We start from the raw sequence: 57,671 nt of genomic DNA on the forward strand, positions 1-57,671 counted from the left end.
TCTCGTCCGTCTTTGTGCTTGTATCTGCCAACATATTCAACAGCAAACTTTAACACGTTTTCATCTTTGATTGCATCTGTAATTACATATTTATGCAAACAGTCTTCAAACAAATCTTTGGTAGTTCGTTTGCCTAATTCGTTTTTGGCGGCATTATCTTTAAAAATTGGTGTGCCTGTAAAGCCAAATAACTGAGCATTATTGAAAAACTCTTTTATTCGTTTGTGTGTATCTCCAAATTGGCTTCGGTGGCACTCGTCAAAAATGAAAATGATACGCTTGTCTTTCAATTCAGCCATTTTTGCCTCATACTTCAATTTGCTAATGGCTGTGTTTAGTTTTTGAATGGTGGTAACAATCAGTTTTGAGTTTTTGGCTTCTCCTTTTTTGTCAACGTATGTTCCTGTAAACTGCTTTACTAAGTTTTGCGTATTGTCTGTGCCGTCAATACAGCCTTTGCTAAAACTGTTGAACTCTTTGTTGGTTTGGTAATCCAAATCTTTTCTGTCCACCACAAACACCACTTTTTTTACTTGTGGCAGATTCATTAAAATCTGACTGGCTTTAAATGAAGTCAAGGTTTTGCCCGAACCTGTGGTATGCCAAATATATCCGTTTTTGGTCGAGTTTTTTACTCTTTCTATTAAGGCTTCAACTGCGTAAAACTGATATGGACGAAGCACCATCGGGATTTTATAGGCTTCGTTTAGCACAATGTACTTGCATATCATTTTGCTCAAATGGCAAGGCTCTAAAAAAGTATCGGTAAAACCATTTAAGATATTGGAAAGCCTTTTGTTCTCAACATCTGTCCAATAGAAAGTTTGTTTGAAACTTTGGTTTCGGTTGTTGGCGTAATACTTTGTATTTAATAAATTGCTGATTATGAAAATTTGTACGTACTGAAACAAAGCCGAATTAGCACCAAACGAATGTCTTTGATAACGGTTGATTTGATTGAATGCTTCTTTGAGTTCTAAACCTCTGCGTTTCAATTCTATTTGCACCAAAGGCAAACCGTTTATAAGAATGGTTACATCATATCGGTTTTTGAATTTTCCTTCTTGGCTTACTTGGTTGGTTACTTGATATTGATTTTGACACCAATGTTCTGTATTCAGAAATTCAAAATACAAATTGTCGCCATTATCCCGAACTAAGTGTTGCTTTTGACGAAGCATTTTTGATTTCTCAAAAACAGAGCCTTTGCTTAACAAGTTTAAAATCTTCTCAAACTCTGTTTGGGTAAATTGTGTATTGCCTGTTTTAGCAAGTGATGATTGATTATGCTTTTCTAATTGCCCTTTTAGGTTAAGCAATATATCTTTTTCACTATTGATTACAATATAGCCGTAACCCAATTTTTGTAACTGGGCAATGAGTTGTTCTTCTAATATTTGTTCCGACTGTCTAGACATCTATTGTTATTGTTTCTTCATCTTCTAAATAGTTTTCTAGTTCCTCTTCATAAGCTACTTGGTCTTGGTCAAACAAAGCCTTGCTATAACTTAAATTACCCATTGGATTTTCGTTGTCGAGCCATTTATTAAACTCAGTGTTGTCCTCGTATGCCAATTCTTTTGGAACAGACATTCTAGAAAAGAAATTAGCAAATAGGAAGCAAAGGAATCAGTCAATACCATAACAAAATTTGAAAAGTGGTTATCACTTGTTTCTGGTTTTAGTGCTAATCTTCCGTGTGAAATATCACCTCTATCATTTCTAATATTTCCTATTAAATCCAAAACATCTAAAAGCTTCTTTGAAAAGTCAGATTCAAATTCAGGGTCTCTTGTTTCTAATAGTTCTACCGCTTTAGAAATTGCTCTTTTGTATTTAAAATTATCTACTACGTTAAAATTTAGACTTTTATCAATGTTTAGAATAATAAACTTTCCCAAACCTTCAAATAATGATTTACAACTTTCAATTGCTATGTCAGGATTTGAAAGGACATTCTCCTCTATTTTTTCTACAATTGTGTGGTAATACTCTATATTTAAATATTGAGTTTCTAATTGCTTTAATATGTTTTTAGTCTGTTTCAATTTTATGAAGAGTAAAAGATTGACTACTTATTAAACATAATCTAATATTCAACTAAATAAATTTTTTCATCAATAGCTGTTAAGAAGGTTGCTATCTTATTTTGCTCCTCTAAGCAAGGTATTTGAATTTCAAAATCAGTAAGTACCTCCTTTGTAATCGTTTTAATTATTCCTCCAGGTGCTTTTGTCTTTTCTATTTCAAATAGTAAAAAAACGACATACTTGAAATAGTCGATATTTATTGGAATCTTGTAAGATTGAAATATTAGTAATGTTCTATCTATATAAGCATCATATTGAGTTTTGCAATTCTGCCAATTGAACCTTGTTTTGTAATAACCAAAGTACCATTTTCTACAAAAACGCTTTGTTCAGCAGCCAAAAGACTGATTTTATTTTTGTAGTTTCCTTTAAAAGCATATTATCATCTACATCAAATACTTGTATAAAAGGAAACCCGTTCACATCATCATACCACTCAGGCAATCCATATGGTTGTGGAAAACTACCTCTCCGAAAATTTGCAACTTCGCCTAAATTTTTAGTTTCCCAAATAGGGTAGTCATTACCCAAAGTGCTTTTAAATGATATCTCTTGGTTAAATATTTTTTGCATTACCCCCTTTTTTAAATTTTTTTAAGAGTAATAAATTGTTTCCGTCTGGGAATGGTATTTCCAACTCTTCGCAATTTGTTTTAATTATTAAATCATTTGCTTGTGATTTTTCTTTTGTAATTGATAAATTTTTAGTGACAGCTACTAAATCTACATTCTCAATTACATCAGAATTATCAATATAATTAAGGATGTTTAAGTTAAAACCTCGTGCTTCAATAGTCTTCAAACTAATTTTTTTGCTGTATTTTTCTTCTTCCAATCTTAAAGAATATGTATTAGAAATTTTCTCAATATCAGATTCTCTTAAAATATTTTGCGTTTTGATTCTATTAAATGAATTACTGGCATCTATGAATAAAATATCTTCTGGATTTTCTCTGCACTTCTTAAAAACCAATATACAGGTTGGTATACTTGTTCCATAAAATATGTTCGTAGGTAACCCGATTACAGCATCTAAAAAATTCTTATTATCTATCAAGTACCTGCGTATGTGTTGTTCCGCACCACCTCTAAACAAAGCACCGTGAGGCAATACAATTGCCATTGTTCCATTGTCTGCCAAATGGTAAATCATATGTTGCACAAAAGCAAAGTCTGCTTTGCTACTTGGTGCAAGTCGTCCGTATTGGCTAAAACGGTCATCACTTGTAAATAATGGGTTGGCACTCCATTGAGCCGAAAATGGCGGATTGGCAACAATGGCTTCAAATTGTTTATCAATATGCTGTGGGTGTTCAAGTGTATCGTCATGCTTAATATCAAATTGCGGTAATGCACACCGTGCAAAATCATATTCATTCGGGCAAGGTTGTAAGTTGTACGGTTCATTTCTTGTCCGTAAAAATTACTTACATCTTCCACCTCTCTTGCCACACGAAGCAACAAAGAACCCGAACCACAAGTTGGGTCGTAAACCGATTTTAGTTTTGTTTTTCCTGTGGTTACAATTTTTGCCAATACTTTACTTACTTCCTGCGGTGTATAAAATTCACCTGCTTTTTTACCTGCACCACTAGCAAACTGTCCAATGAGGTATTCGTAAGCATCACCTAAAACATCAACTTCTTTAATGTCATTTAATTTGAAATCAATTTTGTCAAGGTGCGTTAGCACCTTTGCAATTATTGCATTTCGTGCTTCGGGTGTTTTGCCCAATTTTGAACTGTTCAAATCCATATCCTCAAAGAGATTTTCATAATCTTCTTCGCTGTCAGTACCCATAGTACTCAACTGGATATTGATTAGGATTTTTTGTAAGTCCTCTAAAATGAACTTGGTTTTTGTTTCGTCAAATTTGTCAATATCATCTTCATTGTCGCCTTTGCCACGTTTGGCAACTTCAGTGAAGAGTTCTTCAGGTCTTAAAAAGTAGCCCAATTTTTCCAAGGCTTCTTCTTTAATGGCTTCAATAAATTCTTTTCCGTTCTCGGTTTTTGGTGTTATGTCTCGAAATTTTACATTGTCTTGTTTCAATATTTCATCAGCGAAAATGTTCATTTTCTCACTTAGGTATTTATAGAAAATGAAACCCAAAATGTAGTCACGAAATTCGTCCGCATTCATTTTGCCTCTAAGCGTATTGGCTATATTCCAAAGTTGCTGTTCTAATACTCTTTTATAATCTTCACTCATTAAGTTTGTCTTTATTTTTTAGGTTGCTAAGGTACAATTTACGATTAGGTTATTGTCAAAAGTTGCCGTTAAGTTGTCCATTGTCCGCTTTTAGGGTGGTGGGTGGGCTTGGGTGCGGTTGGGCAAAATTAAATGTGCTGCAAAAGCGTTGGCTTGTGTGTCGGCTTGCAGCTCTTTTAATTTGCGCGAAGGTTGGCATTTTGTCTGTCCATGCTTTTTGCGGAAAATAGTTTGTAGAAGTCTGAAAATCGTCAGAATGGCTTGCAGCTAACGTTTTTGGGCTTGGCGAAGGTGGGGATTAAAAAGTACCAAAGTTCAAATTTAGCACAAAAGCTAATAGAAAGTACAAATGTTCAATTTAGCACTTCAGCCCCACTTTTGCCAAACCCATGTTAGCGGTTCGTTGTTTTTTTAGTTATGATTTTCCTTTCCAATATGGTGCTATTATTTTTCCTTCTTTATGGCTCAAAATCAATAGAATTATTGTCACAATGAAACAAAAAACTGTTGCTTGAATTGAACCTTCTGGTCCAAATTGTCCACCTGTAAACCATTCTGCTCCTTCTATTTTAGAAGTAATTAATGTTTTTGAAATTGAATTACCGGAAACATTTGCTCCGAATATTGCAGATTGTGTAAAATTCCAAGCAAAGTGAATTGCAATTGGAAACCATAAATTTCTGGAATAAATATAGGCAGATGCTAATAAAAGTCCTGCTTGTATTGCAAGTCCAAGTGCAGCTGTTAATGAACTATTAGGGTTTCCAAGGTGCATTGCTCCAAATAAAATTGCGGATATAAATAATGCAAAATAACTTCCTAATTTCTCTTCTGTTATTCTAAATACTATACCTCTCATTAAAATTTCTTCGAAAATTGCAGAAGTAAAAGCCATTGCAAATGGTGGGACTAAAAAAAGAATTGGGTTTATTGAAACAATTGAATAACCACCTTTTAAATAAATAACAAGTATTGTCAATGATTGTAGTAAAACACCTAAAATAATTCCTATTGTCAAACTTTTGAAAAGTCCATTTTTTGACAATTCTTTAATTTCTCTTTTTTCGTAAAATTTATATAATGTTACATACGAAACTAATGCAAGAATTGCAACCACTATTCCATTTATTAAGTTTTTTATATCCTTATCTAATTCCGTTAAGTTTAACAGTTTACCTACTAATAATTGTCCTACGCTAACAATTACACCACAGACAATAAGTCCAATGATTATTTTAGTTAGTGGGAAATAAAGAATTTTTTGTCCAATGCTTTTTTTGTCCATTTCTATTTTTGTTTAAGATTTCTATTTTCTACGGTGTCGTTTACAATGACCGCTAACGCATACCCGCTACATCGTAGCGCATATACAACACTATTCTGCGGATATGCGCTACTTTTGTGTTTATTCATATGGCAATAGTAATGTTTTTCTATCATAATTTATCGAAGGGAGAAATAGTATTTTGTATCGATTTGGTACTTACATGTGTATATATTTCTGTGGTTCTGCTGCTGCTATGGCCTAGTAGTTCTTGCATATAACGTAGGTCGGTGCCACCTTCGAGCAAGTGTGTAGCAAAACTATGGCGCAGCCAATGCAATGTAACGGGTTTAGATATATTTGCTTTCACTAAGGATTGTTTTAATACTTGTTGCAACCTGCGTGCATCATATTTAGTTCCGGTTATTTGGCCTTCAAATAAATAGGTTACAGGTTTGTACATATTGAAATATTCGCGTAGCAGTATTAAAATTTTAGGACTGAGCGGCACAATTCTATCTTTTTTCCTTTGGCATTTTGAATCAAAATAATATTTCGTTTCGAATCGATATGTTGGGGCAGTAAGTTGAGCAATTCACCACAACGCAATCCACATGCATATATGAGCGTGAGCATTATTTTGTGTTTCATATTGGTGGTGCTTCCAATATTGCTTTCACCTCATCTTTGCTCAGCACATTGGGCAACTTGTCGGCTTTCTTTGGCCTGTGAATAATATCGATGTTAAGGTTTCTGTTTTCAATAGTTCGAAAAAACAATTTTATGGCATTTACTAATTCGTTTTGGTACGATGCCGAAAAGTGGTTTTTCTAAATGAATTCGGTATTTAAAAACAGAGTGTCATGATAATTTATTTAATTTTAAACAGAATTTTTAACAGTATGAAAGAAGCTTTGTTTCTGACGATGGTATTAAATTTTCTTACGCTTGTGTTTCAAGTGTTAGTGTTGATGCGGGTTATTCCCTTCCATATAGTTTGGGGAGGCAGGTTGACTTCTGCGTCTCAAATGTATCGCATGGTTTCTGTTTCGATTTTAGTAAATGTTTTTATTGCGGTGGTATGTACAGGCAAAGCCGGTTGGTTGGCGCTTCCAGTTGCAGAGCGTGGTTATACCATCTTATTTGTATGCTTTGCGTGGATGTTCGCACTTAATACAATTGATAATTTGTTTTCTAAAAACAAATGGGAGAAAATAATTTTTACTCCCATCACTTTGCTGCTTGCTGCCCTAAGTACGTATATAGCACTTAACTAAACATGTTATAAATTAAAAAAGGGATCGCTGTAGCAATCCCTTTCTATTTGTTGATTTTTAAAAATTAATTATTGCGCTTTCTCTTCTCTCTTTGCATTCATTTTGGCACGCAGTTCTTCAATTTCTTTTTTCGCCTGATTTATTTTGGTTTCAAATTCCTGACGAATGGTATCAGCATTTTTGCTTTTACTAAAGAAACCAATGTTGTTTTGCCATACGGTTACTTCACTTGTAAGCGCGGCAATTTTACTGCTCAACGATGACCTTTCGGGGCTGCCTCCACTGTGGCCGCTATTGCTGCCTCCGCGCTGATCGCGCCCACCACCACGCATTGCCTGTCCGGCTGCATAGTTGGTTTGGGTGGCTCTAAAGCTGCGTTTCTCTCGCTCATCTATTCGCAGGTTATCATACAATTTGTCGATAGCAGTTTTATAGCGCTTTTGTAATTCATCCTTTTTCGAAAAGGGAACCAGGCCAATCTCCATCCATGTGCGCTGAAAAGCTTTTAGCTGATCAAGTACCTCAACATTTTCTCCACTCATTTCAAACTTCTCAATGGCCTCTACCAACTCCAACTTCTTTTTATAATTATCATCCTGCTCGTTATCAATATTCGAGAAATAATCTTTCTTGCGATTAAAGAACTCGTCACACGCAGCCTTAAAACGCGCCCATACTTTTTGAGAGCTTTTTTCAGGTACCGGTCCTATTTTTTTCCATTCGTCCTGCAACCTTACCAACTCTTGCGTAGTGCCACGCCAGTCATTGTTGTCTTTAAGCGCTTCTGCTTGTATGCAAAGCTCGGTTTTCAATTGAAGGTTGCCGGCAAGTTCTTTTTTGCGAAGCGTATAAAACTCATTCTTGTTCTTAAAAAAGTTATCACACACCCCTTTGAAACGTGCCCAAACATCATCGTTTTCTTTTCGCGAAGCAGGTCCAATGGTTTTCCATATAGTTTGCAGTTCAACTACTTGATGTTGTACTTCCTGCCATAGGTTGTGCTTATCATGGATAGCGCTGCATATAGCATCTGCTTTTTCACACAGTTCAATTTTTGCCAACAGGTTAGCTTCGTAAGATGATTTCATACTATCATCGTATTCGCGCCTGCGCTCATACACTTTGTCTATAGCCGCTTTAAAACGGTCCCATACCTCATTCTTTGCTTCGCGTGTTACCTGACCTATGTCTTTCCACTGACCTATCAGGTCTTGAATGGTACGTACAGCTTTGTTCATATTAGGCTCAAGCATGAGCTCTTCTGCCTTTTCGCAAAGATTTATTTTTAGTACCAGATTTTTCTTTTGATCAAGTTGTTGTAAGTCTTTATTGATTTTTACAAACTCATAAAACCGATCGATGTATAATTTGTATGTTAACTGAAGGTCGCGATAGTTTGCGCTGGGCACCGGGCCTATACTGCGCCACTTACCTTGCAGGTCGTTGAATCCTTCGTAGGCTTTCGCCATATTATCCTCATTTTGAATGAGTCTTTTTAATTCGGTCAGTATATCATTTTTTGCCTTTAGATTGTCCAGCTTTTGCTTTTCGATAGCATCCAGATGCTCGCCTCTTTTTTTCTTATAGCCCTCAAAGAGTGCGTAAAACTTATTGGTGGTTTCATCATCATTATAGTGGAAGTCATCCTTATTGCCGCCCTCTTCAATAAACTTTGCCATAGCAGCATTTCGTTCCATACTTGCCATGTGGCTAAAGGCATCGCGCATAGCAAATACTTTGTTACGAACGGCCATTACATCGCCTTCGTGTACTGCCTTGTGCATCGATTCGAGCAACTGCTCTTTGGTAAACTCAGCGTAATTTTCTATTGGTTCCTGAACTTCCTCTTCGTGCTCATGAGGAACAAGTTCGGCTTGTGCCGCATCCAGGATGGCGTCTTCGGCTTCATGAGCTTTGGTTGGCTCTGCCGCTGCCTCGGGTTGTAGTGCCGCAATTTCTGCAACATGTTCTGGTGCCACCACTTCGGCTGGCGCCTCGGCCTCTGCAGCTATCTCAGCTGCTATTGGCTCGGGTTGTTGCGCTGCAATTTCTGCAACACTTTCTTGTGCCACCACTTCAGATGGCGCCTCTGCCTCTGTAGCTATAACTTCTGCTAGAGGCTCGGGTTGCGCAGTTGGTTCTGTTGTTGAGGTTTCTGCTACCTCGGTTGACGTGCCGGCTGCCGTGGCATCGGTCGTCTCTGTAACTTGTTCTGTCGTTACGTTTGCTCCTTCCTCCGGAAGGTTAGTGTCATTTACATTTTCCATTTTAAAAAATTTATTAGTGCATTATACAAAATACTTTTCAATTTGCTTCCACTAGTTAGTGAGATGCAAAGTAACTACCACCCTATACGATGGTTAAAACTTTTACCACTTAGGTAATAGCTATTTACGATTTCAATTTACGATGAATCCTAAGGACGCTTGATAAGGTTTTGTTGAGGTACGTCCTTCATACATTTCAAGGCAAAAACAGGGTGCAAATATTGTTGTTTATCACTATCTAAAATGAATTTTAGCCAAATATTTTATGTTTCTTTTTATCAGAAGTGGAAACGTTACGCATGAAGCAATTGGCACTTTGCCAAAATTATATGAGGTAATAATTTAATTTCGCCCTACCGCCCGCATAAATCAAACGAATGAGTGAACAGGCAATCATAATAGGAAAAAAAATAATGCACGGATGTTATACGGCTCCTGCTGCTAAAAGCTGCACCCAGCGGGCCCTGGCGGCTGCTTTATGTATTCGCGGCAAAAGCATCGTAGTAAATGCCGGAAGTAGTAACGATGAAATGGCAGCATTAATCCTCCTTAGGGAATGTGGCGCTATCATAGATAAAAGAACGGATGGTTTACATATAGATACATCGCAAATTAAGCAACAACACATTTTTGTAACTTGTGGCGAATCGGGTCTTAGCCTGCGAATGTTTACTCCCATATTGGCCTCTTTGGTTGGGCAATGTTCCATAGATGGAGAGGGGAGTTTGAAAAAAAGAAATCATCAGTTTATGCTTCAAGCGCTGCAACAGGCAGGAGCAGAAATAAGCAGTACCAATTTCAATTTGCCATTTTGCATCAGTAAGCAGTGGCATCCTAAGGCGATGGAGGTGGACGGAAGTCATGGTTCGCAATTCGTTAGCGGATTGTTGTTTGCATTTGCTGCCGGCAATGTAACCGATGCCACCTTGCTGGTAAATAGTGCAGTGAGCAAGCCATATATGGCTTTAACGTTGGAGGTGATGCAGAAATTTGGATTGAAGCTTCCGCATAATGAAAATTATGAACGGTTTTATTTTGATAATTCACTTCCTGATAAATTACTTGACCTTCCGGTTTATGCCGTAGAAGGCGACTGGAGTAATGCATCATTTTTTGCAGTAGGAGCAGCCATTTCGGGGCAGTTGATTTTGAAAAATCTGAATATTAATTCGGCACAAGCCGATATCAAAATTTTGGAGGTATTAAAAATGGCAGGAGCAAAGGTTGAATGTTATGTAGATAGAATCGTTATAGAGAAAAATGAATTGAATCCATTTTCATTTGATGCAACAGATAGTCCCGATTTGTTTCCTCCACTTGTGGCACTTGCAGCTTATTGCAAAGGAACATCATATATTACAGGAGTTAACAGATTGTATAATAAGGAGAGCAACCGCGCTGCTACGTTACAAAGTGAGTTTGGCAAAATGGGCATCGAAATATTGTTGCAAGATAATACCATGATTATTAAAGGCGAAAAAACAAAAGGTGCTACGGTAAATTCGCATAACGACCACCGTATTGCTATGGCATGTGCCATAGCTGCTTTAAGTTGCCGCGAAGTCACTATTATTGAAAATGCAGATGCTACCAATAAGTCGTATCCCGATTTTTTCGAACACCTAAATCAGCTTTCGCATTAGGTGCTTAGTACGAATTGTTAACTACCATTGTATACGTTAGTAGTGGTATTTCTGAATAAATAAATTTTATGACTGCAAAAAAAATTATTCTTCCATCATACCGTGGCAAGCTTTGTATTTTTTGCCACTGCCACAAGGGCAAGGGTCGTTGCGTCCTACCCGTTGTTCGGCACGCACCGGTTGCGCTTTGGGGCGCGGCCCTTCGGGCGCGCCTTGCTGTGGGTCACGCTGATTGGTAGTGCTTACCTGCTGATTTACATCGGCATGCGAGGCCTGCAATTTACTCATATCAGTACGTTGTGGTGCACGAGCCTCTTTTACCTGACTCGAATCCTGAATGGGTATAACACCTTTAAACAAGAACGACATGATATCTTTATTTACTGCTCCCAGCATTTGCGAAAACAAATTAAAAGACTCGAGCTTATAAATCAGTAAGGGATCTTTTTGTTCGTAAACCGCCCCCTGTACACTTTGTTTAAGATCGTCCATTTCGCGCAAATGCTCTTTCCATGCTTCGTCTATCATGGCCAAAGTAACATTACGCTCAAAACTATGAATCACTTCCATGCCCTGTGTATCATATGCTTTCTTTAAGTTTACCATCACATTCATACTGCGTGTTCCATCGCTAAATGGGATGATGATATTGATGTACTGCTGACCTTGATTGATATAAACATCGCTTACTACCGGAAAAGCGCGTTCGGCCATAAGTTTCGATTTGGCTTTGTATGCTTGCTGCACTATATCATACAACTTATCGGTAAGTTCTTCTTCTTTAGTTTTGGCAAAGTCATTTTCGGTAAAGGGACATTCAAGTGCAAAAAAGCGAATCAAATCCATCGTGAATTCTTCGAAGGTGTTTGCTTCCTGATGTTGCTTTACAAGACTTTCGCAAAGCTCAAACTGCATGTTCGAAATATCGAGCGACAGGCGATCGCCATACAAGGCATGTCTGCGCTTAGTGTAGATGGCATTACGCTGATTGTTCATCACATCATCGTACTCTAGCAAGCGCTTACGGATGCCAAAATTATTTTCTTCTACTTTGGTTTGTGCCCGCTCAATAGACTTGGATATCATACTGTGTTGAATCACTTCGCCTTCTTTAAAACCCATACGGTCCATTAGTCCAGCAATGCGTTCGCTACCAAACAGGCGCATTAGATTATCTTCTAACGACACAAAAAACTGTGAGCTTCCGGGGTCGCCTTGTCGTCCGCTTCGTCCTCGCAACTGTCTGTCAACACGCCTGCTTTCATGTCGCTCGGTACCAATGATGGCAAGTCCTCCCGATTCACGAACTCCGGGGCCTAATTTAATATCGGTACCACGACCAGCCATATTGGTGGCAATAGTAACCGTACCTGCACGACCTGCCTCTGCTACAATTTCCGCTTCGCGTTGATGCAGTTTTGCATTCAGTACATTATGCTTCAGCTTGCGAAGGTTAAGCATGCGACTTAGCAACTCGCTAATTTCTACCGATGTGGTTCCAACAAGAACAGGTCTTCCCGCTTCGGTAAGTTTTACTATTTCATCAATTACGGCATTGTACTTTTCGCGCGTGGTTTTGTATACAAAATCTTCGTGGTCGCTACGTGATATTTTTTTATTGGTTGGAATACTCACTACATCCAATTTGTAAATTTTCCAAAACTCGCCTGCTTCTGTTTCTGCAGTACCCGTCATGCCGGCAAGTTTATGATACATGCGGAAATAATTTTGTAAGGTAATGGTTGCATAGGTTTGGGTAGGGTCTTCTACTTTTACATTTTCCTTAGTTTCGATTGCCTGATGCAAACCATCGCTGTATCTTCTTCCGTCAAGCACACGCCCTGTTTGTTCATCTACAATTTTTATTTTTCCATCTTCGCTGATAATGTATTCTACATCCCGTTCAAATAGAGTGTATGCTTTTATTAGTTGTTGCAATGAGTGTATACGTTCTGACTTAATAGAGAAGTCGCGCATCAGGTCACTTTTCAAAGCCATCTTCTCTTCGGTTGTCTGCTGACTACGTTCTATTTCGGCCATGGCACCACCAACATCGGGCATAATGAAAAAGTCTTTCTCCGTATTTTTACTTATCAGTTCTATTCCTTTTTCGGTTAGTTCTACCGAGTTATGCTTTTCATCAATTACAAAATATAATTCGGCATCCACCTTATGCATTTCCTTGCTTTGATCTTGCATGTAATGGTTTTCAGTTTTTGTAACAGTACCCGTGCACCTTCTTCGCTCAAAAATTTTATTAAAGATTTATTCTTTGGCAACCCGCGATACGATCGTAGCAATGGCATACCGGCTTCCTTCTCGTTATTCTCGGTGAATTTTTTTCGCGCATCGGCAAGGCACGTATTAATGTATGATTTTTGGGCATTCATCAATTGCTCTACCCGTGGCTTTAGTTGCACAAATTCCTGTTCGGTGCGTCTTGCAGTTGGTCCCGAAATAATCAATGGTGTACGTGCATCATCAATCAATACACTATCCACCTCATCCACGATGGCATAGTGATGTTCACGTTGTACAATATCTTCTGGCGAATGTGCCATATTATCGCGCAGGTAGTCAAAACCAAATTCGTTGTTGGTACCATAAGTGATGTCGGCCATATATGCTTTGCGTCTCGATTCCGAGTTGGGCTGATGCTTGTCGATGCAATCAACGGTTAATCCCAAAAACTCGAATAAAGTACCATTCCATTCGCTATCGCGCTTGGCCAGATAGTCGTTAACGGTTACTATATGCACCCCGCGCCCGGCAAGGGCATTTAAGTATACCGGCAAGGTGGCTACAAGTGTTTTTCCTTCTCCGGTTGCCATCTCTGCAATTTTGCCTTTGTGCAGCACAGCTCCACCTATCAACTGCACATCGTAGTGTACCATATCCCATGATACCACGTTGCCTGCCGCTATCCAATTATTTGAATAAGTTGCCTGATCTCCTTGTATTTTAATGTGAGGACGTGTTACCGCAAGGTCGCGGTCGAGTTCCGATGCTGTTACGATTATCTCTGTATTTTCTTTAAACCTGCGTGCTGTGTCTTTTACTACTGCAAAGGCCTCCGGCATAATGACTTGTAATACTTCTTCAATCTGCTGATTTCGTTGCTTTTTTAGTTCATCTATTTCTTTAAAAAGACGGTCTTTTTCAGAGGCATCAAGGGCGTCTTCGTTGGCTGTTTGCTCTAGCAGTTCGGCAAGCTTGGCATTAATATCTTCCAGGTGTTCAGATATACGTGCTTTAAATTCTGCTGTCTTATTTCTTAAAGCATCATTGCTTAGATTTTTTATTCCTTCCCAGGCAGCATTTGTTTGTGCCACAATTGGGTTTAGTTCTTTAAGGTCTTTTTCGGCTTTGGTTCCAAAAATTTTTCCTAATGTCTTATTTAGTATATCGAGCATGCGGCAATTAATTTATTCGATTAAAAACTTCTTTGTTCTCAACAAGCAAGCCAACACGTATATGCTGACATATTTGCTATGTTTTTAACAAAGGCCGGCAAAAATAGATTTTTTTGGGGAGTTAAGTTGAGTCTGACCGCTGATAAAAAACAAAAAAACGCCTGCAAACTCAGTTTGCAGGCGCTATGTTTTGCTCGATTATTTATTATTTAATCAAAACAGGGAAATTCATGATTCTGGTATCGTCAGCAATTTGCAGATTATACCAGCCTGCGCGCATGTTTGCCACATCTACCTGTATGGTTTTGTCGGCATGAGCTGCATTGTAATTATTAGTAAACACAATTGCTCCAAGGCTGTTATATAAACGCAAAGTGGTGTTTCCTGTTAGCTTGGCCATATCTATATTCAACATACCTGATGTAGGTTGAGGATATATTTTGGTTACCAATGGTAATTGTGGGTCGCTGATGCCACTTATAACAGAAACTACGATGGTATCAGTTTCGCTGCATCCTTGGGTATTGGTTACTACACAGGTGTATTGCCCCGAAGTAGAAACAGTAATACATTGGGTTGTAGCGCCATTATTCCAGATATAAGTCGCTGCACTTTGAGCACAAATTTGCAGGGTATTTGGCCATACTATGGTGGTGTCGTTACCCAGATTTAGGTTAACAGGGTTAAGGGCGGGTACATACACGGGCACCCAATCGCTCTGACAACCAATGCCACAACCAGGAAAAGGAGTTATTAATCCTGAATATTGAATACCGGCATCGTCTGTTACACATACCCAATCATTTGCATCATTATTATCACTGTTGCCTTGTCGGCCAAAGTGTGTTGCACAAGCGCCAGAGGCAAAACCATCGCCAATCCATTCGCTGCCTAGCGTAACCTGAAATCCATTAATATTCGTATTTAAGGTTTGGATAGTTGCAGCCGGATAATCCCAAACTACAAAATCAACAATTTGACCGTTATTGTCCAATATCATTGCCCAACTTGCGCTGCCGGGGTTGAACAATAAATTTGTTCCCCAGTAATTGGTATTTGCGTTATCGGTTTTAAACTGAATTTCGTTGGGTTGAAAAACGCCTAGGTTCCAATAGGTTGTATTAATCAAGTTAACATCGGTGTAACTATTACTTGCAGCCACTACCCATCCGGTAGCATCTAATTGCTGCCCTGTTACGTTTTGAATTTCAATAAAGTCATAAGGCTGATCGCCTAATTCAATTTTAGAAATTCGCAGGCATTTTGAATTGATGCCGGTGCCTTCAAACTGCGTAGCCCAAACCGTATCGGTACCATCCACAAGCACCTTAAAAGGGTTGCCAATGCCTAAAGGCTTTGGGTTAGATGGTGATGAATACCAGGCCACCGAGTGATTTTGCAATGCAGTCACACTTACTGTGGCACTATCGCCCTTACAAACTGCTGTAGTTGGATTGGCAGTAGGAGGCGCAGGTATTGCTATTAAAACAAACGATGCTGTGCTGCTATCGTTAGACATATCATTATCCCCATTGAGCAACGTATAAGCAGTAACATTAATAGATCCACCGGCAGAGGTATTTATTCCGGTTGAAACGTACATCGTATCATTGTCATTAGGCAACAAGGTATCAACAAATAGTTGTGTTATATTAGCGGTGCCCATACCGGTAACATTTACCTGAACATTAAAATTAGTTTGTGCATCGAAAGCATAATTAGTCAACACCACGCCAATTACCTGATCTACTGCGCCACAACCTGAATCAAATGGAGAGCTAAATGTTTTTACTCCTACATCAAAGCCGGGAGCACTAAATTCATCGGCACCAATATCCGGAAATACGGGATCGCGTTGTTCATTATCAATATCAGTAGTAATTCCGGCAACAGGCTTAGCAAGATTATTTAAATTGAAATTTGCCACATGTAAATCAGAAACGGAAGTAAATTGTGGGTCGGCAGAAAGTGAGTTGGCATCAAGGCTGGTAGTGGATTTCCAGGCATTTAATGTATTAACAGTTAACCCATCATATAATCCAAACCCAAAATTTCCCGGATGATATAGTACGTTAAAGTCCATTTCGGTTATTGCGCCTAGCGCAGAATTAACTACATACCCCGTTGGTGCAACCACCATATTAAACTTAATGCTTAAGCCGCTGATACCCGAACCGGTTACTTTGATGGCGCTGTTGTTGGCTACGGCAGCAGTTGATGGCATATTGATATTGTTGTTATACACCTGGATGTTTGAACTGCTACTAATGTTAATACCATAGGATTGCAGATTGTTATTGCCATTTACCGAAATGAAATTATTGTACATTTTTATTTCGTTACCTGCGGTGGCAGTGCAAGATCCTATCTGCACGCCATTTCCTTGAGTAATGTTTTCAATCTTGTTTTTCTCTACAAGTATATTTCCTCCGCAAAACGAAAGATTAATGGCTGCTCCAAATCCGGTTGAGGTAGTCGAAAATTTATTGCCTGCTATAGTTGCTGCCTGGTTATAATACGCCTGAATTGAAGTGTTTTGCTGATTATTGAAAAGGTTGTTTGAAACCATTAATCCAGTTTCTAATGATGCCGCTGGGCCAAATAGGTATAACCCGTAACTGCCATTTGAAAAATTATTGTTAGCAAAATGAAGGTTAAAATCCGCACCATTCGTATTTGGAGAATTCACAATAGCTTCGTTGATTGACAAGCTGGTTGTGTTATCGGAAGCAAGCACGCAGTTCGAAAAACTGCAATCGCTGCTACCACCAAATATTGAAATTACCACGCCATTGCTAGCAACTCCGGTGCGCTTAATGGTCATTTCGGTAAATGAAACATAATGCGCATTATTTAACTCAACCGTGTGGTTTAAATTAAACGCTCCGCCTGAGGTGTGTGTCAGGGTAACCAGCGTGCTATCACTGTTTTCAGAGGTGAAGGTAATGGTGTTGGCAGCAGAAGCTCCTGTAATATTACCAATACTAATTTGTTCGGCATAGCTGCCATCGCGAACATTAAATACCACTGCACCACTTACCCCCTGCGAAGTCAAGTCTTGCACAGCAGCTGTGAAGGTGGCATAATTTGGTGCTGATCCACCAATGGTATAAGTACCTGTTAATTGTGCATGGCCTATCTGGAATATGCCAGCAACCAATACTAAAGCCCATACGGCTCGAAGCGTAAATTTTTTCATTTTTAAATAAGTGTTTAGAAAAACGGAGTGTAAAGTTACAAAAACTATTTTTAAACGAATAAAAACCATTAATTTTAGGTAGGGCAAATTCTACATTGCAGTTGCATGGTTTAAATGTTGTAGCAAGCTATTAAATAGTCTGCTAGCCGGCAATGCGGCCTCGATCTTCTGTAAACATAAGAATGCTGACGCCCGATTAAATTGCAATTTAGCGTACATTCGCGCTTTGATTTTTTTTAGGCAATGGAATATAATTTTAAGGAAACCGAGAAGAAGTGGCAACTGTACTGGCAGCAAAATCACACGTATAAAACAGATAACCCCGAAAAAGGAAAGACCAACAAGCCAAAGTATTATGTACTTGATATGTTTCCGTATCCCTCCGGGGCGGGTTTGCATGTAGGCCATCCACTGGGATATATAGCAAGCGATATCGTGGCGCGCTACAAGCGCCATTGTGGTTTTAATGTGTTGCATCCAATGGGATATGATTCTTTTGGATTGCCGGCTGAGCAATATGCCATAGAAACCGGTCAGGACCCTGCTGTAACGACCGAAAAAAATATTAACCGTTATCGCGAACAGTTAGAGAAAATTGGTTTCTCTTATGACTGGAGTCGTGAGATACGCACCAGCAACCCCGATTATTATAAATGGACGCAATGGATATTTCTGCAACTGTTTGATTCATGGTATAGCCCTATAGTTAACAAAGCAGAGCCCATAGCTACGCTCATTCACATTTTCGAAACCAGTGGATTTGAATGCACAAGCAATGTGCTTACCGGAGATATTGAAACAACACTCGAATCGTTTACGGCTCATCAATGGAAAAGTTTTGCAGATGAAAAAAAGCAAGCTGTTCTTATGCATTTCCGCTTGGCGTATCTAAGCGAAACCTATGTTAATTGGTGCCCGGCATTGGGCACCGTGCTTGCTAATGATGAAGTTAAGGATGGAGTAAGCGAACGAGGTGGACATGCAGTAGAACGTAAATTAATGTGGCAATGGAGTTTGCGCATTACTGCCTATAGCGAGCGCTTGTTACAAGACCTTCATACCATAGACTGGAGCGATAGCTTGAAAGAAGCTCAACGTAACTGGATAGGTAAAAGCAGTGGTTGCAGTTTGTTTTTCGAATTAGAAAACAGTGCTGAAAAAATTGAAGTATTTACTACACGTATCGATACTGTTTTTGGAGTTAGCTTTATTACACTTGCACCTGAACATGAACTGGTGCCAATGATAACCACCGCAGCATGTAAGGAAGAAGTAGAAACCTATATTGATTTTGCTAAAAACCGCACCGAGCGTGAGCGTATGGCCGAAGTAAAAAAAGTTACTGGCGCATTTACAGGTGCTTATGTGTTGCACCCTTTTACAAAGGAAAAAATACCTGTGTGGATTGGAGATTATGTATTAAGCGGATATGGTACAGGGGCCGTAATGGCAGTACCTGCGCATGATAGCCGCGATTTTGCTTTTGCTACACAATTTAACCTTCCAATTAAAATGGTGATTGACGGGGGAGAAAAAATGGTGATGAAAGATGGCACATTAACCGAAGCGTATGAAGACAAGCAAGGTGTTTGTATTAATAGCGACTTTATGAATGGGCTGCATGTGTTAGAAGCAATTGAAAAAGGCATAAACAAAGTGGAGGCGAGTAACATTGGGAAACAAAAAATAAATTATCGTCTTCGCGATGCCATATTTGGCAGGCAACGCTATTGGGGCGAACCAATACCTGTATATTATAAAGATAATACTCCATATACACTTACCATTAACAACCTTCCATTGATACTGCCTCAGGTAGATAAATATCTCCCTACCGAAACCGGAGAGCCTCCCTTAGCACGCGCTGCCAACTGGAATTATAAAAATGACGAGGGCACCTTTGCCTATGAAACTACTACCATGCCCGGATGGGCAGGTAGCAGCTGGTATTACCTGCGCTATATGGATCCGCATAACAAGACAGCCTTTGTTGACAAGGACATAGCCGACTATTGGCAGCAGGTTGATTTATACTTCGGAGGCTCGGAACATGCCACCGGCCATCTGCTCTATGTGCGTTTTTGGACTAAGTTTTTATTCGATATGGGGTATATCAATTTTCAGGAGCCCGCCAAAAAACTTATCAATCAGGGAATGATACAGGGTACATCAGCCATCGTGTATCGAATTGTTGGTACTAATAAATTTGTTTCGTTCAACTTGCGAGATCAGTATGAAACTACTGCTTTGCGTGTAGACGTGAACATGGTCGAAAATTCGGTGCTTGACATTGAGCTATTTAAAAAATGGCGGGACGATTTTGCGGCTGCTGAGTTCATTCTTGAAAAAGATAAGACCCCTGCACCTGATGGTATATACCTATGTGGACACGAAGTAGAAAAAATGAGTAAGCGTTGGAACAATGTAGTTAATCCCGATGATGTTTGTGATAAGTTTGGGGCCGATTGTCTTCGTATGTACGAGATGTTTTTGGGCCCACTGGAACAAAGTAAACCCTGGAACACCAATGGCATAACCGGAGTTTCTGGATTTTTAAGGAAGCTGTGGAGGCTCTATAACACACAGCAATTAGTAGAAATAGCTCCATCGCCCGCAGAGTTAAAAATCTTGCATCGTGCAATAAAAAAAATTACTGAAGATATAGAACGATTTAGCTTTAATACTTCGGTGAGCACATTTATGATCACCGTAAATGAACTTACAGATATTAAATGTAATAACCGGCACGTGTTAACCACACTGGCTATTTTGATTTCGCCTTATGCTCCGCACATAGCCGAAGAGCTTTGGGAGCGAACAGGTAATACCCCTACCGTTACTAAAGCTGCATGGCCTGTATGTGATGAGCAGTATTTAGTTGAAAATTCATTTGAATATCCTGTTTCAATTAATGGAAAGGTGAAGTTTAAACTGAACATGCCTCTCAATTGGAATCAGCAGGAAGTGGAGCAAGAAGTGCTTTCGCATGAAAAAATGAAAGAGCTACTTCAAGGTGGGGCACCAAAAAAATTTATTCTGGTACAGGGAAGAATTGTAAATGTTGTGATTTAGTGCATAAGCTATTGGATGGCCATCTATCTTGATAGAATCTATTCATGCTTCAACTAATTAATGATTTGTATAAATCTTATTTAAATTGTAAAGCTGTTATCAATGCTTTTACAACAGAAATAAATCGAGTTGTTTTTAGCTTGTTTTTACTGATTGGAAAACTATTTCAGTAGAAGTTATAGCCATTTTAGTTTATTAGTAAAAGCCCCCATCATTGGTATTTCGATTTAAAAAATATAACGTAGCGCTATCACTAAGCACACCATACCTATCGTGCAAGTGTTGTCAAACAAAACTATTAGCAAGAGATAAAAAAAAATTTACGAATGGTGCTTCTCAATAACTTTTTCACAAAAAAAATATAGTCTTGAAAATAAATGACGATGATATAGATGCACCTGAAGGTGATTATTTGTATAGCAGTATTTCGCAATTGAAAAATGCGGGCAAAGGATTGTTTACCGTTATCAATATTTACAAAGACGAAGTTATATCAAAGTTCGAAGGCGAACTATTGTCGCTTGCAGAAGCTAAACTGCGGGAAGACAGCGGGAATGATAAATATTTTATCATGATGTTGGAAGGCAGCACAATGGACTCTATGAACACTGCTTGCTTTGCAAAATATGCCAATGATGCCGAAGGCTTTGCTAAATCGAAGTTTAAGAACAATGCAAAAATCGCCTTAGACGAAAACGGTAAAGTATGCTTGATAGCAAAACGGAATATTAAAGCAGGTGAAGAAATTTTTTGCAGTTATGGAAAACGATATTGGGCAAAACACAGATCCACTAGCAAGTAGCGGCCTAGCTATGCAAGTCGTAATTTTGTATTTACAATTTATTATCTGGATATTTCTCAACTAATTCTTGAAGCAGAAAGAGTTGATTCTTTCAAACAATGGATAACTATTACAATTAGTTTTTGACAAATCTTCCCTGTGCAATTATGTTAGAATTGCTCATGATACGGTAACCATATACGCTAGCTGCAAGGTTGTCAATTTTAATCGGACGTGAGCCCTGAATTATTTCATGCTTAATAATTCGTGCACTCATATCATAAATTTCAAACACGATCTTATTATACGTAAGCAATGCCGGATTAATAAATAGCACGTCATTAGCAGGATTAGGCCAAATTGCAGATGCAATTTGGTTGTTTTCATTTTCGAAAAAGCTTGTATAAAATATGACATTGCTTGTCGATTCGCATCCATTCGAATCTATTGTTATACAATAATAATTACCTAAAGTTAATGGCACATAATAATTTAGTGTTGCATTGGCAATAAGCCCTGCGCCTACTTCGTACCATTGGTAACTGTATGCAGGTAAGGCAAACAAAGTATCGTTAGTAAACCAAATACTATCAAGCGGAGTAGGATAAGAGGTAATATAGTTGCTTCGTATTATTGTATCACAACCAAACAGATTGCAGGCAATTAACGAAACATCAAAACTTCCGAAAGCATTGTAGCAAATATTAGAAGGATGCTGACTGGTAGAAACAGAAGGTGAAGCACCACTAAATGTCCATAGCCATGAGGTTGGATTATTTTGAGAAATATCTGTAAAATCAATGCATTGTTTTTCGCAAAAGGTAGAATCAGAAACAGCGAAACCTGCAACCACCGGAAGGCTGCAATCAAATGCAATGCAATTCGTATCAGGGTCAAACATCCATAAATCGCTAAAGGAGGTGAAAGAGTTATTTTCGGTACCACCAAAAAGGTAATACTTATTATCGTTGCCCCACCATGCCACGGCCCCAGCCCTGCTTGGCGGTAAATTGTTAGGAGAAGCAACACCTAAGGCGCCATAACTACCGCTTTGGTTAATTGCGCTTGATCCGCTAAGTAATGACCATTGCAGAATTTGCGAATCAAAAACCCAAAGGTCGTTTAACATACCTGCATTAGCACTAAAACCTCCATACATCCAAAACCGGTTGCAATAATCTGTAACAGCGGCACGCTGTTCGAAACGAGATGCCGGCAAATTTAAACTATCAAAACTGCAACTGGAATTATAGTTGCCAGGCAAGTCATCATCGGTGGAGCCACTCATCCATATCCACTCATTTGAACTCGGTGTATATTTCCATATATCGCTTTTTGCACCATACTAATAGCCGCCAAAAATCCAAAAGTTCCCATCCGTATCATAAAATCTGGTGAAGGTGGTTCGGGCACCGGGGTCGTTTGTTGGGTTAGCAATACCTTGCAGGCCATAGCTCGATGGCGCTCCTTTTATAGAGTCTCCTTTCATCCAAGTCCATTCGTTGGTTGTTATATTATATTTCCATAAATCATTTTGGTATCCATACGATGAAACATCAAAACCAAAGCCACCAAACAGCCACAAGTTATTTAAAGAATCGGTCCAGGTAGAACCAGCTTCATTGCGTCTGGCACCGGGCGTGTTTAGCATACTTGGCATGCCTTTATTTCCATATATCCCTCCTGAGTTTATAACTGTGGTGCCGCTAACCCATGTCCACATGTTGGTATTGATTTCGTACTTCCACAAGGCACTTGTTTCTATTCCTCCTCCCATTATCCAAAAGTTGCCGGCAGTGTCAACCCATGTTGCCGAGCCATAATCTTTTTTTCCGGGAGTGTTGTTTATATCAGCTATCCCTTTTGTGCCGTATACCGATGGTTGATTTTTCAATCCATTTCCTTTAACCCATGTCCATTCATGTGTGGCGGGATTAAATTTCCATAAGTCGGAATAAGCTGAATAGGTGCCACCGTACGTCCAAAAATTCCCTTGCCTGTCTTTCCACGAGCACGGTGCATATACCGAAGGTGGATGGTTGATTACAGATGGCACACCCTGAGTGCCAAAAACTCCTGCAGAATTTGGTAAGCTATCTCCGCTTATCCATGTCCATATGCCGCCTTGTGCGTATATGGTAATAGTTACAAAATAATAAAGAAAAGTTAATGCTAGTTTTTTCATGATGATGATTGATTTATAATTCAGGTAAAAATATTGTTTAACCAATAGAATAAAAAGTTTTTAATAAAAACGAATGGGGTTTTTCGTTTAGCAAGGAATGGCACAATGCTTCTAATGTAAAAACTTGATAGTTGAAAAGGCAACCCTTTTTCTTGACTAAATTACCTGCAAAATGCTGGCCTCAAAAGGCCATAAAAGTGATAGAAACAATTTAAAATATTTAAAACCAAACAAGCTTGTGCTTTGGGCAGCAGCTTCTATATATTCCCTTTATATAGCGTCTTTTGCGAATTGATATTCGCTTTTGCTTTTTACATTTTCGCCTTCTACTTTTTTTCTACCTTCGCGCCTCAATTGCTTTTGGCAATCGAAAAAAAATTATTCTTATTCTCTTTCAAAATTATTTTTTGAAAGAACACTTTGAAACAGATATGATGCGTACACATTCCAATGGAGAATTAAAAATGTCGGATGTTGGCCGTGAGGTTACTTTATGTGGCTGGGTGCAGCGCTCACGCGAACTTGGAGGCATGACCTTTATAGACCTACGCGACCGCTACGGCATTACCCAACTTGCTTTTAACATGGAAACCAACGCTTCGCTATGCGAGCGTGCACGTGCCCTTGGCCGTGAGTATGTGGTGCAGGTTACAGGCAAGGTCATTGAGCGTAGCAGCAAGAACCTGAAAATACCAACTGGCGAAATAGAAATTGAAGTCAACGATTTTAAAATTTTGAATGTAGCCAAGTTGCCCCCATTCACTATTGAAGATGATACCGATGGTGGCGATGACCTACGAATGAAATACCGTTATCTCGACTTACGAAGGAGTGTGGTGCGCAACAACCTGATGTTGCGTCATCAGTTGTATCAGGAAACACGCAAGTATCTGGATGAACAAGGATTTATTGAAGTAGAAACACCAGTGCTTATAAAATCGACACCCGAAGGGGCTCGCGATTTTGTGGTGCCCTCACGTATGAATCAGGGAGAGTTTTATGCCTTGCCACAATCGCCACAAACGTTTAAGCAACTGCTCATGGTGAGTGGTTTCGATAAATATTTTCAAATTGTAAAATGCTTTCGCGATGAGGACCTCCGTGCCGACCGTCAACCGGAATTTACTCAGATAGATTGCGAAATGAGTTTCATAACACAGGAAGATATTTTGCAAACATTTGAAGGCCTTACAAAAACTATTTTCAAAAATATAAAAGGAGTGGAGCTGGGAACCCTTCCGCGCATAACGTTTGACACCGCCATGAAACTATATGGTAGCGACAAACCCGATATACGTTTCGATATGCCTTTTGTAGAATTGAAAAATACAAGCGAAATTTTTATGCCGAACCGGTAGCAGGCAAAAACTTTAAAGTTTTTGACGATGCCGAGTGGATAGGTGCTATCGTAGCAAAAGGTTGCAGCGAATATACACGCAAGCAAATGGATGAGTTAACCGATTTTGTTAAGCGTCCGCAAATTGGTGCAACGGGGATGATATACGTTCGATGTAATATGGATGGTACCGTAAAAAGTTCGGTAGATAAATTTTATGATGAGCCTTCGCTAAAAGATATTGCTGCCCTGTGCAACGCACAGGCAGGCGACCTTATTCTGATAATGGCTGGAAACATGCACAAGATGCGCAAAGCATTGTGCGAGTTGCGTTTAGAAATGGGCAACCGTTTAGGGTTACGCGATAAAAATGTTTTCAAGCCACTGTGGGTAGTTGATTTTCCATTGCTCGAATGGGACGAAGATGGCAAACGCTATCATGCCATGCATCACCCTTTTACTTCGCCCAAGCCAAACGATATTCCATTGCTTGCTACTAACCCCGGTGCTGTAAAGGCGGATGCCTATGACATGGTAATAAACGGAGTAGAAGTAGGAGGCGGTAGTATTCGCATTTTCGATAAGGAATTGCAGCGGCAAATGTTAAACATACTCGGCTTTAGCGATGAGCAGGCGCAGTATCAGTTTGGTTTTTTAATGAATGCGTTTGAATTTGGCGCTCCACCCCATGGCGGTATTGCCTTTGGCCTCGACCGCCTATGTTCATTGCTTGGCGGGGTCGATAGCATTCGCGATTTTATTGCTTTCCCCAAAAATAATTCTGGTAGGGATGTGATGATTGATGCGCCAAGCAAAATTGACGATACACAACTTAAAGAATTAGGAGTTAATTTAATTTAGAAAGTTTTAGGACGATTGCTGTTTGAATGAGACAAACTACTTAGAAAGTGATTTAAGACTGCGCGTTTTAATTTTTTATGTTTTCAAAAAAAACATTTTATGTGGTGGTGATGTTACAGGGTTTGTCGTTTTAATAAAATGCATGATTAGTAAAATAATAATTTACCAGGAAATATGAATTCAGCTATATACGAATACTGCCTGCGCATAGGCGATACAAGTTTGGTATTGGCACATCGCCTTAGCGAGTGGTGTGGCCACGGCCCCATACTGGAAGAAGATATTGCATTACAAAATATGGCGCTCGATCTTATTGGTCAGGCGCGTACCATGTTGAGCTATGCAGGACAAATAGAAGGCGAAGGGCGCGATGAAGACGAACTTGCTTTTAAGCGCGATGCCCGGCAGTTTCGGAATTTAATGATGGCCGAACAGCCCAATGGAGATTTTGCTAAAACCATGACGAGACATTTTTTTCTAAGTACTTATCAGTATTACTTTTTCAATCAGTTGGTGGCAAGCAAAGACGAAACCATCAAAGGCTTTGCGCAAAAGGCCATTAAAGAAGTAACCTATCACCTGCGCCATAGCACCGATTGGATGTTGCGCCTGGGTGATGGTACCGAAGAAAGTAACGTACGCTTACAAGAGGCCATTGATGAGTTGCAACAATATGTTGACGATTTATTTGATGTAGATGCCATTGACCGCGACTTGCATGCACAAGGTATAGGTGCCGATTTAGAAATTGTAAAACAACAATGGTTGCAAAAAATAAATGAGGTATGCACACAAGCAAAGGTTAAATTTAATCCAGTAGCAAATTTTACAAGAACAGGATCGCGCAAAGGGATACATACCGAGCACTTGGGGTACATACTTGCCGAGATGCAATGGTTGCCAAGGGCTTATCCAGGAACGCAGTGGTAATACCAATTAGCTTGTATGTATTTCAATTTGTGAATAGTGACAAGGACTGCCAGAAAGAAATTAGTTTTTTTTTATACAATCAGCACCAACCGCTATTTTCGAAAAGACATGTTAGAGGATGGTAAAGGCCATTTTTTTAATTGAAGATTTTTTATTAAAAATATTGCAGTAATAAGCGTGTAATTTTATAACGCTTTCAACGCATCAATCACCTTTGCTTTATAAGTGCTGCTAAGTGGAAGTAACTGGTTGCCGACATAAATCATACTTTTTTTGATATTTGTGATTTTGTTAACGGATACTATAAACGATTTGCTCGAAAGCGAGGTTAAACTATTTGCAGAAAATTTGATTAAAAAAGATTAAGGATGCGAAGTAACGTAAACAGAATTGTGATTCGTATGAGACATTGGTATAGCGAAGCGATATTTATTTTAATTTTACAAAAATCTAATTTGAAAGAGTGGCTTAAATTTGAATAAAGAAATAGAGCCTATCGCTTTCAGCAAATTCAATTTTAAAAATGTCAACAAGTACATTTTCAACGGAGCAGCTTTTTTCACTCCTAAACACCATCCCTGATCCGGAAGTGCCTGCCATAAGCATAGTGGAGTTGGGTGTTGTGCGCGATATCAATTATGCCGGGGATGTTTTAGAAATAAAAATTACCCCAACCTATAGCGGATGTCCTGCCATGAAGGTGATGGAAGAGGAAATTGAGAAGAAATTGCACGAGCATCAAATTACAAATTACAAAATACGCACTATTTTAAGTCCGGCCTGGACCACAGATTGGCTTAGTGATAGCACCAAAAGGAAATTAAAGGAGTATGGCATAGCCCCTCCTGAGCAAAGCACGGCAAGCCATTTGGAAAACTTGCTTAATGGCAAGCGTAAAAATGTTACCTGCCCATTTTGCAGTAGTACCGATACCAAACTAACCAGCGCCTTTGGGAGCACTGCCTGTAAAGCATTGCATTATTGCAATGCCTGCCAACAACCATTTGAAGAGTTTAAATGTCATTGATAATGTAAATGGAGTATTCGCAAATTTTACTTTCAGCTGCTTTGGGCCTGGGTCTCAGTGCTTGTTGTGGTTTACGAGTTTTTGTGCCTTTGTTGGCAGCAGGTTTAGCAGCTCGCTACCAATGGTTACCTGTGGCCGATTCATTTTTATGGTTAGGCAGTTGGGCGGCAATTTCTTGTTTTGCCATTGCTGCTGTGGTCGAAATTTTGGCTTTCAAAATTCCTTACCTTGACCACCTTCTTGATACCATAGCTGCCCCGGCAAGTGTGATAGCCGGTACTATTATTTCTGCTTCAGCTTTTGTAGAGTTAGACCCAGCTTCAAAATGGACGCTTGCCCTGATTATAGGAGGTGGTAGTGCAGGATTGATGCAAACATCAACCATGCTTTTGCGTGGCGCTAGCACGGCAACTACCGGTGGTGTGGCCAATCCGGTGGTTGCAACAGTAGAAAGCTCTGCCGCCATTGGCGGTAGTATACTGGCATTGTTACTACCTTTAGTAACCGCCCTCCTTGCTGTATTATTTTGCTTGTGGATATTAATGAAGTTCAGAAACCATCGTACAAAAAAGAAATTGAAAAGCAAAAATCCCCACACATAAAGTGCAGGGATTAAAATGTTTCTTTGTTGACCGACTAGGATTCGAACCTAGACTAACAGAACCAAAAACTGTTGTGCTACCCTTACACCATCAGTCAATAGACTTCCATTTACAGGGGCGCAAAAGTAAAAAGTTTTTATTTAATAAAAAATAATTTTAATTAGTTTATCTGTGCAAAAGGCAGATTTATTAAGAGTCTGATTCGGGTCAGGTTCTTATCTGACAGAGATTTTGTTTTTTTCAAACGAGTTGTCGTTCATGGCTTTGATGGCTACCTGCAGCGGTTCGTTGAGCTGACTAACGATTTCAAAATAGGCACTCGTATTCCATAAATCGCGAGCTATGTATGCTTTCATTACAGTGCGCAACGCCTTGCCCGAAGTCTTGTAGCCTTCTTCGTCAAATTTCAATTCTTTCTTTTCGCAATAATCAAAGAAGCGTTTCATAAAAGCTTCGTCAGTATTAAATCCGGTTTTAAACACTGAAATATTGGGGTATTTCTCCTTCAACTCGCTGCGGTTGTCGTCTACATAGGTGAGTGTAAATTCAATCATAAGCCCTTTGCGAATTATATCGCGATAGAATTTACTATTCAAGCTGGTATCAAGCGGTACAAATATATCAGGTGTAATTCCTCCACCCCCATATACGGTGCGTTTAGCATTAGTAGATCTTTTTAGTGAGTCTATACGAGGAATGCTGTCGAAATAATACAACTCGCCATTCTTGGTACGCTCTCCCAATTCCTCATCATAATCTTCGTCACCCTTACTGTATGACTTCTGTATACATCTTCCACTTGGGGTATAATAACGGGCAATGGTTAAACGCACTGCCGATCCATCGGGAAGGCTATATGGCTTTTGCACCAGGCCTTTACCAAACGAGCGTCTGCCTATAATGAGCCCACGATCCCAGTCTTGTATTGCACCCGACACAATCTCGCTTGCCGATGCTGACCCTTCATCTATCAAAACAATTAGTTTCCCTTTTTCAAATCCACCACGGGTGGTGCTATAATTTTCGCTGCGCGGATTATTACGCCCTTCTGTAAATACAATCAGTTTATCGTTCGTTAGAAATTCGTCAGCCAACTCAATAGCACGGTTAAGATATCCGCCACCATTGCCTTGCAGGTCGAGTACCAGATTTTCGGCACCCCTCTTTTGCAGCGAATCAAGGGCTTCTTTAAATTCTTCGACAGTGCTGTCAGCAAATCGCGAAATTTTTACATATCCTATTTTAGGCGACAGCATAAACGATGCATCTACACTAAAGAGTGGAATTTTGTCGCGAGTAATTACATAGTCAAGAAGTTCAACTTCGCCTCTGCGCATAAGGCTTACTTTCACTTTGGTTCCTTTATCGCCACGAAGTTTTTTTAATACATCGTTGTTCTTAATTTTAGTGCCAGCTACCACACTGTCTTCTATTTTAATAATACGGTCGCCTGCACGTATGCCCAATTTTTCTGATGGGCCTCCGGGTACAGTTCCTGTTATTAATATCGTATCCTGCAATATATTAAACTGTACACCTATGCCTTCAAATTTTCCTACCAAAGGCTCATTAGCTTGTTTCAACTCTGCAGCCGGAATATAGACGGAGTGTGGGTCCAGGTCTTTAAGCATACTTCGGATTCCATCATCTACAATTTTTTCTTCTTGCAGTGTATCCACATAAAATTGATCCACCATTTGAAAAAGTGCCGCTACCTTGCGCGAGTAGTCGCTAAGATTGTTGGCATTATTAACAGGTTGCGCATTTACAAAAGTGGCAACACACGCTAAAACAGAAATAAAAAAAATCTTTCTCATCAATTCAAATTATTAATTATGCTGTAAACATAACGAATATGACAATTCTCTTTTCTTTCTGCGTTGTTAGTTAACCCATTATTAACGTACAAATAGTTTTGCCAAATAGTAATTGTTAATCTATCACTTTGGTTCTATCAATAGGATTTAGGCACGCACAACTGCAGGTTATTCGCCAAAATTTAAGAAGAGGCTTTGTTATTCATTTTTTGGATAAGGCAAAAGAGGTGTTTACTTTCGCACCACTTTTCTAACAAACAAACTAGGACACGATATGAAAGATTTAGTAGCTGATTTTACCAAACACCTTAGTGCTGCCCTCCAAATAGGCAAAGCAGCATCGCTTCAAAAGCCTACCACCGAAATTCGGAATATTCTTATTACGGGCCTGGGAGGTTCGGGCATAGGTGGCACTATTGCCGGGCAAGTGCTCGATCAGCAATTGCGTATTCCACTAGTAGTTTGCAAGGATTATTTTCCTCCCGCATTTGTAAATGAAAACACGTTGGTCATCGTAAGTTCGTACTCGGGCAATACCGAAGAGACCTTACAGGCATTAATCATTGCACAGGATAAAAAGCGCAAATAGTTTGTATTGCTTCGGGAGGTGCCGTAATTGATATAGCCAAGCGAAGTAATATTGAATATATTGTGATACCCTCCGGCATGCCACCGCGCAGCATGTTTGGCTTTTCATTTACACAATTACTGTTTGTATTAAATGCCAAAGGCTTGTGTAGCGATTCATTTTTAAAAGAAATAGAAGAGGCTATCAGGATGATTGATTCATGTCAGGCCGATATACGAACCGAAGCACAGGAGTTGTCAGACAAGCTCTTTAATAAAATTCCGGTAATCTATAGTGATGCCAAATACGAAGGCGTAAGTGTTCGTTTTCGTCAACAGATAAACGAAAATTCGAAAATGCTATGCTGGCATAATGCCTTACCAGAAATGAATCACAATGAATTGGTAGGATGGGTAGATGCCAACGATAAACTGGCAGTTATCTTTTTTAGAAATGACGATGACTATATACGTACCATTGCAAGAATGGAATACAGTGCCGAGGTAGTTAAACAAGTGACTCCACACATTTTCTATATTCATAGTAAAGGAAATTCGCAATTGGCACGCACGTTATACTTGGTGCATATAGGTGATTGGATAAGCTGTTTCCTGGCAGATAAAAAGGGCATTGATGCTGTAGAGGTTAATGTGATTACTAAATTAAAAAACAAGCTGGCTGATGCTTGATTGATAGCGCCTCACCTGCAGTAGAAGTTGGTATCCTTTTTAATTTGTTTTTGCTTTATAGATGCCTGCCAGATAAATTCCCGAAAAAATAAATATTGCTGCAATGTAGTGTATCAAGTGTGGATAACCTGTGCCAATGATTATGCCCATTAAGGTAGCGAATACCGGTTGGGAATAAATGTACGCACTTACAACCGAAGGACTCAACCGCTGCAATGCAAAGGTATTGAGCAGATAGGCAATAAAAGTTGTGCCTATAACAACAAAAATAATTCGCAGCCAGTCAACAAAAACAATTGAATTCCACTCAACTTGTAAAAACTCATTATACCCAAACGGAATTACTACCAATACGCCAAATGTAAATACCCATTTCATTACAGTTAGAGGCCGGTATTTGGAAAGCAGAGGTTTTACTAGGACAATAAAAAGTGCATAGGAAAGCGAATTAAAAAATATGCAAAGGTCACCAACAAATGTTTGGCTGCTAAACGAAAAATTACCCCCGCTGGCAATAATCAAAATCGCTCCGGTAAATCCAAGAATGATGCCTGCTAATTTTATTGCGGAGATACGTTCATTAATTATGAGAAATGCAAATAGCATAACCTGCAATGGGTTGGTAGTCATCATCAGTGCAGCATTTACCGGGTTTGTAAGCGATAGCCCTTTGAAAAACAAAAGCTGATTGATAGCAACACCAAACAAGCCACAAAGGATAAAACGAGGAATATCTTTTTTGTCAATCTTCTCCTTTACAATAAGCCTGTGTGCTACCTGAAACAAGAGCATTGCAGTACATACGCAGAAAAATAAAGCCGAACGGCTTTATTAACGAAGGCATAACCTGCTTGGCAATAGCATAGTTAATACCATATATCAGGTTGGCAATAAAAACTGCCAGATGGGGAGTTAAATTTTTCGACAAGAGACTTGTAGCTTAACGTTTTGTTCTGCTTTTTCTGATGGCTTCTGAAGCAGCCTCCACTGTTTTGGGAGCATTGCCAATATAAATGGCATTGTCTAAAATAAGCACAGGCCTTTTAAGGAACGTATATTCCTGCAAAATATAATTGCGGTAATCACTTTCGGTTAGTGTCTTTTCGCTCAATTTCAAGGCGCGATATTTAAGTGCAATTCTACTAAATAGCGATTCATAACTTCCTGCCAACTGTTGCATTTGCTCAAGTTGTTCACTTGTTATTGGTTCTTCCTTTATATTTTGAAGGATAATTTCTTTTCCTGGTTTCCATTGCTTTATTATTCGCTGACACGTATCGCAATTGCCAAGGTGGTATATTTTTTTCATTTTACTGCTGTGGGTATTGTGGGGTTGTTTTTAAGATTGAAATATTTTTATATGTTAATGTAATTCGAATTCCTAAATTACTTTATTTAGTGATACGCTCTTTGAAATTCCGTTTTAATTTTCTTGCAAAAATCTTTTAGTGCTCAACTTGCTACTTAGTGCAACATTGCAATCTAAACAGCATTAGAGGTTGCCAGGCCTCACTTTTTACTATTGCCCAATAAATGGTTTCTCTAAACGAAATTAAATTAGTTATTAAACATTTTAAATGCAAGATTTATGAAATTGCAAAATTTAAATCTTAATTTCAATGCCTTCAAATTAATTAGCAGTTCAGCAAAATTAAGTTTCCAAAAGTAATTTTAATGCTCTTATTATTTGTTATGATGCAAACAAAAAGTTATGGAAATAATTGCCATACTGCCATCGTGGTAAACACAATAAACTACAATTACAATTTTACCGATTACACAATGCCTGACATTAATTTATTTTTAAAATTCACTGCTGACACCTCTGCCTTATATTTAATTATTGCAAAACATGCCAACACCGCCTCGGCTATGGCAGCGTTAACCGCAAATTTTGAAGGACCCAACGGCTGCTATTTCCATGTTTGCTGTGGCTATATGTGGGATGGCATTACTATTAATAATTCAACCAATAATACTGTTGTATCATTTTACAATAAAACTGCAATAAGCTGGATAGAAGATGCTGAACATGCGATTTATGTGAACGGGCAAGCTCAAATAAAGCCCATCAATTTGGTGTTTAATAAAAATCATATGGGTATATTATTCGAAAATAGCGCGGGATTTTCAAATAGTTCAATTATTTATGGAAGCAATTTTCAATGCAATAATCTTGTAAATATGATTGCTCAAACCTGCATTCCCCCAAATTTTGGGCAACGAGCTAACATTGGTACTAGCTAATTTAAGCAATATTAATATTGGCGGTTATTATTCAGGTGTAATAAATGTGGATGAAAATATTTTTCGCAATTTAGATTATGGAATTTATGTTGATGGCTGTACAGCCATTATAAGAAATAATATTTTTAATGATTTAATAGAATTGATGCCGGGTACAAATCGTGGTACAGGAATACTTGCTACTGGATTTAAAAAAATAGTCCCAGGTAATGGCCTAGCACAATCACCGCTGGGGCAGGGCTGTTTCATTCTAAAATCAACTGGGCTTGTTGCTTGATTTTACCAGCGTTTTGCCTGATTGCCTTCTTTATTGTGGTTTCAAAATTTATGCGAAAAACGTTGATGACTAAATTTGTAACTAATGACATGATCTCTGGTGCATTGCCGCTATTAATTTTTGATCCATCTTCTTTGAAGGTAACATCTTTTAAATAATGAAGCGAGTTTTCGATTCCCCAGTGGGCTCTTATGCCATGCGCATATTGTTTAGCGTGTAAAATTATGCTGCCCAGATACAATGATTCGTTAGTGGACATTTTTCCCTTTCGTTTCCTTCGTCTTGCAAAACGTATATAATCATTTTGGCTCCTTCCCAACTTCCCTTTATGTCATCATTCACAAGATATGTTTTTATGATTCTTGTTTCCTTTCTGCCTCTGTTCTTTTCTGATTTGCTAAATGTACTTTGAGCTTTATGATGGCGTCTAATATGCTGCGCTTGTTCTAATAATTTTGACTGATTCTTTTTTATTTTTAATACATAGTCATTTTTAGATTTGATGATTTGGCTTGCAGTTTTTTTTGACAATGAATGGCATCAGCCGTAATGATTAGACCACTTATAGCAATTTCTTGTATCAACTTTTGAAAGGTCTGTATTTCACTTTGTTTTTTGTTATTAATTGTTTCCTCTGCGATTGTTATTCCAATGCGACTTACCCAAAGGCTTACTATTGAAACAAATTTTTGATACTTGTTATCGCAGTTTGTAACAGTACCCTTAATACCCTTACCATCTGCATGCGCCCACTCCCTTTTTTTAATTTAACTTGTGACCTTATCCATCGGTTGAATATGCTCGAAACAATGTTAAAATGAGTGTGTTGCATAACTCGTCTAATGGAAGAATAAGATGGTAATCCATGTGTTGGCGATTTTAAAACGGATTCCAATTCCGTTTTAAATCGAATCATAAAATCCTCCATCCCTCGATAACCTATGTACCCATTCATAGTTGAAAGAATAACGATAACATAAATATTTTCAAACGAGTGTCGTGTACCTTGCTTTCTCCTTTTTCTTTGACTTTTGAAAGCAGCGCAGTAAGAGAATGTGTCTTTTTCATTGCCTTGAATTTGACTTTAATCTTACTGCCGCTTTTGTAAGAAACATTAGCCTGTCAAGCTTTTTTATCAATACTTCATTGTGTATAATTTAGAATGAAACAGCCCTGATCATTTGGTGGAGGCTGGCTTAAGCTTGCACCTGACAGCAATATTTGTTGGAGTAAATGTTATGTTGATACAGCTTGGCCTTATCCATTTCCATACCCCTACCCCGATAATACCTACAACATCTACAACACCTACCTAAGCGTAATAAACGACCCTGATAGTGCAGGGCTTAAATGCAACTTTACACCTTATAGTTTTTACCTTGGTGGCAATAGAACATACTGGGGTTTGCCCAATTATCCTGATTATGATTTGCCTGGCGATAGTGCTTGTATTATTGCAAGCCTCACCCCGCGGCCCCTCTCCTTCAGGAGAGGGGAGAATACAATGCACCTACTTATCGGCATGGGAGAAGTTGTTTATCAATGCACAAAATGTAAAGGGGAAAAATGTAACGGTGCGGATATACGATGGGCACGGGAGTTTGAAGTTAAAAGTTTGAAGTCAAATGCAGGATATTTTACCTTGGATGTGGATTGTGCTGGTTGGGCAAGTGGAGTATATTTGGTATATTTGGAAACGGAAGCAGAGCGGTTGAGTAAGAAGTTTGTGAAAAGCTAAACTTTTAAATATATTATTCTGACACAAAACTAAATTTGATTTGGAGCATGCAGAAAATGGTCTATTTTTGCGCGTCAAAACTAAGTATAAAAATACCATTGAGATGAGAAAGTTTATGGATACATATTTTGGACATAGCGGAACAAGTGTTTTGGCTATGTTTTGGGTGATAGGCGCATTATGCCTAATCGGTTATATAATTGGCTGCTCACATTAAATACCTTTCCTGTTCTGCTAGATTAATTTATTACCACAACCTGAACGGGTCGGTCTGCTTAGAATATTAACTACAACAATTATCCTTTTTATTCAGATAATTGGAAAACCAATTTCTTGCTCCAAAAGGCAATTGGACCTAAGCTATTTTAATTTATAAAATGAATGGTTGAATCGCGAAGATTATTTTTAAAGAAAACATCGGCACTTGCCTTAGGTACACTATTGTTACCCGATGGAGTAAAGGCAAACACCTCTGCAAGTCCTGTTATTCTTACAACCTGGAATTCGGGGTTAAAGTCTAATCCGGTAGGTTGGGAAAAATTGGCAGCGGGAGCACGTGCCATTGATGTATGCGAAGCAGGGGTAAGGATAATTGAATCTGATCCAAACGACACAAGTGTTGGCCTTGGTGGCTTTCCAGACCGTGATGGCAAAATAACGTTGGATGCATGTGTGATGGACGAGTTTGGCAATTGTGGCAGCGTAGTTTTTTTGGAAGAAATTTTACACCCTTGTTCGGTTGCACGTATGGTAATGGAAAAAACACCCCACGTATATCTGGCAGGAAGTGGCGCACAGCAATTTGCCCTCGAAAATGGTTTTAAAAAACAAAACCTTCACACTGAGTTATCTATGCGCAGTTGGCTCGAATGGAAAAAAAATAATTCATACAACCCATCGCCTAACGCCACGCAACACGATACCGTAGGCATGATAGCGCTTGATACACACGGAAACCTGGGAGGAGTGTGCAGTACAAGTGGTTGGGCATATAAAATACGAGGCCGCTTTGGCGATAGTCCTGTTATTGGTGCCGGATTATTTGTTGATAATGAGGTAGGGGCTGCTACGGCAACCGGACTTGGCGAAGCTATGATTAAGTCATGTGGCACCTTTCTCATTGTAGAAAAAATGCGCGATGGCATGTCTCCCCAAAAAGCATGTGAGCATGCAGTAAAGCGCATCTATAATAAATACCCTTCATATCGTAATGAGTTGATATGTTTTATTGCTATTGATAAAAGCGGAAACACTGGCTCCTATGGTATGAAAAGCGGTTTTGAATATACCGTAACACATGATGGAAAATCAGAATTAATTAAATCAGACTATCTGGTTAAGGAATAAGGAGCAAAAAAAAACCTTGCAGGATGCAAGGTTTTTTTTGTGCCAAAAACTAAGATTATTTGGTAATATTTAATTTCTTAAACGTACTAAAATCTTTTCCGGTTATTTTAATAAAGTAGCTACCAGATGCTAAGTCTGAATAATCTAAAGTAACCACCGAACGTCCCGCATTTACTGATTGAGTTTGACTACGAACTACATCACCTATTCCGTTAAACAACTCAAACGATAATTCTTCAGTTTGCTTGCTAATAATTGGCAACCTTGCCAAACCTTGCTGTAATGGATTTGGGAAAACATCACCAATTTTAAAATTTTCATTTTTTACTTCGTTTACCGAAGATGAAATAGCCCCAGCTAAAATAGTAGTACCCGCAGTAGCTTCATAGGCGTATGATTTTAGGGTAAGAGAATCGCCATTAGCAGAACATTCAACTTCGGCCCAACCCGTATGTGTATTACCTGCACCACTTACAAATTGAAATCCAAAATAGCCACTCTGGCCAACAAAGTTGCCAAAGCCAGTTCCGTTTTGGGTATACCAGAATACAAAACTCATTAGCGGTTGTGCGGTAAAGTCTTTCATATCTGCATTACTAACAGCAATTGGTGCTCCAGCCGCCAGTTTTAATGGATATAAATAGCTTGCTGGTCCAGTGCTTGCCATCACCTTATGTGCTGGTGCACCTGACTGTACATATAATTGACATGCATTTGCCGACAATCCCGAGTTAAAATTTTGATTGAGCTGAAACTCGATTGTGCCATCACCATCAAAATCAATGTCAAATGTTGTTCCTACCAGTACCTGATCAGGCACTACATCTGTATATACAATTTGAGCTTTGCTATCAGTAGCTGCAGCCGTAAGTGCTGCACCCAAAGCGGTATAGCTCATAATGCGCTTAGAGGTGTTAGTTTTTTTCGTACTTGTTTTGTATTTTTTAATCATAGTTAATTTTGTTTAAAAATTTAATTTAACACAAATTAAACTAATTTATTTCGGAGAACCAAATCACATGCTTATTATTTTACTTCGATAAAGATTGGGGTTATATACTTCTTTCATCATATCGGCATCAAGTTTCCTTGATACAAACTTTTCAAGCTCATCTATCAATCCGGAATTCTGTTGCATTTGGTTGTAATCTACTTCGAGCCAACTAACGTTTTTTGCAAATTTATTTTTCCATATCCTGACATCTTCCAGCAGTGTTTCGTACTGTTGCTTTAGCTGAATATTGTAAGCTGTATTCTTTTTTGTTTTACCTAAGCGTTGCAACATGGTTTGTTGAGAAAGCATAATTTCGTCAATGTCTCTTTTCATAAAAATAATTTTGTAAGAGAAAGACATTGGTAGAAATTGCAGCAAAGGTGCTACCACCTTTACCACGTTGTTCTCCGCATGTTCTAGCCATTCATGATTGCGAGCAAGTTCGAGTACACTTGCATGCTCAAAATATCCTTCGGGATTATTTTCATCAGCCATCCGTTGCTTATCTGTAAACAATTGCATGCCTCCTGCTTCCAACATGCGCATCATCATAGATGTGCCCGAACGAGGTAAGCCTGATACAATATATATGACGGGCAAAGGGTGCTCCTGCGTGTATTCGTTATGAATTTTGAGTCGTGTGTCATTTTCAAAATAATTTTGATAAATATTTATCAGGCGCGACCTTGCTTTTGTTATTGCAGGGTTTTGTTGCAGGCAAATTTCGAAGGCACTTACTGCTTCTTCGTATTTTTTCTTTCTGAAAAAAGTTTCGCCCAGATGATAATGAGCCAAAGGCTGATGGAATTGCAATCCTACCGAATCGAGAAAGCAATTGGTAGCACGCAACAAGTTGTTGCTACGCATGGCGCATAAGCCCAACCCAAAGTGTGCCTCGGAGCTATCAAAATTGATTTCTAATTCCTTTTCAAAATATTCGCGTGCTTTTTTAAGATTCCGTAAATTGAGGTAAATATTTCCGATGTAAAGATTCATGTTAGCCGGATTGCGCAAACTGTCTTTTATTTGCAAAAAGAGCGGCAAGGCCATATCGTATCTCAAGCAATGGTAGTGAATCATGGCTTCCTGAAAAAGTATATTAACAGGGTAGCGAAACACATCAGGAGTAGCATTTTTTTCGGCTGCTTCCTTCAAATGACTTTCGTACTTCTCTTTCCACTGCTCTTTCAATTGGTGTAGTATTTTCTCAGCTTTATCAAACAACTGCAACTTGTTATAACAGCTGATTAACGACCCATATATACGTTGCGATTGAGGGCGTGCTTCATACAGCGGGTTGAGCATGGCGGCTGCTTCTGCAAACTTGCCACCATCCATGTATGCACGTGCCAGGAAGTAAGCATTTTCTTCTCGCAACCTTTTAAAGTTTTCCTCTTTGTTTTCGCCCTGCTCTTCTACATAGCCCAGGTCAATCATCTGTTGCAATACAGCATTGTCAATGCCTTCAGCTTTTACCGGTTTTATTTCAACTGCCTTGCCATCTTCGTAGGTGTCTATATATTTTACTTCGGCCGGATTTGTATAAATGGTGTTAAGTACTTTGCCATCCATATCGCGCGCTACAGGCAGGTTGTACAAGCTTAGTATAGTAGGAGTAATGTCGAGCAATGATGCACCATAAATTAGCTCATCTTTTTTTATCCCCGGCCCGCTTAAACATACAATTCCAAACTGACTATGCTCGTGCATTGGGCCTGCCAACTCAGGATTAATTTGTTTTCTGCGCAAATGATCGGGATGAAAGCCATGATCGCTCAATAACAAAACCGTTGTATCTGGTCCGGCCAGTTCAAGTAATCTGCCTAACATCATATCATGAAAACGGTATCCGCCCGTTACCACATCTTTATAAAGCTCATACATTTCCTTGTCAACATGTGGTTGGTGAGGAGGATGAAATTTCATAAACGCATGATTGAAATGATCGATGCCATCGTAGTACACGGCCATAAAATCCCAGGGCTCAGTTTCGAGTAAATAGGTTGCAGCGGCATGTACACTGGCATTTTCAGCAATAATTTGGGCAAGAGGAGTAAGGTATTTATCTTCCTTCAAATTTATCTTTTTGCAATCGGGCACAAATGCTTCTAAATGATTTTCAGTTAATTCTTGTGGATGAATGCGCATTTGCGCAATTCGCTCTTTGAGCGATTCGGGAAAGATAGTTTGATCATTCAACTTCCATGGCTGATTTAGCGGGGCTGATGCCTTCTGAAAAAAGTTGCTTACACATACCCCATTTATTTTTTCGGCAGGATGACTGGGCCACCAACCTACAACATGTGTGCGATAGTCATGTTCATTTAATATGTTCCAAATGGCCTTCGCTTTACGATTGCGTATAGTAATTGGCGATACCGATTCATCTCCTTCTTCAATTTCGGCAAATCCGATAATTCCATGTTTGTAAGGGCGCTTGCCGGTGGCAATGCTTGTCCATAACATGGGCGACAGTGGCGGGTCAAGGGTGGCAATATTTCCTATAACACCATTGTTTACTAGTTTTTCCAGGTTTGGCATTACACCCTGCTCTATTAGTGGATTTATAACTTTCCAATCGGCAGCATCCCATCCAACTATTAATAGTTTTCGTTTCATGATTTTTTTGAGCTCTTATTTTTTTCGAAAGCAATGCGTTTGGCACGCCACGCCATTAATCCTCTGAATCCAACCGCCAACAATCCAATAGAACCTCCCGGAGGAATATTTATCGGTTTGCCATCTCTATCAAGAAAGCCATAGGTGCGGGCTATTTCATCATTTTCTTTTTCTAAACTCATGCGATTTTTTTTACAAGTATAAAGTTGTTGACGGGTTGTTGCAAGAAAGAAATTTACCCTTGTTAAGTGCCGGGCAATTTCACAATAAATTTTGGCCTTATATGAAAATAAAAATGGTGATTTGATGGATAAAACTATCAACAAATCACCATTACTTTCCGGTTGCTTGCTTTAGGCTACTCTCAACCTTCAAAAGCATTGAACCCTGTTACATCCATACCTGTAATTAATAGATGTATGTCATGGGTGCCCTCGTAGGTAATAACGCTTTCAAGATTCATCATATGGCGCATAATCGGATATTCTCCGGTAATGCCCATGCCGCCATGAATCTGACGTGCTTCGCGAGCTATCTGTAAGGCCATGTTTACATTGTTACGTTTGGCCATACTTATTTGTTGAGGTGTTGCACGGTTTTCATTTTTTAAAACTCCAAGCCGCCACGCCATTAATTGTGCCTTGGTAATTTCGGTAACCATCTCGGCTAATTTTTTTTGCGTAAGTTGAAATGCACCTATGGGCTTACCAAACTGTACTCGCTCTTTGCTATAGCGTAGTGCCGAATCGTAGCAATCCATGGCAGCGCCAATAGCGCCCCATGCAATACCATAGCGTGCGCTATTTAAACATCCCAGTGGCCCTTTAAGTCCTTTTACGTTGGGAAAAATATTTTCCTTTGGCACCTTTACATTATCGAAAACCAACTCTCCGGTAGCAGATGCGCGAAGGCTCCACTTGCCATGTGTTTCGGGTGTTGTAAAACCTTCCATACCGCGTTCTACTACCATGCCTCGTATGTCACCGTTTTCATCTTTTGCCCACACCACAGCTATATCTGCAAATGGCGAATTGCTTATCCACATTTTGCTGCCGTTAAGAACATAATGAGAGCCGGCATCTTTAATATTCGTGAGCATTCCCGAAGGGTTGCTGCCAAAATCAGGCTCAGTAAGCCCAAAGCATCCCATCCATTCTCCGGTAGCCAGTTTAGGCAAATATTTTTTGCGTTGCTCCTCACTTCCATAGGTATAAATGGGATACATAACCAGCGAACTTTGTACGCTTGCAGTGCTGCGCACTCCGCTATCGCCACGTTCTATTTCTTGCATAATAAGACCATACGAAATTTGATCGAGGCCTCCCCCTCCATACTGTTGCGGTATGTAAGGGCCAAAGGCGCCTATTTCGGCCAATCCTTTAATTATTTGTTTAGGAAACTCTGCACGTTGGGCATAGTCTTCTATGATGGGAGAAATGTCGCGTTTAACATACTCACGAACACTATCGCGTATCAGGCGATGTTCTTCGGTAAGCAATTCATCAATCTGAAAATAATCTACTCCTTGAAATTTATCTGTAGCCATTCGTTTTGTTTTTAGTGCGGGCGCAAAAGTAGTTTTTTTTAGCATTGTAAAAATTGAACTATATGCTTTAATATCCCCGTCAGGCCATTAAACAAACAATAGAAAAGGAAATTAGTTTTTGGCCTATCACATTTAAGGATTTAGATGCTATATACCGTTTGATTATAAAGTCATGTATGGCCAATTTATTTTAACGAGTGATGATTTGTATTTTCAATATGAATAGTCGTCAACTTTTTACTTTCTATCAGAATTAATTACAATGCGCAATAGCGGAACTTGAATTTTGAAAAATGGATAAACGCCAATTACCAACTGTAGTAAGTTTAACAGCGCATGATTAAAATAAAAATCCACATGTATTATGCATAACAGAAGTATTAAGCATTTAGCATTATTGGTAAGTTGCATATTAAATCATAAAGTAATTGTTGGCTTGGAGCCTCTGTTTAAAAGTTGTGCCAATCGTTTGAGAGATGGGCCTATTTGCTCAGACCTAATCAACATCAATAATGCCTTATCCAATGAACGACACAGCGAAATGCAGGAAATCCTTTGTAATGGATAAATTTTCACCCTAAATGTTTCTTTTTTTTAGCAACAGTTTTGATAAACTTGCTGCTATGCTTTACTTAGCAGCATGAAGGCAAAAATTAAAAATATTATTTTCGATTTGGGCGTTGTGTTGCTTGATTTAAATATTGATGCAACCGTACGCGCTTTTGAGCGAATTGGCTTTTCAAATTTCGGAGATATTTACAGTCAGTCAAAACCCACAGAGTTATTTATTAAATTTGATAAGGGCCATATTACTCCCGATCAGTTTCGCAATGAAGTGCGCGCATACATAGGCAGTTTTTTGCCGGGCAGTATTATTGAAGAGGCATGGAATGCCATGCTGGGTAGTATTCCGGCCGACCGTATGCAGTTGCTTCAGGAGTTGAAGTCTGATTTCAAATTATTCCTGTTGAGTAACACCAACGAAACGCATATTACAGAATTTGAAACTATATTAAGTAATGAGTTTGGAGCGAATGCTTTTCAAGATTGTTTTGAAAAAATCTATTACAGTTGTCGTGCAGGAATGCGCAAGCCGGATATGGATATTTATTCTCTTATCATTCGCGAAAACAATCTGAATCCGGAAGAAACAATATTTATTGACGACACACTCGTACATGTAGAAGGTGCGCGTAAAGCGGGATTAACGGCCTTTCACCTGCAGCCACAACAATCTGTAGAAGAGTTATTATTCGAAATTTTTGAAGACCAGGAATAATACAAGAAGCAAGCACCAGCCTGACAAACAGTAACACTTAGGAAGTTAAAATTACAATCCCAACTTTTTAGAAATTTCTTTAGAAATGGCATTCTTATGCACCATGATGGCGGTAGTTTTATACATAAAGTAAGCTTCGCTGCAATAAAAGTATCCACCGCATTCATTCTGATCGGTGCCCCATGAATTTTTTACCAGGTAATATTTTTTACCAAACTGATCTTGCGCTGTACCGGTAATATGCATGCCATGATCGTCCTGTGTACTTAGATTGTCAAATGCTTCCTGTCGGTTTTGTTGATTTATTGCTTTTTCAATACAGGGTTTCAAAAACAAAGAGTCTTTTTCTTCCTTACTCATATCATCGTAATTTTTTTCAGGAACGATAGCCAGGCCGCTTTTATAGTTAAATCCCTTTTCGCTAACATCACTTGCCCATGCAATGGTATATCCATTGCTGATGGCGTTATCAGTAATCGATTTTAACTCCTCAAGAGTAACATTGTACACATATCCATTCATCCAATTGTCAGGTACCTCTAAAATAAATTTTGAATAAAAGGGATGGTGCGTAAAAGAAGTTATTTCAACATAATCATCCGGATTTATGCCCAGCGCATTTACAAATGTTTTAGGCGTATACTTTTTTCCCTCATATACGAATTCGGCTGGAGGCACACCGAGATAGGCATTTACCGCGGCTTCAAAAGCAGGTATTGCTGCAGGCGATAGCCTCCCATCCTTTAGCGCAAGCATATTATCAAGCATCCCCTTTAATACGGATTCCATTTCTCCGGTACTAATTTTATCTGGGTTATATCCCGGGCGTATGTCATAGGCGTTTTGTGGAAGCATACCATAGTCGCGTATGGCAGCCATTACATCGTGTGGTTCGCCACCATCTGCAAACTGAGTTTTGCCTACATATCGCAAATAGTGTCGGCCTTTTAGCAGATACATATTACGTACAGTAAACATTTCGGCTATATCATGCGTGCCTTTTCCCATGCGAATAATTTCACTTTCGAGAAACGAGTTGGTGCTAAAGCACCAACATGTTCCACTGCTTTGTTGGTTTTTGACATTGGTCGCTGCCAGCTCCTTGCTTAAAGTAAACTGCAGTTGCGAGCCTTTTTTGTTGGTACGTGTCTGACTGTAACTGTTATAGTATACCACGGATGCAGCAATAATAAGTAGTAGATTTTTTATTTTCATATACCTTAAGTTTAAACGTTCTGTTCAAATAAGTGGGCCAATTTAGATAGATAAATTGTATCGGTGTTGTCAAAATCTGCGTATTTATCGCTGTCGATATCGAGCACAGCAATTACTTCTTTATTACGAAGTATTGGTACAACAATTTCTGACTTTGAAAGACTGCTACAGGCAATATGCCCCGGAAATGTATCCACATCATCCACCACAACGACTTCTTTGCGTTGCCATGCTGTTCCACAAACTCCTTTGCCAAATCCTATGCGGGTGCAGGCTATGGGGCCCTGAAACGGCCCAAGCACAAGTCCATTTCCCTTTACGTAATATATACCCACCCACCAAAAACCGAAAGCTTGTTTTAGCGCTGCTATAAGGTTGCAGCAATTGGCAAGTTTATCTGATTCGCTATTTACCAATGCTTCGGCCTGAATTAACAACTCGCCATAAATCAAAGATTTTGGCTGTGACGTATTAATAAGGAAATCGTGCGACATTTTTGTTGATTGCAGATTGCAATAGTAAAAATTTTTATGAATCCTGAGGGTCGATTCTTAATTTCGTTTATAGCTAAATATAGTGATTAACGGAATTGTAGCTTTTTATTTATAGGTTATTTTTTGTAAAGTTTGGCAATGTACTTTCCGAGGATATCAAATTCAATGTTTACCATATCGCCTTCTTTTAAAAATTTAAAACCTGTATTTTCAAAAGTGTATGGAATAATGCTTACTGAAAAGGTATTAATTCCTGAATCGACAACCGTAAGGCTAACACCATTTACACATATCGAGCCTTTAGATACTGTGAGATATTCGGGTTGTGGAGGGTATTCAAAAAAAAAGTTCCAGCTGCCTTGCATGTTCTCAACTTTTGTAACGCTAGCGGTGGTATCTACATGGCCTTGTACAATGTGGCCGTCTATTCGTGCGTTGGCAAGCAAGCAACGTTCCAGGTTAATTATGTCGCCAATTTGCAACAGACCCAGATTTGTTTTTTTCAAGGTTTCATCAATGGCTGTAACCCCGTATTGAGCTCCAATAATTTCTACCACCGTAAGGCATGCACCATTGTGTGCAATGCTTTGGTCAATTTTTAATTCATCTGTAAAACTGCTTTCTATGGTGATGTGCAAATTGCTTTGTTCACTGCGCAGGGCAACTACTTTTCCAATGTTTTCTACTATTCCTGTAAACATATTATCTTATCAAGTGAACCACACCCGTTATCGTTTTAGTCTCTTTACGATCCAACAGGCTGTAGGTAAAAGTGCAAAGATAATAGTAAACACCTTCGGGGCAAGGATCACCGCTATTCAAATGGTTTCCATCCCAATAAATTTTCTTATCCATGGTGCGGTAAACCGGGTTTCCCCAACGATTGTAGATAGTGAATTCTGTTTTGTCAACATAACTATATACGCTCGGTTCAAAAAAATCATTGATGCCATCATTGTTAGGTGTGAATACATTTGGCAAATCAAACTTTGGGCAATTGTCTACACACACCGTGTTGCTGTTTGCTGAGTTTCCGTTACTATCCGTAACGGTGATGAAATAACATCCTCCAATTACAGGCAAACTATCATGAACATAAAGGGTGTCTGAGGTAGTATGGGTTTGATATATAAGTTGCGATGCGCTTGAACCAAGCGGAATAAAATATAGTTGCAATAAGTTCAAATCGCTGTGACAAACGCTGTCTTTCCAGCTCCAGCTAATGCTGTTAGAAGCACTGTCGCATAATTGCTTTACTGCGATTACCGGAGGGCAGGGTGCAATATTATCAACCGGAATTGCGCACAACTCCTGCGAATAGTTGTACAAAGTATCTGGCATACTTTTAATATTATATGTCCCCCATGATTTTATCTTATAGCAATGTTGCTGTCCATTCACTAATCCGGTATCTGTAAAATTTTGTTTAGAAGTGGTAGCAATGGAGTCAAAGGAGACTCCATTCCATTTATAAACTATATAAGCAAAATTAGTCCAGGGCACTTGTTCTGTCCAGGTGAGTTTAACAGACTTATCGGTGGGTTGTGCTGCAAGATAAACAGAAGAAGCAAAATGACACGTCCCCATAGCGAACTGCATGTTGGGGGTATTGTTTATCATAGTTATACTATAGCTGTAAGCCAGGCCAACAGTATTGTTAACTAGGTCTATATATGTTGTGTCGTTTATTGTGGGAAGGGTATCATACGGCAACATGGAATTGCCTGACTGCCCGGTACCTTTATTTAGAATATAATAATACGGCCCCGGAGCAACAACCGAATCTATTTCATTTGGTTTGCTCCAGGCAATATAGATTTGTCCGGCAGTTGATTGAGTAGTGTTTACCGATACATGTGTCATAAGAGGAATATCGTTGCGTAAATGCGCACATGCCTCATTGCTTGCATAGCTTTCTGCACCATCATCAAACCAGGCTATTATCAGATAACAATAATCTATTCCTTGCGAAAGGCCTGCTCCGTTGTTGTCATCGGTAAAACTTGTAGTAGTTACATTCTGTATGGTTTTAATATTGACATACCCTGTATATGAGGGCACTCCGGTTTCGCAATACGCATGGGTCCAGCCTGTGGCTCCTATGTGGCGGTATATGCTATACCCTTTTGCTTGTGCACATAAACTTTGGTCCCATGTTAAGTTGATGGTATTGCCTTGTGGCAGAGCCATAAGGTTTTGTGGAGCCGGTGCTACTATTGTTATGTTGCGCAATTGATAGTCGGCAAAGTTGAGTGGCGATGGAGGTTGTGGACTAATGTGATAGTCTACAGCTTTAAAGGAAACTGTCCACGGTTTTTTGCGAACATGGGCACAGGTGGTATTCCAGATAAACTGTGAGCTTACCGAACCCTGTGATGTTTGAATTGCAAAATAAGCAGAATCGGGTGACAGCAAAAAAGGAGCCCCTGTTGCACTTAGTGTAACATTGTCATTATCGGCATCGGTTGCAGTTACTTGAAATGTGCAGGTGCTTCCCGCTTCTACACAAGTATCGGCCATAAAGTTCAACACCGGAGGGTTGTTGGTACTAGGCAGTATCTCTATCTGCATATCGCGTGTTACGTATCCTATTTTAGTGCCGTTGCGCCATTCATTAATACTAAAGGCTACATTGTATATGCCCACCGTTACAGGAGTATTCCAAATTAAATCGCCCGTTATGGCATCAATACTAAATGATATGCTTGCAGTAGGATACGAATAACCCGGGCAGTTTACTCCTCCGTTGGCTTTACAAATTTCAAGTTGATAGGACAGGCTATCACCATCAGGGTCATAGGCTCCTGCATTATGAATAAACAACTGATTTATGGCACCCATATCAATGGGATCATTGAGCAATTGTACCGAATTATTTCCTCCAAGAAAGGGATTGATGACCAACATAGACTGCACAAAAAAAGCAACATTGGCGCTATTGTTCATATTGATAACATTGGCATTTCGGTTTTGATCTTCGAAATGCAGGATGTAAGTTGCAGGACCGGGATACTGATGCGTACCCCTATAGGTTATTTTATCTACATCCACTACACCCTGAAGAGTTTGAATATTGATACGGTCTATGGAATCTTTAGTACCATCGCCCCAGTGTAATTCTAAAACCGGCCGGTCAATATTGCTGGAGGGTTTTGTAAAAACTGTAATGGTTACTTCGTAGTAATAGGTGCCCAGTTGCTTGTAAGTAATTTCTCCGGCACGCATATGAGTTGCCCTGCATGGCCTTGATGAAAACGCCAACAAAACAATCACTATAGGTAGCAACCAACGCATTGGCTAAAGATAATTAAAAAAAGGCAAACATACCCAAGTGCAGGCAGCGATAAAAAAATGCCAAACTTTGGAAAATAAATTATGGTATTCCATTCAGCCTTTACATATTTGCCACATGCATCCAATAATATTGCATATAGAAACTGCTACCGAAACCTGTTCAATAGCTGTAAGCAAGGGGCTTGAAGTTGTAAGCAGGGTGTGGGGCAATCAACCCAAAGCGCATGCTTCGGTAATTACGCCCATGATAGAGGAGGCGTTGCAGCAGGCAAGCATGAGCCTAAGGGACATAAATGCAGTTAATGTAAGCAAAGGCCCGGGGTCGTATACGGGCTTGCGTATAGGTGTGGCAACTGCAAAAGGTTTGTGTTTTGCTTTGCAAATTCCTATGCTAAGCACCAACACACTTCAATTTTATGCCCAGCAATTTTTGCTTAATGAAAAAATTGAAACAGATGCTTTATTATGCCCCATGATAGACGCTCGAAGAATGGAGGTATATACAGCAGTCTTTGATCAATCGTTAGATTTCAGAATTCCGACAGAGGCAAAAATTTTGTCCGAAAATTCATTTGCTGATTTGTTGGCGAGTCACAAGATTTACTTCTTTGGCAATGGCGCTTTTAAATTAAAAAACCTTAATCGTTTTTTAGACTACCCGTTTATTATTGAAAATTTTAATCCTGATGCAGGATGCATGACTCCTCTTGCTGTGCAAAAATACAATACCAATCAACTGGAGGATATAGCCTACTTCGAGCCATTTTACTTAAAGGATTTTGTAACGCAATCAACATTTCACAAATGAAATGTTGCAAAGCATTAACTTTTTGTACCAAAAAAATTCTAAGAAAAAATTAAGCGGCTTGCTTGGGAAGTACAATGCGAAAAGTGGTGCCTTTGTTTAACTCACTACGCTTTACAAATATTTGTCCTTTGTGATACTCTTCCACTATCCGCTTTGAAAGACTAAGCCCGAGTCCCCATCCCCGGTTCTTAGTGGTATATCCCGGTTTGAAAACAGTATTATACTTTGACTTAGGAATTCCTTTTCCTGTATCACTTATATCAATGTAAACAAACTGGTTTTGGTCTGTTACAACAACGCCAATATCACCAACTCCGGCCATTGCATCAATGGCGTTTTTAAAAATATTTTCAAGTACCCATTCAAACAACGGCACATTCATGGGGGCAAGCACATCGTAGTCCTGTTCGTTTTTAACCTTTAAGAATACTTTTTGTGAGGTGCGTGTACGTATATAGTTGATGGAAGCCTGAATCACCTCAATTACATTTTCACGTTTTAAAGCAGGGGCACTGCCAATTTTACTAAAGCGCTCGGTAATGGTACTTAGGCGTGCTACATCTTTATCCATTTCATCTAAATTCAATTCGCTCGGATACTTCGATTTCAAATATTCGATCCATGCAGACAGTGATGATATCGGTGTGCCCAATTGATGCGCGGTTTCCTTAGCCATCCCCACCCACACCTGATTTTGTTCTGCTTTGCGTGAAGTGCTGAAGGCAAGGTAAGACACTAACAGAAACAATGCAATAATTGCTAATTGCACATAAGGGTAATAGCGTAATTGTGTTAGAATTCTTGAGTCTGCATAAAAGATGTAATCTTTTGCATTTTTGGCATAATTAATTTCAAGCGGTTCATGTTGTTTGCGCATGATAGCTAATTCACGATAGAGATACATGCTATCTTCAATAATCTTGGCCGTGTCAAGGTTAGCCGAGCTTTTAATAATAAAGTTTTCGTCTGTTTGAATAATGGGTATGGTGTGATTGCTGGCTACCACATCAAAAGTAAAGGTGAGGTCACCCGCATTTATTTCAACATCGGCAAGATGTTGGGTTGCTTTTGCCCAAAGCTCAATTTTCTTTTTTTCTTCTTCGGCTAGTTTCGATACAAGTCCATTGGTGTACCATAAGGATACTACACCAATAATCATTGCTGCTATCAGCAGCAGTAACTTCCATCGTTGCTTACGTGTGTAAATATTCAACTTTAGCAGAATTTACTTTGAACCTCGCAATATTAGTAATAGATGATAAAATAAAACATGATAAAGATCTTTTTGTGAAATCAATTTGCTCCTGTGATAAAGGAGCAACGTCTATATCACCTGCTCACTGCCTTTTTAAATCCTCTTTTTTAAATCACAAAAAAATTTCAAGATGATGCACATAACTTATGAGCCCATCGATTTTTCATACCTTTTGCGATCTTCGTGATTGAGGTGTACCTTGCGCAGGCGTATATTTTGAGGCGTTATTTCAACCATTTCATCTCCTTGAATGTATTCTAGATTTTCTTCAAGGCTCATATTAATTTTAGGAGCTATTCGTACATTATCATCGCTACCTGAAGCTCGCATATTGGTAAGTTTCTTTGTCTTAGTAATATTAATTACAAGGTCACCGGGCTTGTTTTGTTCACCAATTACCTGGCCCACGTAAATATTCTCGTTGGGGTCAACAAAAAACTGTCCGCGGTCTTGCAATCCATCAATGGCATAAGGAGTGGTGGTGCCTGCTTCGTGAGCAATGAGCACACCGTTGATGCGGCCTGGTATGTCGCCTCTCCAAGGTTTATATTCTTTGAATCGATGATTCATCACTGCACGGCCCTGTGTTGCAGTAAGCACCTGATTTCGCAAGCCTATTAAGCCACGCGATGGAATTTCAAACTCCACATGTTGCAAGTCGCCTTTGGGCTCCATCATGAGCAAGTCGCCTTTACGCATAGTGGCAAGTTCTATTACTTTGCCGGCACCTTCTTCGGGCACATCTACACTAAGTGTTTCGTATGGCTCACATTTTTCGCCATCAATGGTTTTTACTAATACTTGGGGCTGGCCAACCTGAAACTCGTACCCTTCGCGCCTCATGGTTTCAATAAGGATAGACAAATGCAATATACCACGACCATATACTAAGTATGAATCGGGCGAATTAGTTTCTACCACCCGCATGGCAAGATTTTTTTCTGTCTCCTTAAAAAGTCTGTCGCGGAGGTGACGGCTGGTTACAAACTTGCCCTCCTTACCAAAAAACGGTGAGTTGTTTATGGTAAACATCATGCTCATGGTAGGTTCGTCAACCTTTATAGATTTAAGAGGTTCAGGATTTTCTATATCAGCCACTGAATCGCCAATTTCAAAATTTTCTAATCCTGTTAATGCTACTATATCACCGGCCAATGCACTTGTCACCTTCTTTTTTCCCAAAGCTTCAAAAGTCATTAGCTCTTTAATACGGGATTTGATCACCGTGCCATCGCGCTTACAAAGGCTTACGGCCATATTTTCTTTTAATTCGCCACGAAACAACCTGCCAATAGCAATTCGGCCAACAAAGGTGGAGTAATCTAAAGAGGTAATAAGCATTTGTGGTGTTCCTTGGTGGCGTGGTGCCGGAGGCACATTGGCAAGTATTGAATCAAGTAATGGGGTTATATCTTCGGTTGGTTTTTTCCAGTCCTCGCTCATCCATCCTTGCTTACTGCTACCATATATGGTAGGAAAATCTAACTGGTCCTGCGTAGCATCGAGGTTAAAGAACAAATCAAAAACGGCTTCGTGCACTTCATCGGGGCGGCAGTTTTCTTTATCAACTTTATTAATTACAAGGATAGGTTTCAGGCCTGCCTTAAGTGCTTTTTCTGTAACAAAGCGAGTTTGAGGCATGGGGCCTTCAAATGCATCTACAAGAAGCAAAACTCCATCGGCCATGCTCATTACACGCTCTACTTCACCTCCAAAATCCGCGTGACCTGGTGTGTCAATGATGTTGATTTTTACATCTTTATAAATAACACTCACATTTTTGCTAACGATGGTAATTCCACGTTCGCGTTCAAGGTCGTTGTTATCTAATATGAGTTCGCCTGTTTCCTGATTTTCGCGAAAAATGTTTGTTTGATGTAGTATTTTATCAACCAAGGTGGTTTTACCGTGGTCAACGTGAGCGATAATCGCTATATTCCTGATTTCTTGCATTTATTGTTTGCTCCCCTTTATTTTTTTGAGCGCGCGAAAGTAGTATTATTAAGTGTATTTGCCAATGTATAAACACCTTGCGCATTCAAGGGGCTTGATTTTAATTGAATTTTTGCTCCATTTATAGAAATGAAAGCCGCGCTTTGGCAAAATATTCTCAATCCGTTAACCCAACTAACTATTATAAGCTAAGTAATGCCAGTAAATGCAGCTTAGACATAAATCTTGATAACTGCTACCTATGGCAAAGTACAAACTAGAATGAAGTTAGCATATACATGCACCAGAATTGCAGAAATGGTTGAGACTCATCTTACAACGGTACCATATTTTTATTCGTGTCAATAGTTGTAAAATATTGATTAATAAGCCATTTGCCATCTCAAAACTGTAATGCTCATCAAACAATTCTTTCTTTTTCGAAGATGAACTAAATGGAAGTTCCTTTTAATAAAAAAACAGATTCAGCTAAAAGCTTTATGTTTATCCCTGTTTAAAATATTTGTATGAGTAAAACTTTTATCAAGCCCAATTATAGCTTGCGGCAGCTTGCAGGGTATTTCCTTAAATTAGGGTACACGGGTTTTGGCGGTCCGGTAGCGTTGGTAGGATACATGCATCGCGATTTGGTTGAAAATCGCAAATGGATTAACGAAGATGAATATAAGGAAGGGCTTGCCCTTGCTCAATTGGCACCGGGACCACTTGCTGCGCAATTGGGCATATATATTGGCTTTGTGCATTATGGTGTAATGGGAGCAACGATTTGCGGACTGGCATTTGTTATCCCATCGTTTATAATGGTAGTGTTAATTGGGATGGCTTATAAAATGTTTGGTGGCCTGGCATGGATGCAGGCAGTATTCTATGGGGTTGGAGCTGCTGTAATTGGAATTATAGCTATGAGTAGTTATAAGCTAACCATTAAGACAGTAAGTAAATTTAATGTAGAAGAAATAAAGTCGAAGTGGTTGTTGTGGGTTTTTTATTTGATTGCAGGAATGGTAACTGTAATTACTCAATCGGAAGAGGTGTTGTTATTTATTGCAGCAGGAATAATTTATATGCTGATAAAAGCACCCCCAAAATTTATAATTGGCCGTGCAAATACAATCCTGTTAACTGGTATAGGGTTTTGGAGTTTTGAGTGGAGCGAGTTAGGAAAGATAGCATGGTTTTTTACCAAGGCCGGAGCCTTTGTTTTTGGCAGTGGCTTGGCCATTGTTCCTTTTTTACATGGCGGAGTTGTAACCGAATATCAATGGCTAACCGAAAAACAATTTGTAGATGCGGTAGCAGTGGCCATGATTACGCCAGGGCCTGTGGTAATTACCGTTGGTTTTATTGGATACTTGGTAGCGGGCTTTCCAGGGGCTTCGGTTGCTGCACTTGCTACTTTTGTGCCGTGCTATTTGTTTACCATTATACCTGCGCCTTACTTTAATAAGATTGCCAAAAACGAAAGTATAAAAGCATTTGTTGATGGAATAACTGCTGCTGTAATAGGCGCTTTGGTTGGTGCAGTAATAATTATAGCATCGCGCAGTATAACCGATATTCCCACAGCCATTATTGCCATTGCAGCCGTATTAGCTTTAATCTATATTAAAAAAATTCAGGAGCCTTACATTATTCTGGCTGCTGCTGCTTTGGGTTTGTTAATTAAATAGGTCCTTTAACCTGAAAGTACAACATCATAACATGAACTAAGGTGATTCCATTTATTTATATAGGTACTTAGTGGCAACTAATCCTAAAAAAAGAAGGCATCATAGATGCCTTTAAAATTCAAAAAATTTTGTGGTATTTTTAGTTGTGAAAACTATTGGTCTTAAGAATGTTTAGTCTTCATTAATTAAATATATCATCGGCATGCAAAATAATAATCGGTAAATTGTTTAGTAGCGCTACACGCTGTGTTACACTCTTGCTAAATATGGCTCCTAATACATTACGATGACGGTGATATACAACCAGACAATCTGCCTTCTGTTTTTTCAAAAAATAATCAATCCCCTTAGTTACATCATCATCGCTACACACATATCCCGATTTTTTTCTATAAGAAATAAACTGTTTAGATTTTCGGGTTAGCATTGTTAGTACCTCCTCATCATTCTTGTTGCCGGCACTATCAATATGTAAAACGACAATTTCTGAATCAAACTTCTTTGCCAATGGGAAAAGCTCGCGTGCCTGCACCATATTTTCATTTGTTAAATCGGTGGTGTACACAATTTTTTCCAGACCATCAAATCTTGCTTTTGCCGGCACTAGCATTACCTTACAAGGGGCATTATTAGCTACTCGCAAAGCATTGCTTCCTGTTATGAATCGCTCTGTTGCGGTGGTGCCGGTAGAACCCATAATAACCATATCCGCTTTTTCTCGATAGCTATTTCAATAATACGGGCCGAAGGCAATCCTTGCTGTATAAGCAGTTCTACATTCTTTTCGGTATCGCCTACTACTTTGTTGCAAAACTTTTTTAAGCTTTCATAGGCTTCGCTTTGCAAGGTTTCGAAATCCAAACTTGCCACAAACGGTGCCACATCGCTATACAGTACCGGAGTCATGTAAGCATGCATCAGAATAATTTTGGATTTTAACACTTGATTTAATTGAACGGCATAGCGCACTGCATTTTCAGACGATGCTGAAAAGTCTACTGGACAAAGTATTGTTTGCATATTATTATTTTTTTAGATTTCACAAAGTACTAACTTTCGAGCTACAAGTTTTCAAGATATTTATTTTGTTGAAATATGATTAATATCATTTAATTAATCAACCCATTGGTTTTTAAAAAAAAGGGCTTAAGCAGCCTCAACATCTTTCCTAAAAGGGATAATTCCGGCTTTGCTATAATTCATCGCTTTCATAATCAGGCAACTTGAAAATAGCACAATCATTCAAGGTGGCCAATTATTAATTGCTCATACGCCCTACCATACAACTCATGTAACTTTTGATTTGTGTGAGCAATCCGTTTTCTTCCGTTGCTTCAGGATATCCCAATGATAAAAGCTTGCTGGTGATGGTTTCACGGTCAACAAAAGCATCGTGTGTTACAAGCACTATATCCTTATCATTTTGTACTTCTACGGCCGACACCCCTTTAAGGTCACCAATTTTATTTCGGATGGTAGTGGCACATCCATCACATTTTAAATTGGCAACAACAATTGTTTCAATAGTCGTCATTTTTTTTAATTATTTAATCTAACAAAGGTATCGCAAACAAGACGCGTCTAATATGATAACAATCAGTGATTGAACTGACAATATACATTTACCATCGCCAAATTGCCAATTACCTTTGTCTCAATCAAAATTAAAGTTTAACTAATTAAATAAAGAAAGAAAGATGTCAATTATTAAAAGAAACAATTCGTACTGGGGTTTAAGCCCAATGTTTTCTGACTTTTTTGGAGCTGACGATTTTAACTTTGACAAGTCATTAAGAAGCGATTTTTTACCTGCTGTAAATGTAGCCGAAGATGACAAGAAATATGAGATTGAATTAGCCGCTCCGGGTTTGTCAAAAGAAGATTTTAAGATTAATGTTGAAAAGGGTATGCTAACCATTTCGGCAGAGCGAAAAGAGGAAAAGGAAGAGTTACAAAAAAACTATACACGACAAGAGTATAGCTATCAATCATTCAGCCGCTCATTTGCATTGCCCGACAATGCAATGGAAGACGATATAAAAGCGCGATATGAAAACGGTGTATTAAAACTAGATGTAGCGAAAAAATTAGTAACGGTTTCCAAAACCAAGGAAATTGAAGTTACTTAAACACCCGCGCAAAACAAACTTGTCTTATCTGCTGCCTGCATTAGCAGGCAGTTTTTTTTATTATAACTTAACATAGCTTTTTATTTTATGACCTGGGTGTTTGCCATTCTTGCATTGGTGTGCGAAATTATAGGAACTGTAGGCGGGTTTGGCTCTTCCGTTTTTTTTGTGCCATTGGCAAGTTTTTTTTATGATTTTAAAACGGTGCTTGGACTTACCGCACTGTTACATGTGTTTAGCAACCTTGCCAAAATTATTTTGTTTTTCAGGCACATTAATAAACGTCTGTTTTTGATATATGCTATTCCCAGCATAATAGCTGTAACCATAGGTGCAGTATTAGTAACACGTATGAATCTTAAATATGCCGAAATAGCTATGAGCATTTTTTTGATTTTGTTTAGTTTGTTCTTTTTTATCAATAGAAATTTAAAGCTCATGCCAACTAACGCAAATGCAGTTGCAGGCGGAAGCATAGCTGGTTTTGCTGCCGGACTTTTAGGAACCGGAGGCGCTATACGCGGAGCAAGTATGGCCGCTTTTAATCTGGAGAAAAATGTCTTTGTGGGTACCTCTGCAGCTATTGATATGGGAGTTGACCTTTGCCGTTCGGTTATTTACCTCGATAGCGGCTTTGTTCAAGTTAAGTACCTTTACCTTATTGCCATACTTGTTGCCGTTTCTTTTGTTGGTACGTATTTAGGAAAACTTATACTTAACCGCATTAATCAAGAGCAATTTAAAATGACGGTTCTGATATTAATTATTTTGATAGGGCTGATAACACTCATAAAAGTTTTGAAATCCTGGAATGGATGATGTGGTTTTTCTTGCTGACAGCAAAAAAGCTATAAGCCTAAAAGCAATAGACATAAACAAAACGTGGCCTATAGAATTATTACAAAAGCTAGTTCGCTTCTTTATTTTTAGGTAATAATATCTAACCGTAGAGCAGCAAGAATCTTGAAAATGGCTGCCTGAAGACGCAAGGGCTTCAATACTTTTACAGCTTTGATATAAGGGAATAAATTAATTTTGTGGTTATTGGACTTTACACACGCTAGCTTGATTTAACTTACATTTTTTTTGTTAACTAAACAAAATGTAAGTTTATTATTATTTTCACACCTCATTATTTTATTAAATAGAATTATATATGAAAAGATTAAAATTTACTTTAACATGGATGATGGTGATTTGCACTTGGGCTTTGCAAGCGCAGGTACTACAGGCAGACGGTGGCGGAAGTGCCCCTGTTACTAATAACGAGTGCCTGTCTCTAAAGGATTACACGGTAATTTATGAAGCGTTAAAGATAAGCAGGCAAAAACTACAGATGGAAGGTATACTATTACCTTTACAGCCAAATGTCAAAATGATTACGCTGTTCCAATGGCCGCTGAAAAAGGCAACATCACTTAACGACCCCGGATATTGGTCAATTTCCAATTACCTCGATCAGGATAATACACCTGCAATTAAAGATTATAACTGCGGCAACATTGCCTATAATGGTCACAAGGGCACGGATATTTTTACCTGGCCTTTTTGGTGGTACAAAATGGATAATAATC

Annotated in this window: 49 protein-coding genes, 1 tRNA gene and 4 pseudogenes (1 of these 54 running past the window's edge); 21 read left to right on the forward strand and 33 right to left on the reverse strand. The window is 39.0% G+C overall.

The features are described 5' to 3' along the window. The 6 genes and pseudogenes from IPO27_03295 to IPO27_03320 form a co-directional block, all read right to left on the reverse strand. A partial coding sequence (locus IPO27_03295; protein MBK8845626.1) for a type I restriction endonuclease subunit R occupies positions 1 to 1,418 on the reverse strand: 1,418 nt, incomplete at its 3' end. 90 nt (positions 1,419 to 1,508) lie between these two features. Further along, positions 1,509 to 2,048, reverse strand: coding sequence for an abortive infection family protein (locus IPO27_03300; GenBank protein ID MBK8845627.1), 540 nt, complete (start codon positions 2,046 to 2,048; stop codon positions 1,509 to 1,511). Positions 2,049 to 2,089: 41 nt separating this feature from the next. Continuing rightward, positions 2,090 to 2,663: pseudogene (locus tag IPO27_03305) on the reverse strand (restriction endonuclease subunit S). Beyond that, a pseudogene (locus tag IPO27_03310) lies at positions 2,647 to 4,301 on the reverse strand (type I restriction-modification system subunit M). Before IPO27_03310 ends, IPO27_03305 begins: the two co-directional pseudogenes overlap by 17 nt. 415 nt (positions 4,302 to 4,716) lie before the next feature. Next, positions 4,717 to 5,586, reverse strand: coding sequence for a CPBP family intramembrane metalloprotease (locus IPO27_03315; GenBank protein MBK8845628.1), 870 nt, complete (start codon positions 5,584 to 5,586; stop codon positions 4,717 to 4,719). 151 nt (positions 5,587 to 5,737) lie between these two features. Then, positions 5,738 to 6,350: pseudogene (locus tag IPO27_03320) on the reverse strand (tyrosine-type recombinase/integrase). 78 nt (positions 6,351 to 6,428) lie between these two features. Between IPO27_03320 and IPO27_03325 the strand changes: the two are divergent. Then, positions 6,429 to 6,842 (forward strand): hypothetical protein, encoded by a 414-nt coding sequence (locus tag IPO27_03325; protein MBK8845629.1) that lies wholly within the window; start codon positions 6,429 to 6,431, stop codon positions 6,840 to 6,842. A 68-nt stretch (positions 6,843 to 6,910) separates the two neighbouring features. Here IPO27_03325 and IPO27_03330 read toward each other — a convergent pair whose 3' ends face one another. Further along, positions 6,911 to 9,109 carry a DUF349 domain-containing protein gene (locus tag IPO27_03330; GenBank protein ID MBK8845630.1) on the reverse strand — a complete coding sequence of 733 codons (2,199 nt, stop codon included), beginning with the start codon at positions 9,107 to 9,109 and terminating at the stop codon, positions 6,911 to 6,913. A 413-nt stretch (positions 9,110 to 9,522) separates the two neighbouring features. Between IPO27_03330 and aroA the strand changes: the two genes are divergently transcribed. Next, a complete protein-coding gene (gene aroA / locus IPO27_03335; GenBank protein MBK8845631.1) occupies positions 9,523 to 10,752 on the forward strand; it encodes a 3-phosphoshikimate 1-carboxyvinyltransferase in 1,230 nt (409 codons plus the stop codon). Between the two features lie 84 nt (positions 10,753 to 10,836). Here the strand turns inward: aroA and IPO27_03340 are convergent, their stop codons facing one another. The 3 genes from IPO27_03340 to IPO27_03350 all read right to left on the reverse strand — a co-directional run bounded on the left by IPO27_03340 (position 10,837) and on the right by IPO27_03350 (position 17,364). Further along, on the reverse strand, positions 10,837 to 12,951 hold the full coding sequence (locus IPO27_03340) for an SEC-C domain-containing protein (GenBank protein ID MBK8845632.1): 2,115 nt from the start codon (positions 12,949 to 12,951) through the stop codon (positions 10,837 to 10,839). Further along, positions 12,897 to 14,165 (reverse strand): hypothetical protein, encoded by a 1,269-nt coding sequence (locus IPO27_03345; protein ID MBK8845633.1) that lies wholly within the window; start codon positions 14,163 to 14,165, stop codon positions 12,897 to 12,899. The genes IPO27_03340 and IPO27_03345 overlap by 55 nt, the downstream gene beginning before the upstream one ends. Before the next feature lie 205 nt (positions 14,166 to 14,370). Further along, on the reverse strand, positions 14,371 to 17,364 hold the full coding sequence (locus IPO27_03350) for a hypothetical protein (GenBank protein ID MBK8845634.1): 2,994 nt from the start codon (positions 17,362 to 17,364) through the stop codon (positions 14,371 to 14,373). Between the two features lie 243 nt (positions 17,365 to 17,607). Here IPO27_03350 and IPO27_03355 point away from each other — a divergent pair, with 243 nt between their 5' ends. Together IPO27_03355 and IPO27_03360 are read left to right on the forward strand one after the other, a co-directional pair. Further along, complete coding sequence (locus IPO27_03355; protein ID MBK8845635.1) at positions 17,608 to 20,436, forward strand: leucine--tRNA ligase; 2,829 nt, start codon at positions 17,608 to 17,610, stop codon at positions 20,434 to 20,436. A gap of 454 nt (positions 20,437 to 20,890) precedes the next feature. Then, on the forward strand, positions 20,891 to 21,238 hold the full coding sequence (locus tag IPO27_03360; protein MBK8845636.1) for an SET domain-containing protein-lysine N-methyltransferase: 348 nt from the start codon (positions 20,891 to 20,893) through the stop codon (positions 21,236 to 21,238). Between the two features lie 115 nt (positions 21,239 to 21,353). Here the strand turns inward: IPO27_03360 and IPO27_03365 are convergent, their stop codons facing one another. Together IPO27_03365 and IPO27_03370 are read right to left on the reverse strand one after the other, a co-directional pair. Then, positions 21,354 to 22,505: a T9SS type A sorting domain-containing protein gene (locus IPO27_03365; protein ID MBK8845637.1), complete on the reverse strand. Its 1,152-nt coding sequence runs from the start codon at positions 22,503 to 22,505 to the stop codon at positions 21,354 to 21,356. A 57-nt stretch (positions 22,506 to 22,562) separates the two neighbouring features. Beyond that, positions 22,563 to 23,402, reverse strand: a complete 840-nt coding sequence (locus IPO27_03370) for a hypothetical protein (GenBank protein ID MBK8845638.1) — start codon at positions 23,400 to 23,402, stop codon at positions 22,563 to 22,565. 431 nt (positions 23,403 to 23,833) lie between these two features. On the opposite strand from IPO27_03370, the pseudogene aspS reads away from it, so the two are divergent. The 4 genes and pseudogenes from aspS (at position 23,834) to IPO27_03390 (ending at position 28,158) form a co-directional block, all read left to right on the forward strand. Continuing rightward, a pseudogene (aspS, locus tag IPO27_03375) lies at positions 23,834 to 25,599 on the forward strand (aspartate--tRNA ligase). A 174-nt stretch (positions 25,600 to 25,773) separates the two neighbouring features. Continuing rightward, positions 25,774 to 26,529, forward strand: a complete 756-nt coding sequence (gene paaC / locus IPO27_03380) for a phenylacetate-CoA oxygenase subunit PaaC (protein ID MBK8845639.1) — start codon at positions 25,774 to 25,776, stop codon at positions 26,527 to 26,529. Positions 26,530 to 27,052: 523 nt separating this feature from the next. Further along, positions 27,053 to 27,556: a phenylacetate-CoA oxygenase subunit PaaJ gene (paaJ, locus tag IPO27_03385; protein ID MBK8845640.1), complete on the forward strand. Its 504-nt coding sequence runs from the start codon at positions 27,053 to 27,055 to the stop codon at positions 27,554 to 27,556. An 8-nt stretch (positions 27,557 to 27,564) separates the two neighbouring features. Further along, positions 27,565 to 28,158: a DUF4126 domain-containing protein gene (locus tag IPO27_03390; protein MBK8845641.1), complete on the forward strand. Its 594-nt coding sequence runs from the start codon at positions 27,565 to 27,567 to the stop codon at positions 28,156 to 28,158. Between the two features lie 26 nt (positions 28,159 to 28,184). On the opposite strand, the gene IPO27_03395 is transcribed toward IPO27_03390, so the two are convergent. Together IPO27_03395 and IPO27_03400 are read right to left on the reverse strand one after the other, a co-directional pair. Continuing rightward, a tRNA-Gln gene (locus tag IPO27_03395) sits at positions 28,185 to 28,255 on the reverse strand. 118 nt (positions 28,256 to 28,373) lie between these two features. Beyond that, a complete protein-coding gene (locus tag IPO27_03400; GenBank protein MBK8845642.1) occupies positions 28,374 to 29,975 on the reverse strand; it encodes a PDZ domain-containing protein in 1,602 nt (533 codons plus the stop codon). A 274-nt stretch (positions 29,976 to 30,249) separates the two neighbouring features. Between IPO27_03400 and IPO27_03405 the strand changes: the two genes are divergently transcribed. Both IPO27_03405 and IPO27_03410 read left to right on the forward strand, forming a co-directional pair. Continuing rightward, complete coding sequence (locus IPO27_03405) at positions 30,250 to 30,564, forward strand: hypothetical protein (GenBank protein MBK8845643.1); 315 nt, start codon at positions 30,250 to 30,252, stop codon at positions 30,562 to 30,564. Between the two features lie 62 nt (positions 30,565 to 30,626). Next, positions 30,627 to 31,232, forward strand: coding sequence for a hypothetical protein (locus tag IPO27_03410; protein ID MBK8845644.1), 606 nt, complete (start codon positions 30,627 to 30,629; stop codon positions 31,230 to 31,232). Positions 31,233 to 31,271: 39 nt separating this feature from the next. On the opposite strand, the gene IPO27_03415 is transcribed toward IPO27_03410, so the two are convergent. From IPO27_03415 to IPO27_03425, 3 genes are read right to left on the reverse strand one after another with little or no spacing between them, the layout of a single operon-like run. Continuing rightward, positions 31,272 to 32,024, reverse strand: a complete 753-nt coding sequence (locus IPO27_03415; GenBank protein MBK8845645.1) for an EamA family transporter — start codon at positions 32,022 to 32,024, stop codon at positions 31,272 to 31,274. After that, on the reverse strand, positions 31,975 to 32,160 hold the full coding sequence (locus IPO27_03420; GenBank protein ID MBK8845646.1) for a hypothetical protein: 186 nt from the start codon (positions 32,158 to 32,160) through the stop codon (positions 31,975 to 31,977). Before IPO27_03420 ends, IPO27_03415 begins: the two co-directional genes overlap by 50 nt. Before the next feature lie 12 nt (positions 32,161 to 32,172). Then, on the reverse strand, positions 32,173 to 32,541 hold the full coding sequence (locus tag IPO27_03425) for a hypothetical protein (GenBank protein ID MBK8845647.1): 369 nt from the start codon (positions 32,539 to 32,541) through the stop codon (positions 32,173 to 32,175). 383 nt (positions 32,542 to 32,924) lie between these two features. Here IPO27_03425 and IPO27_03430 point away from each other — a divergent pair, with 383 nt between their 5' ends. Both IPO27_03430 and IPO27_03435 read left to right on the forward strand, forming a co-directional pair. Further along, positions 32,925 to 33,479 (forward strand): hypothetical protein, encoded by a 555-nt coding sequence (locus IPO27_03430; GenBank protein ID MBK8845648.1) that lies wholly within the window; start codon positions 32,925 to 32,927, stop codon positions 33,477 to 33,479. Continuing rightward, positions 33,466 to 33,756, forward strand: a complete 291-nt coding sequence (locus IPO27_03435; GenBank protein MBK8845649.1) for a hypothetical protein — start codon at positions 33,466 to 33,468, stop codon at positions 33,754 to 33,756. Before IPO27_03430 ends, IPO27_03435 begins: the two co-directional genes overlap by 14 nt. Here the strand turns inward: IPO27_03435 and IPO27_03440 are convergent. From IPO27_03440 to IPO27_03450, 3 genes are all read right to left on the reverse strand, one after another. Next, entirely contained in the window at positions 33,725 to 34,015 is a 291-nt protein-coding gene (locus IPO27_03440) for a transposase (GenBank protein ID MBK8845650.1), read from the reverse strand. The genes IPO27_03435 and IPO27_03440 overlap by 32 nt on opposite strands. Next, on the reverse strand, positions 33,979 to 34,287 hold the full coding sequence (locus IPO27_03445; protein MBK8845651.1) for a hypothetical protein: 309 nt from the start codon (positions 34,285 to 34,287) through the stop codon (positions 33,979 to 33,981). Before IPO27_03445 ends, IPO27_03440 begins: the two co-directional genes overlap by 37 nt. A gap of 142 nt (positions 34,288 to 34,429) precedes the next feature. After that, positions 34,430 to 34,834 (reverse strand): transposase family protein, encoded by a 405-nt coding sequence (locus IPO27_03450; GenBank protein ID MBK8845652.1) that lies wholly within the window; start codon positions 34,832 to 34,834, stop codon positions 34,430 to 34,432. A 426-nt stretch (positions 34,835 to 35,260) separates the two neighbouring features. Between IPO27_03450 and IPO27_03455 the strand changes: the two genes are divergently transcribed. Then, entirely contained in the window at positions 35,261 to 35,494 is a 234-nt protein-coding gene (locus tag IPO27_03455; protein MBK8845653.1) for a T9SS type A sorting domain-containing protein, read from the forward strand. 381 nt (positions 35,495 to 35,875) lie between these two features. Continuing rightward, positions 35,876 to 36,841, forward strand: a complete 966-nt coding sequence (locus tag IPO27_03460; protein MBK8845654.1) for a N(4)-(beta-N-acetylglucosaminyl)-L-asparaginase — start codon at positions 35,876 to 35,878, stop codon at positions 36,839 to 36,841. A gap of 55 nt (positions 36,842 to 36,896) precedes the next feature. Here the strand turns inward: IPO27_03460 and IPO27_03465 are convergent, their stop codons facing one another. The 4 genes from IPO27_03465 to IPO27_03480 all read right to left on the reverse strand — a co-directional run bounded on the left by IPO27_03465 (position 36,897) and on the right by IPO27_03480 (position 42,000). Beyond that, entirely contained in the window at positions 36,897 to 37,793 is an 897-nt protein-coding gene (locus tag IPO27_03465) for a T9SS type A sorting domain-containing protein (protein ID MBK8845655.1), read from the reverse strand. Positions 37,794 to 37,856: 63 nt separating this feature from the next. After that, positions 37,857 to 40,454, reverse strand: a complete 2,598-nt coding sequence (locus tag IPO27_03470; GenBank protein ID MBK8845656.1) for an alkaline phosphatase family protein — start codon at positions 40,452 to 40,454, stop codon at positions 37,857 to 37,859. Next, positions 40,451 to 40,636, reverse strand: a complete 186-nt coding sequence (locus IPO27_03475; GenBank protein ID MBK8845657.1) for a hypothetical protein — start codon at positions 40,634 to 40,636, stop codon at positions 40,451 to 40,453. Before IPO27_03475 ends, IPO27_03470 begins: the two co-directional genes overlap by 4 nt. A gap of 182 nt (positions 40,637 to 40,818) precedes the next feature. Beyond that, the gene (locus IPO27_03480; protein MBK8845658.1) at positions 40,819 to 42,000 is read right to left on the reverse strand and encodes an acyl-CoA dehydrogenase family protein; all 1,182 of its coding nucleotides are present in this window, start codon (positions 41,998 to 42,000) and stop codon (positions 40,819 to 40,821) included. A 364-nt stretch (positions 42,001 to 42,364) separates the two neighbouring features. Here IPO27_03480 and IPO27_03485 point away from each other — a divergent pair, with 364 nt between their 5' ends. Then, positions 42,365 to 42,568 (forward strand): hypothetical protein, encoded by a 204-nt coding sequence (locus IPO27_03485; GenBank protein MBK8845659.1) that lies wholly within the window; start codon positions 42,365 to 42,367, stop codon positions 42,566 to 42,568. A 72-nt stretch (positions 42,569 to 42,640) separates the two neighbouring features. Then, a complete protein-coding gene (locus IPO27_03490) occupies positions 42,641 to 43,279 on the forward strand; it encodes an HAD family phosphatase (protein ID MBK8845660.1) in 639 nt (212 codons plus the stop codon). Between the two features lie 51 nt (positions 43,280 to 43,330). Here IPO27_03490 and IPO27_03495 read toward each other — a convergent pair whose 3' ends face one another. From IPO27_03495 to IPO27_03510, 4 genes are all read right to left on the reverse strand, one after another. Beyond that, positions 43,331 to 44,494 carry an aminopeptidase gene (locus IPO27_03495; protein ID MBK8845661.1) on the reverse strand — a complete coding sequence of 388 codons (1,164 nt, stop codon included), beginning with the start codon at positions 44,492 to 44,494 and terminating at the stop codon, positions 43,331 to 43,333. Between the two features lie 11 nt (positions 44,495 to 44,505). Next, a complete protein-coding gene (locus IPO27_03500) occupies positions 44,506 to 44,988 on the reverse strand; it encodes a GAF domain-containing protein (GenBank protein ID MBK8845662.1) in 483 nt (160 codons plus the stop codon). 116 nt (positions 44,989 to 45,104) lie between these two features. Continuing rightward, positions 45,105 to 45,689: a riboflavin synthase gene (locus tag IPO27_03505; protein MBK8845663.1), complete on the reverse strand. Its 585-nt coding sequence runs from the start codon at positions 45,687 to 45,689 to the stop codon at positions 45,105 to 45,107. 1 nt (position 45,690) lies between these two features. Next, positions 45,691 to 48,282, reverse strand: a complete 2,592-nt coding sequence (locus IPO27_03510) for a gliding motility-associated C-terminal domain-containing protein (protein MBK8845664.1) — start codon at positions 48,280 to 48,282, stop codon at positions 45,691 to 45,693. A 115-nt stretch (positions 48,283 to 48,397) separates the two neighbouring features. Between IPO27_03510 and tsaB the strand changes: the two genes are divergently transcribed. Then, positions 48,398 to 49,090, forward strand: a complete 693-nt coding sequence (gene tsaB / locus IPO27_03515) for a tRNA (adenosine(37)-N6)-threonylcarbamoyltransferase complex dimerization subunit type 1 TsaB (GenBank protein ID MBK8845665.1) — start codon at positions 48,398 to 48,400, stop codon at positions 49,088 to 49,090. 49 nt (positions 49,091 to 49,139) lie between these two features. Here the strand turns inward: tsaB and IPO27_03520 are convergent, their stop codons facing one another. Continuing rightward, positions 49,140 to 50,303 (reverse strand): HAMP domain-containing histidine kinase, encoded by a 1,164-nt coding sequence (locus IPO27_03520; GenBank protein MBK8845666.1) that lies wholly within the window; start codon positions 50,301 to 50,303, stop codon positions 49,140 to 49,142. Positions 50,304 to 50,489: 186 nt separating this feature from the next. Further along, on the reverse strand, positions 50,490 to 52,298 hold the full coding sequence (gene typA / locus IPO27_03525) for a translational GTPase TypA (GenBank protein ID MBK8845667.1): 1,809 nt from the start codon (positions 52,296 to 52,298) through the stop codon (positions 50,490 to 50,492). Positions 52,299 to 52,804: 506 nt separating this feature from the next. Here typA and IPO27_03530 point away from each other — a divergent pair. Further along, on the forward strand, positions 52,805 to 53,968 hold the full coding sequence (locus tag IPO27_03530; GenBank protein ID MBK8845668.1) for a chromate transporter: 1,164 nt from the start codon (positions 52,805 to 52,807) through the stop codon (positions 53,966 to 53,968). A gap of 181 nt (positions 53,969 to 54,149) precedes the next feature. On the opposite strand, the gene IPO27_03535 is transcribed toward IPO27_03530, so the two are convergent. The 3 genes from IPO27_03535 to IPO27_03545 all read right to left on the reverse strand — a co-directional run bounded on the left by IPO27_03535 (position 54,150) and on the right by IPO27_03545 (position 55,502). Beyond that, positions 54,150 to 54,674 carry a universal stress protein gene (locus tag IPO27_03535; protein MBK8845669.1) on the reverse strand — a complete coding sequence of 175 codons (525 nt, stop codon included), beginning with the start codon at positions 54,672 to 54,674 and terminating at the stop codon, positions 54,150 to 54,152. Then, the gene (locus IPO27_03540) at positions 54,626 to 54,988 is read right to left on the reverse strand and encodes a universal stress protein (protein ID MBK8845670.1); all 363 of its coding nucleotides are present in this window, start codon (positions 54,986 to 54,988) and stop codon (positions 54,626 to 54,628) included. The genes IPO27_03535 and IPO27_03540 overlap by 49 nt, the downstream gene beginning before the upstream one ends. 238 nt (positions 54,989 to 55,226) lie before the next feature. Then, positions 55,227 to 55,502 (reverse strand): heavy-metal-associated domain-containing protein, encoded by a 276-nt coding sequence (locus IPO27_03545; GenBank protein ID MBK8845671.1) that lies wholly within the window; start codon positions 55,500 to 55,502, stop codon positions 55,227 to 55,229. A gap of 163 nt (positions 55,503 to 55,665) precedes the next feature. On the opposite strand from IPO27_03545, the gene IPO27_03550 reads away from it, so the two are divergent. From IPO27_03550 to IPO27_03560, 3 genes are all read left to right on the forward strand, one after another. After that, entirely contained in the window at positions 55,666 to 56,097 is a 432-nt protein-coding gene (locus tag IPO27_03550; protein ID MBK8845672.1) for an Hsp20/alpha crystallin family protein, read from the forward strand. A gap of 87 nt (positions 56,098 to 56,184) precedes the next feature. Then, positions 56,185 to 56,916, forward strand: coding sequence for a sulfite exporter TauE/SafE family protein (locus tag IPO27_03555; GenBank protein ID MBK8845673.1), 732 nt, complete (start codon positions 56,185 to 56,187; stop codon positions 56,914 to 56,916). A gap of 337 nt (positions 56,917 to 57,253) precedes the next feature. Beyond that, positions 57,254 to 57,671 carry the 5' portion of a peptidoglycan DD-metalloendopeptidase family protein gene (locus IPO27_03560; protein MBK8845674.1) on the forward strand. 1,631 nt of this gene lie beyond the right edge of the window, so the window shows 418 of its 2,049 coding nt (coding positions 1-418); its start codon is at positions 57,254 to 57,256; its stop codon lies beyond the right edge, outside the window.

The organism is Bacteroidota bacterium (assembly GCA_016714535.1).
Lineage (GTDB): Bacteria > Bacteroidota > Bacteroidia > AKYH767-A > OLB10 > JADKFV01.

What these genes read in the sequence shown, in the direction of transcription:
- IPO27_03315 (MBK8845628.1), bottom strand. Translation starts at nt 5,586, where the DNA reads ATGGACAAAAAAAGCATTGGACAAAAAATTCTTTATTTCCCACTAACT.
- IPO27_03330 (MBK8845630.1), bottom strand. Translation starts at nt 9,109, where the DNA reads ATGGAAAATGTAAATGACACTAACCTTCCGGAGGAAGGAGCAAACGTA.
- IPO27_03490 (MBK8845660.1), top strand. Translation starts at nt 42,641, where the DNA reads ATGAAGGCAAAAATTAAAAATATTATTTTCGATTTGGGCGTTGTGTTG.
- aroA (MBK8845631.1), top strand. Translation starts at nt 9,523, where the DNA reads ATGCACGGATGTTATACGGCTCCTGCTGCTAAAAGCTGCACCCAGCGG.
- IPO27_03355 (MBK8845635.1), top strand. Translation starts at nt 17,608, where the DNA reads ATGGAATATAATTTTAAGGAAACCGAGAAGAAGTGGCAACTGTACTGG.
- IPO27_03345 (MBK8845633.1), bottom strand. Translation starts at nt 14,165, where the DNA reads ATGCTCGATATACTAAATAAGACATTAGGAAAAATTTTTGGAACCAAA.
- tsaB (MBK8845665.1), top strand. Translation starts at nt 48,398, where the DNA reads ATGCATCCAATAATATTGCATATAGAAACTGCTACCGAAACCTGTTCA.
- IPO27_03440 (MBK8845650.1), bottom strand. Translation starts at nt 34,015, where the DNA reads ATGTCCACTAACGAATCATTGTATCTGGGCAGCATAATTTTACACGCT.
- IPO27_03370 (MBK8845638.1), bottom strand. Translation starts at nt 23,402, where the DNA reads ATGAAAAAACTAGCATTAACTTTTCTTTATTATTTTGTAACTATTACC.
- IPO27_03485 (MBK8845659.1), top strand. Translation starts at nt 42,365, where the DNA reads ATGCATAACAGAAGTATTAAGCATTTAGCATTATTGGTAAGTTGCATA.
- typA (MBK8845667.1), bottom strand. Translation starts at nt 52,298, where the DNA reads ATGCAAGAAATCAGGAATATAGCGATTATCGCTCACGTTGACCACGGT.
- IPO27_03455 (MBK8845653.1), top strand. Translation starts at nt 35,261, where the DNA reads ATGCACCTACTTATCGGCATGGGAGAAGTTGTTTATCAATGCACAAAA.
- IPO27_03550 (MBK8845672.1), top strand. Translation starts at nt 55,666, where the DNA reads ATGTCAATTATTAAAAGAAACAATTCGTACTGGGGTTTAAGCCCAATG.
- IPO27_03460 (MBK8845654.1), top strand. Translation starts at nt 35,876, where the DNA reads ATGGTTGAATCGCGAAGATTATTTTTAAAGAAAACATCGGCACTTGCC.
- IPO27_03415 (MBK8845645.1), bottom strand. Translation starts at nt 32,024, where the DNA reads ATGCTCTTGTTTCAGGTAGCACACAGGCTTATTGTAAAGGAGAAGATT.
- IPO27_03480 (MBK8845658.1), bottom strand. Translation starts at nt 42,000, where the DNA reads ATGGCTACAGATAAATTTCAAGGAGTAGATTATTTTCAGATTGATGAA.
- paaJ (MBK8845640.1), top strand. Translation starts at nt 27,053, where the DNA reads ATGTCAACAAGTACATTTTCAACGGAGCAGCTTTTTTCACTCCTAAAC.
- IPO27_03425 (MBK8845647.1), bottom strand. Translation starts at nt 32,541, where the DNA reads ATGAAAAAAATATACCACCTTGGCAATTGCGATACGTGTCAGCGAATA.
- IPO27_03390 (MBK8845641.1), top strand. Translation starts at nt 27,565, where the DNA reads ATGGAGTATTCGCAAATTTTACTTTCAGCTGCTTTGGGCCTGGGTCTC.
- IPO27_03555 (MBK8845673.1), top strand. Translation starts at nt 56,185, where the DNA reads ATGACCTGGGTGTTTGCCATTCTTGCATTGGTGTGCGAAATTATAGGA.
- IPO27_03530 (MBK8845668.1), top strand. Translation starts at nt 52,805, where the DNA reads ATGAGTAAAACTTTTATCAAGCCCAATTATAGCTTGCGGCAGCTTGCA.
- IPO27_03465 (MBK8845655.1), bottom strand. Translation starts at nt 37,793, where the DNA reads ATGATTAAAAAATACAAAACAAGTACGAAAAAAACTAACACCTCTAAG.
- IPO27_03495 (MBK8845661.1), bottom strand. Translation starts at nt 44,494, where the DNA reads ATGAAAATAAAAAATCTACTACTTATTATTGCTGCATCCGTGGTATAC.
- IPO27_03350 (MBK8845634.1), bottom strand. Translation starts at nt 17,364, where the DNA reads ATGAAAAAATTTACGCTTCGAGCCGTATGGGCTTTAGTATTGGTTGCT.
- IPO27_03325 (MBK8845629.1), top strand. Translation starts at nt 6,429, where the DNA reads ATGATAATTTATTTAATTTTAAACAGAATTTTTAACAGTATGAAAGAA.
- IPO27_03500 (MBK8845662.1), bottom strand. Translation starts at nt 44,988, where the DNA reads ATGTCGCACGATTTCCTTATTAATACGTCACAGCCAAAATCTTTGATT.
- IPO27_03400 (MBK8845642.1), bottom strand. Translation starts at nt 29,975, where the DNA reads ATGAGAAAGATTTTTTTTATTTCTGTTTTAGCGTGTGTTGCCACTTTT.
- IPO27_03340 (MBK8845632.1), bottom strand. Translation starts at nt 12,951, where the DNA reads ATGCAAGATCAAAGCAAGGAAATGCATAAGGTGGATGCCGAATTATAT.
- IPO27_03505 (MBK8845663.1), bottom strand. Translation starts at nt 45,689, where the DNA reads ATGTTTACAGGAATAGTAGAAAACATTGGAAAAGTAGTTGCCCTGCGC.
- paaC (MBK8845639.1), top strand. Translation starts at nt 25,774, where the DNA reads ATGAATTCAGCTATATACGAATACTGCCTGCGCATAGGCGATACAAGT.
- IPO27_03545 (MBK8845671.1), bottom strand. Translation starts at nt 55,502, where the DNA reads ATGACGACTATTGAAACAATTGTTGTTGCCAATTTAAAATGTGATGGA.
- IPO27_03365 (MBK8845637.1), bottom strand. Translation starts at nt 22,505, where the DNA reads ATGAGTGGCTCCACCGATGATGACTTGCCTGGCAACTATAATTCCAGT.
- IPO27_03510 (MBK8845664.1), bottom strand. Translation starts at nt 48,282, where the DNA reads ATGCGTTGGTTGCTACCTATAGTGATTGTTTTGTTGGCGTTTTCATCA.
- IPO27_03430 (MBK8845648.1), top strand. Translation starts at nt 32,925, where the DNA reads ATGATGCAAACAAAAAGTTATGGAAATAATTGCCATACTGCCATCGTG.
- IPO27_03540 (MBK8845670.1), bottom strand. Translation starts at nt 54,988, where the DNA reads ATGCAAACAATACTTTGTCCAGTAGACTTTTCAGCATCGTCTGAAAAT.
- IPO27_03405 (MBK8845643.1), top strand. Translation starts at nt 30,250, where the DNA reads ATGAAAGATTTAGTAGCTGATTTTACCAAACACCTTAGTGCTGCCCTC.
- IPO27_03470 (MBK8845656.1), bottom strand. Translation starts at nt 40,454, where the DNA reads ATGAAACGAAAACTATTAATAGTTGGATGGGATGCTGCCGATTGGAAA.
- IPO27_03475 (MBK8845657.1), bottom strand. Translation starts at nt 40,636, where the DNA reads ATGAGTTTAGAAAAAGAAAATGATGAAATAGCCCGCACCTATGGCTTT.
- IPO27_03535 (MBK8845669.1), bottom strand. Translation starts at nt 54,674, where the DNA reads ATGGTTATTATGGGTTCTACCGGCACCACCGCAACAGAGCGATTCATA.